Here is a 57,671-nt window from a genome sequence, read left to right on the forward strand (position 1 = left end):
GCCGTATACTTTTGCAAGTACGTTAGTGATTGCTGCAGTTAGTGTAGTTTTACCGTGGTCAACGTGGCCGATTGTACCAACGTTTACGTGCGGTTTTACGCGTTCAAACTTTTCTTTTGCCATCTTAAAAAATTCCTAATTAAGAAATTAAAGCCTGGCTCACTATTGAGCCAGACGAGCTAAAATCATATAACAGCGCGAGCTGAAATTATTGTATCTGCAACCTGTTTAGAGGCTTCAGCATACTTCAAAAACTCCATAGAGTAAGAAGCACGGCCCTGTGTTGCAGATCGTAAAGCAGTTGCATAACCAAACATTTCAGAAAGAGGAACTTGGGCATTAACTTGCTTAAGTCCACCTATTGCATCTTCCATGCCTTCGATTATGCCGCGACGACGGTTAAGGTCGCCAACTACATCACCCATGTTTGAGTCAGGAGTGATTACTTCAACCTTCATCATTGGCTCTAAAAGTACAGGGTCAGCTTTAAGCGCCCCCGCTTTCATTGCCATTGAACCTGCAATCTTAAATGCCATTTCATTCGAGTCTACATCATGGAATGAACCATCATATAGAGTCGCTTTAACGCCAAGTAATGGGTAGCCAGCCAGTACACCCTGAGACATTTGCTCTTGGATACCTTTGTCTACCGCAGGGATAAATTCTTTAGGAACCGAACCACCTACTGTTTCGTTAACGAACTCATACGTCGGCGCTTCATCTTCCGAAATATCCATCGGTTCAAGTTTAACCCAGACGTGACCATACTGACCACGACCACCTGATTGACGTACAAACTTCCCTTCAACTTCAACAGTTGAACGGATAGCTTCTCGGTATGCAACCTGCGGCTTACCAACGTTACATTCAACACTGAATTCACGTTTCATACGGTCGACAATGATATCAAGGTGAAGTTCACCCATGCCAGAGATTATAGTCTGGCCTGATTCTTCGTCAGTTTGTACACGAAAAGACGGATCTTCTGCGGCTAGTTTACCTAGTGCAATACCCATCTTATCTTGGTCAGCGATTGTGCGAGGCTCAACCGCAACAGAGATAACTGGCTCTGGGAACTCCATACGCTCTAGCGTAATAATAGAGTTCGGATCACACAGTGTCTCACCTGTTGTTACGTCTTTGAGACCAATAGCTGCCGCAATATCGCCTGCGTGCACTTCTTTGATCTCTTCACGTGAGTTTGAATGCATCTGTACGATACGACCAAATCGCTCACGCTTACTTTTAACTGGGTTATAAACCGCGTCACCCTGTTTAACAGTACCAGAGTAAACACGGAAAAAGGTTAAAGTGCCAACAAACGGGTCTGTTGCAATTTTAAATGCAAGTGCAGCAAACGGCGCTTTATCATCAGCTGGACGTTCTTCCTCAGTTCCATTTTCTAGGATACCTTGGATTTGTTTCACTTGTGTTGGTGCAGGCATGTATTCAACAACGCCATCAAGCACAGCTTGAACGCCTTTGTTTTTAAATGCACTACCACACGTAATGGGAACAATTTCGTTCGCTAATGTGCGTTGACGTAAGGCAGATTTAATTTCTGCTTCACTTAACTCTTCACCTTCTAAGTACTTATCCATTAGTTCTTCAGAGGCTTCAGCTGCACTTTCAACTAAATGAGAGTGCCACTCTTGAGCGAGCTCTTGAAGTTCTGCCGGTATTGCCTCATAAGAGAAAGTCATACCCTGGTCCGCTTCGTTCCAGTTAATGGCTTTCATTTTTATAAGGTCAATAACACCTTTAAAGTCGTCTTCAGCGCCAATAGGCAACTGGATTGGAACAGGCGTTGCTCCAAGACGAGATTTCACCTGGTCAACAACCGTTAAGAAGTCAGCGCCAGTGCGATCCATTTTATTTACGAAGATCATTCTCGGAACTTCGTATTTGTTCGCTTGGCGCCAAACTGTCTCAGTTTGCGGCTGTACACCTGATGAAGCACAAAGAACAACTACCGCACCATCAAGTACACGTAAAGAACGCTCTACTTCGATAGTGAAATCTACGTGTCCTGGCGTATCAATAATATTGATTCGATGGTCGTCAAATTGCGCGTCCATCCCTTTCCAGAAACACGTTGTTGCAGCAGAAGTGATTGTGATACCACGCTCTTGTTCCTGCTCCATCCAATCCATAGTTGCGGCGCCATCATGTACTTCACCGATCTTATGAGAAAGACCTGTGTAGAACAGAACACGTTCTGTTGTGGTGGTTTTGCCTGCATCTACGTGAGCTACTATGCCGATATTACGGTAGCGCTCAAGTGGAGTTGTACGTGCCATATGATCCTCTTAAAGGTTAAGGACAGATTACCAACGGTAATGTGCGAATGCTTTATTCGCTTCAGCCATACGGTGAACGTCTTCACGTTTCTTAACCGCAGTGCCTTTGTTGTCAGCAGCGTCAACGATTTCTTGAGCTAAACGTAAGCCCATAGATTTTTCGCCACGCTTACGTGCAGCGTCTACTAACCAACGCATACCTAATGCGTTGCGACGTACTGGACGTACTTCAACTGGAACTTGATAAGTTGAACCACCAACACGGCGAGATTTAACCTCTACCTGTGGACGGATGTTATCAAGTGCAGATTCAAAGATTTCTAGGTGCGACTTGCCTGATTTCTCAGCAGCCACGTCTAGCGCACCATAAACAATTTTTTCAGCAGTAGATTTCTTGCCGTCTAACATTACGATGTTAACGAATTTAGCAAGAAGTTCCGATCCGAACTTAGGATCTGGAAGAATTTTACGTTGACCTATTACGCGTCTTCTAGGCATTTTGTATCTCCGGTTTATTCAGGTTTGTCCTTTTGGAACAATCACCCAAAACAATAATTAATAATATTTAGTGCTTGGCCTTACTAACGGAAAACAATTAGCCTTTAGGGCGTTTTGCACCGTATTTAGAACGAGCTTGACGACGGTCGCTAACGCCTGCACAGTCAAGTGCACCACGTACAGTGTGAAAACGCACACCTGGTAAATCTTTAACACGACCACCACGGATTAGGATTACACTGTGCTCTTGAAGGTTATGACCTTCACCACCGATGTATGATGTTACTTCGAAACCGTTAGTTAAACGTACACGAGCTACTTTACGTAACGCTGAGTTTGGTTTCTTAGGTGTAGTTGTATATACGCGAGTACATACACCACGCTTTTGCGGACACGCTTTAAGCGCAGCTGAGTTACTTTTAGTAACCTTGCTACGACGTGGCTTACGCACTAGCTGGTTAATAGTTGCCATTTAAATAGCTCCTGAAATTAAAATTACTACTGAAAAAAATAAAAAAATCCGCCCTTTTTACAAGCTTGTAACATACATGCAAGTAAATGGGTGGCGGAATTTTAATGAGCAAAGTTTAACCTGTCAACCTAAACTCATCGTAAGACAGTAGATAACTGTCTTACGATTTATTAATCTGTTGATTAATAAGAGTTTATTGATTTCCAGATAAATCTGCGTTCAGAGCATCTGTTAGTGCTTGAGTTGCCTCTTCTGCACTTACTGTTTGCTCTTCAACAACTTCACCCTGCTTGCGGCGAGCCATACGGTCTTGGTGATACGCAAAGCCAGTACCGGCTGGGATCAGACGACCCACAATTACGTTTTCTTTCAGACCACGAAGCTCATCGCTCTTACCATTCACGGCGGCATCTGTAAGAACACGTGTTGTTTCTTGGAAAGACGCTGCTGAGATGAAAGATTCTGTTGCAAGTGATGCTTTCGTGATACCCATAAGTTGTATTTCAAACTTCGCTGGGATCTTACCTTGTTTTTCAAGGTCACGATTAGCGATATTAACGCGAGCTACTTCAATTTGCTCACCCGCTAAGAACTCAGTATCACCGCCGTCAAGGATGGTACATTTACGTAGCATCTGACGAATAATTGTTTCAATGTGCTTATCATTGATCTTAACGCCCTGCAAACGGTAAACCTCTTGCACTTCGTTAACAATGTAGTTAGCAACATGAGTCACACCACGTAGGCGTAAGATGTCATGTGGTGATTCAGGACCATCGGCGATAACTTCACCTTTAGACACTTGCTCACCTTCAAACACGTTAAGTTGACGCCACTTAGGAATCATTTCTTCGTAATGATCGCCTTCAGCAGGTGTAATAACTAAACGTTTCTTACCTTTAGTCTCTTTACCGAAGCTAATTGTACCTGTGATTTCAGCTAAGATAGCTGGATCTTTTGGCTTACGTGCTTCAAATAAGTCGGCTACGCGTGGTAGACCACCCGTGATATCACGAGTTTTCGAACCTTCTTGCGGAATACGTGCAAGTACGTCACCTGGGTTTGCTGTAACGCCATCTGTCACTTCAATCGTAGTGAATGAAGGTAGACGTGTTTCCTGCAAGCCGCGCTCTTCACTTTCGATGATAAGCTTAGGCTCTTTCGCATTTACTTTAGCAAGGTCTTTAACAACTACACGGGTTAAGCCGGTTAGTTCATCAGTTTGTGCTTCCGTATTTGAGTCATCAACATCGCTGAACGAGATTTTTGACTTATGCTCAAGAACGATTGGGTGACTATGCGGGTCCCAAGTAGCAACGATGTCGTTACCTTGAACTTCTGCATTGTCTTGTACTGTTAGTACCGCACCGTAAGGTACTTTATAACGCTCTTTTTCACGACCGAAGCTATCAATGATAGTGATTTCAGTTGAACGTGAAGTAATTACAATCTTACCGTCGGTATTAAGTACATACTTAGCGTTATGTAATTTTAACGTACCGTCAGTTTTAACTTGTACATTGTTTTCAGCTGATGCTCTTGATGCCGCACCACCGATGTGGAATGTACGCATCGTAAGCTGTGTACCCGGCTCACCGATTGATTGTGCCGCGATAACACCTACTGATTCACCTGCGTTGATGATATGACCACGTGCAAGGTCACGACCATAACACTTAGCACATACACCAAAGTCGTTATCACATGTGATAACAGAACGTACGCGAACTTCATCTACTGAGTGCTCTTCTAAAAGGTCACACAGTTTTTCATCAAGCATTACATTACGCTCTACTAATACAGTGTCTGTATTAGGAATAAGCACAGGCTCAGCAACAACACGACCTAGTACACGTTCACGAAGCGCTTCTACAACGTCACCACCTTCAATAAGCGGTTTCATTGTTAAGCCATCTTCTGTGCCACAGTCATCTTCGTTGATTACCAAATCTTGTGCAACGTCTACTAGACGACGCGTTAGGTAACCTGAGTTAGCTGTTTTAAGTGCTGTATCGGCAAGACCTTTACGCGCACCGTGCGTTGAGATGAAGTACTGTAGTACGTTTAGACCTTCACGGAAGTTAGCCGTGATTGGCGTCTCGATGATTGAACCATCTGGACGTGCCATTAGACCACGCATACCTGCTAGCTGACGGATCTGAGCGGCACTACCACGAGCACCTGAGTCGGCCATCATAAACACTGAGTTAAATGACGGTTGCTCTTCTTCTTCACCTTTAGCATTGATAACCGTGTCTTTTGACAAGTTGGCCATCATTTCACGTGATAAGTTTTCATTTACACGTGACCAGATATCGATAACTTTGTTGTACTTTTCACCAGCCGTTACAAGACCTGATTGGAATTGTTGGTTGATTTCAGTTACTTCAGCTTCAGCTGATTCAATGATTGATGCTTTAACTGGTGGGATAACTAAGTCATCAATACCAATTGAAACACCTGACTTCATTGCGTAGTGGAAACCGGTGTACATAACTTGGTCAGCAAACACAACAGTGTCTTTAAGACCTAGACGACGGTAACACTCGTTTAATAAGCCAGAAATCTGCTTTTTACCTAATGCTTGGTTGATTGACTCAAACGGCATACCTTTAGGTAAAATTAGAGACAGAATTGCACGACCAACAGTAGTGTCGATAAGCGTTACAGTGTCTTCAACAACACCTGCTTCGTTAGTGATTGACTGACTAATACGCACTTTAACGCGTGCGTGAAGTTCTGCGTTACCACTACGGTATGCTTTTTCTGCTTCTTTAGGATCTTTAAATACAATGCCTTCGCCTTTCGCATTAATGCGATCGCGCGTCATGTAGTAAAGACCTAATACAACATCCTGTGAAGGAACGATGATTGGCTCACCATTCGCTGGAGATAGAATGTTGTTAGTAGACATCATTAGCGCACGAGCTTCTAACTGAGCTTCAAGCGTTAACGGTACGTGTACCGCCATTTGGTCACCATCGAAGTCGGCGTTGTAAGCCGCACAAACTAATGGGTGTAAATGGATTGCTTTACCTTCAATTAGTACAGGTTCGAATGCTTGGATACCTAAACGGTGAAGTGTAGGTGCACGGTTAAGTAGTACTGGATGTTCACGAATTACTTCGTCTAGTACATCCCATACTTCCGCTACTTCGCGCTCTACCATTTTCTTAGCAGCTTTGATTGTCGTAGCCATGCCGCGACGCTCTAATTTGCCATAGATAAACGGTTTGAATAGCTCAAGTGCCATCTTCTTAGGAAGACCACATTGGTGAAGCTTAAGTGTAGGACCAACCGTGATTACAGAACGGCCAGAGTAATCTACACGCTTACCAAGTAAGTTCTGACGGAAACGACCTTGCTTACCCTTGATCATATCAGCAAGAGATTTAAGCGGACGCTTGTTAGAACCTGTAATTGCACGACCACGACGACCGTTATCAAGTAGCGCATCTACCGCTTCTTGTAACATACGTTTTTCGTTGCGTACGATAATATCTGGTGCAGCTAAATCTAATAGACGCTTAAGACGGTTATTACGGTTAATAACACGACGGTAAAGGTCATTTAGATCAGATGTCGCAAAACGACCACCGTCTAGTGGTACTAATGGACGTAAGTCAGGTGGCAATACTGGAAGTACTGTCATGATCATCCACTCAGGGTTATTACCTGATTGGTGGAACGATTCCATTAACTTAAGACGCTTAGTGATCTTTTTACGCTTAGTTTCAGAGTTAATTGTTGGTAACTCTTCACGCATTTCTGCAATTAGTTGGCCAAGATCAAGTTCACGAAGCAAGTCTAATACTGCTTCTGCACCCATCTTCGCTTCAAACTCATCACCGTGCTCTTCAAGCGCATCTAAGTATTCTTCTTCACCTAATAGTTGACCACGCTCAAGCGTTGTCATACCAGGCTCAGTTACTACGAATGATTCGAAGTAAAGAACACGTTCAATATCACGAAGTGTCATATCAAGCATTAAGCCAATACGAGACGGTAATGATTTTAAAAACCATATATGTGCTACTGGGCTCGCAAGGTCGATATGACCCATACGATCACGACGCACTTTTGTAAGTGTAACTTCAACGCCACACTTCTCACAGATCACACCACGGTGTTTAAGGCGTTTATATTTACCACATAAACACTCATAATCTTTCACTGGGCCGAAAATACGGGCACAGAATAAGCCATCGCGCTCAGGCTTGAAAGTACGGTAGTTAATAGTCTCAGGTTTCTTTACTTCACCGTATGACCATGAACGAACCATGTCTGGTGAAGCAAGACCAATGCGAATTGCATCGAATTCTTCGGTCTTATTTTGTTGCTTCAGAAACTTAAGTAAGTCTTTCACCTTAGCTCTCCTGTCGGAGTTAATCTTGAGGGCGGATAACCTCGCCCCTACATTCTATTCAGCCGTAACAGATGCTGCAGGGTTAACTGCAGCATCTAATTGGCTTAATTTTCTTCCAACTCGATGTTGATACCCAGTGAGCGGATTTCTTTCAACAATACGTTGAACGATTCTGGCATACCTGGTTCCATCTTATGGTTACCATCAACGATGTTTTTATACATCTTAGTACGACCGTTCACGTCATCCGATTTCACTGTTAGCATTTCTTGTAGCGTGTAAGCAGCACCGTAAGCTTCAAGTGCCCATACTTCCATCTCACCAAAACGCTGGCCACCGAACTGTGCTTTACCACCCAGCGGCTGCTGAGTAACAAGGCTGTAAGAACCAGTTGAACGTGCGTGCATCTTATCGTCAACCAAGTGGTTAAGTTTAAGCATGTACATGTAACCTACAGTTACTTGACGTTCAAACTGATCGCCAGTACGGCCATCATAGAGTGTAACCTGACCACTTCTTGGGTATCCACCAAGCTCTAGCATGTCTTTGATTTCGTCTTCTTTAGCGCCATCAAATGCAGGTGTAGCGATTGGTAAACCACCTTTTAAGTTATCAGCTAAACGACGAATTTCATCATCAGAGAAGCTAGCAATATCTACTTCTTGACGAGATTCACCGATTTCGTAAGCTTGCTTGATGAATTCACGTAGCTCGTGTAGCTCACGTTGCTCCTTCATCATTTCCTCTAAGCGCTCACCAATACCACGTGCAGCTAGACCCATATGTGTTTCAAGGATCTGACCGATGTTCATTCGTGATGGTACACCTAGTGGATTTAGTACGATATCTACCGTACGACCTTTATCATCGTATGGCATATCTTCTACTGGTACGATAGTCGAGATAACACCTTTGTTACCGTGACGACCCGCCATTTTATCACCCGGTTGGATACGACGTTTAACAGCTAGGTATACTTTAACAATCTTAAGTACGCCTGGTGCTAAGTCATCACCTTGAGTAATTTTACGACGTTTGTTTTCAAACTTCTTATCGTATTCAGCTTTAAGCTCATCGTACTGTGCAGCTAGTTGCTCAAGTTCAGCTTGCTTGTCTTCTTGTGCAAGACTTTGAGTAAGTAGCTTTTCAGCATTTAGTGACGCTAAGTTGTCTTCATCGAAGCCTGCTGAAGCTAGTAGCTTGCGAGCACGGTCTAAAACACCGGCTTCTAGAATACGGAACTCTTCATTGAAGTCTTTCTTCGCTTCGCGAAGCTGCATGTCTTCAACTTCTAACGCACGCTTATCTTTTTCAACACCATCACGGGTGAAAACTTGTACGTCAATTACAGTACCAGTTACAGAGTTTGGTACACGTAAAGAGCTGTCTTTAACGTCAGACGCTTTTTCGCCGAAGATAGCACGTAGTAGCTTTTCTTCAGGTGTTAATTGCGTCTCGCCTTTCGGAGTCACTTTACCTACTAGGATATCGCCGCCTTTAACTTCAGCACCAATATAAACAACGCCTGATTCATCAAGCTTGCCTAGCGCAGATTCACCCACATTCGGGATATCTGCAGTGATCTCTTCAGGACCTAATTTAGTATCACGGGCAACACACTGTAGTTCTTGAATGTGGATAGTCGTTAGACGATCTTCTTCAACTACGCGCTCTGATAGTAAGATTGAATCCTCGAAGTTATAACCGTTCCATGGCATGAATGCCACGCGAAGGTTTTGACCAAGGGCTAAGTCACCTAAGTCAGTCGAAGGACCATCTGCTAACACGTCACCACGAGTAACCGGTTCACCAACCATGCATGTTGGTTTTTGGTTAATACATGTATTTTGGTTAGAACGTGTGTATTTAGTAAGGTTGTAAATGTCGATGCCCGCTTCACCAGGAATACGCTCATCATCATTTACATTTACAACGATGCGGCTAGCATCGGCGTACATTACCTCACCACCACGCTTAGCAACAATCGTTACACCAGAGTCTTTCGCTAGTGTTAACTCAATACCAGTACCTACTAACGGCTTATCCGCTTTCAATGTTGGTACTGCTTGACGTTGCATGTTTGAACCCATCAATGCACGGTTAGCATCATCGTGTTCTAGGAACGGGATAAGTGCTGCCGCTACAGAGATCACCTGTTGTGGTGATACATCCATATATTGCTGATCCATGCGGCCCATAAAGGTTGATTCACCTTTGTGACGACACGGGATAAGTTCATCAACAAACTCATTGGTTTCGGTTAAGTTTGAGTTCGCCTGTGCGATAACAAACTGACCTTCTTCAATGGCTGATAAATAATCAACTTCATCAGTTACTACACCATCTACCACTTTACGGTAAGGTGTTTCTAAGAAACCGTAATCATTTGTACGTGCGTACGTAGATAACGAGTTAATTAGACCGATGTTTGGACCCTCAGGAGTCTCGATTGGACATACGCGACCGTAGTGAGTTACGTGAACGTCACGTACTTCAAAGCCAGCGCGCTCACGTGTTAGACCGCCCGGACCTAATGCAGAAATACGACGCTTATGCGTTACTTCTGATAGCGGGTTATTTTGGTCCATAAACTGTGATAACTGAGACGAACCGAAGAACTCTTTAACCGCTGCCGAAATAGGCTTAGCGTTAATAAGATCTTGTGGCATGATCGCGTCAAGGTCACCTAAGCTTAAACGCTCACGTACAGCACGTTCTACACGTACTAGACCAACACGGAATTGGTTCTCAGCCATTTCGCCAACACTACGGATACGACGGTTGCCTAAGTGGTCAATATCATCAACATCGCCTTGACCGTTACGAATAGCAATTAATACTTTCATAACAGATACGATGTCTTCTTTGCTTAATGTGCCAGGGCCTGTGTCTGTATCATAACCAACACGGCTATTGAACTTCATACGACCTACAGTAGATAAGTCATAACGTTCTTCTGAGAAGAATAGGTTCTCAAATAAGGCTTCAGCCGCGTCTTTCGTCGGTGGCTCGCCTGGGCGCATCATGCGGTAAATTTCTACTAATGCTTCTAAACGGTTGCTTGATGAGTCAATATTTAATGTATTTGACATGTAAGCGCCGCTGTCCACTTCATTGATGTATAACGTATCAATTTTAGTGTGACCTGCTTTAACCAATTCAGCCATCAACTCTAGTGATAGCTCGTCATTAGCGTTTGCAATAACTTCACCTGTTGACTCATCAACATAGTTTTTAGCTACAATACGGCCAATGATGTACTCATGTGGTACTTCTAATTGATTAATGCCTTTTTTCTCGATGCTCTTGATGTGGCGTGCCGTAATACGACGACCGCTTTCAACAAGTACTTCACCGTCTTCGCCTTTGATATCAAAAGCGGCAGTTTCACCACGTAAACGTGAAGGCACAAGTTCCATAAGAACTTTACCGTCAGTTACTTCAAACGCAGTGGTGTCGAAGAACATATCTAGGATTTCTTCGCTAGAGTACTCAAGTGCACGTAAAATAATAGACGCCGGTAATTTACGACGACGGTCTATACGTACATATAAGTTATCTTTTGCATCAAATTCGAAGTCTAACCATGAACCACGGTAAGGAATAACGCGTGCGTTATATAATACTTTACCCGATGAATGGGTTTTACCGCGGTCGTTATCAAAGAATACACCAGGGCTACGGTGTAGCTGAGAAACGATAACACGCTCTGTACCATTGATTACAAAAGTACCGGTATCAGTCATGAGCGGAATTTCGCCCATGTAAACTTCTTGCTCTTTAATGTCTTTAACTGTGCCTGGAGCTTCTTTGTCCATAACTACAAGACGCAGTTTCACGCGAAGTGGAGCAGAATAAGTCACACCGCGAATTTGACATTCTTTTACATCGAATACTGGCTCACCAATACGATAACTTACGTATTGAAGCTCAGAATTTCCCGAGTAGCTTTTAATAGGGAACACAGAACGGAAGGCTGCTTCCAAACCATGATCGCCATCAGCGTCTGGGACTAAGAATTTTTTAAACGATTCTAACTGTGTCGACAGTAAGAAAGGTATATCCAAAACTTGTGGACGTTTACCAAAATCCTTACGGATACGTTTCTTTTCAGAATAAGAGTAAGCCATGGGGTTCCTCAGCTTGCTGATCTTTGACCCGACCTGTTCTTGTAAGAACAGACTTAACTGGCATCTATGCCAAGATTTACAACATTTAATTGTTGTTCTAATTAACTCCGCCCCTGCAACACTAGCAAACTATAAAGCGTTGAAAGTAAAGAGAAAATCAGATTTTATTTGAGCTACAGGAATACATAACTCTATAGCGCAAAAAGGCCGGTGATTAAATAATCACCAGCCCTTGCCTGATTACTCAGGCAGCGAACCTAGCGTGAGCTAGATTACTTAACCTCAACTTCAGCACCAGCTTCAGTAAGGTCTTTTTGAAGTGCTTCAGCTTCTTCTTTAGATACACCTTCTTTGATAGGTGCAGGAGCAGCTTCAACAAGCGCTTTCGCTTCTTTAAGGCCTAGGCCAGTTGCGCTACGTACAGCTTTGATTGCCGCAACCTTGTTAGCGCCAGCGCCAGTAAGGATTACGTCAAATTCAGTTTTCTCTTCAGCAGCTTCAGCAGCAGGACCTGCTACCATAGCAGCTGCAGCAGTTACGCCGAATTTTTCTTCCATTGCTTCAACAAGAGCAACAACGTCCATTACTGACATTTCAGCAATCGCGTCAAGGATTTGGTCTTTAGTTACAGACATTACAAATTTCCTAATAATTAACGGACTCTAGGTCCAAATAAATTTTACACCGAAAGGGAGGTTAAACAGCTTAAAATTAAGCAGCTTGCTCTTCTTTCTGTACACGTACTGCTTCAATTGTTTTACACAATTTGCCAGCAGACGCTTCTTTCATAGCGCTCATTAAGCGTGCAACAGCTTCATCGTATGTAGGTAATGTAGCAAGCATTGCTGCATCTACAACATTTCCTTCAAAAGCGGCCGTTTTAACTTCGAATTTCTCATTCTTTTTCGCGAAATCTGAGAAGATACGCGCAGCAGCACCTGGGTGCTCTGATGAGAAAGCGATTAAGCTTGGACCAACTAACGAATCAGATAGACATTCAAACTCAGTACCTTCAACAGCACGTTTTGCTAGCGTGTTACGAACAACTTTCATCCATACACCAGCTTCACGCGCTTCTTTACGAAGGGCTGTAATTGCGCCTACTGTTACACCACGAGAATCTGCAACAACTGCAGAAAGAGCACCATTGGCTGCTTCGTTGACTTCAGCAACAATTGCTTTTTTGCCTTGAAGATTTAAAGCCATGGGTGTTACTCCTGGTTTAATGGGTCGCCGACACTCGGCTTCCCTGTTTTACTCTTCCCTACCAAAAAACTGATAGAGATGCTTTTTACGGCGAGAGCCAGAAGAGATTAGGAAAATCTATCTGGGGATTCACACCGTCTACGTAGGTAATATTAAGGCCGAAGCCGCCTACGGTCTTGGACGGAAGCCCAATTTATCGCATCACTCAAGAGCTTAGCGAAATTATGGACTTCAACCCGAATTCTTTACTTGTTAAACAATAAATTATTCAACAAAATGGCGCAAAATTATAGTACAAATTTCACGCCATGTAAACACCTATTAAGCTACAGAAGTGCTTAACGTGTTTTGGTCAACAGCAACACCTGCGCCCATTGTTGTAGAGATGGTTACTTTCTTAACGTAAACACCTTTAGCTTGAGAAGGTTTAGCCTTCTTAAGCGCAACGATTAGAGCTTCAAGGTTTTGTTGAATTTGCTCAGCAGTGAAATCAACCTTACCGATAGTAGTATGGATGATACCATTTTTGTCATTACGGTAACGTACTTGACCTGCTTTCGCATTTTTAACTGCTTCTGCAACGTTAGGCGTTACAGTACCAGTTTTAGGGTTAGGCATAAGACCACGTGGACCTAAGATTTGACCTAGTTGACCAACAACACGCATCGCGTCTGGTGATGCAACAACAACGTCAAAATCCATCTCGCCTTTCTTAACTAGCTCAGCAAGATCTTCCATGCCTACTAATTCAGCACCGGCTTCTTTTGCAGCTTCTGCATTAGCGCCTTGAGTGAATACAGCAACACGAACATCACGGCCAGTACCGTGAGGTAGTACAGTTGCACCACGAACGTTCTGGTCAGATTTACGAGCGTCAATACCAAGGTTAACAGCAACGTCAACACTTTCTACGAATTTAGCTGTTGCTAATTCTTTTAAAAGAGCAACTGCTTCATTGATTTCGTAATCTTTAGTTACTTCCACTTTTTCGCGGATAGTACGCATACGTTTAGTTAATTTAGCCATTTCTTAGTCCTCTACGTTCAAGCCCATCGCACGCGCAGAACCTGCGATAGTGCGAACCGCAGCGTCCATATCAGCCGCTGTAAGGTCAGCTCGTTTTGTCTCAACGATCTCTTCAAGTTGAGCACGAGTTACTGTGCCTACTTTTTCAGTGTTAGGACGGCCTGAGCCTGATTTGATACCAGCAGCTTTCTTAAGTAAGTAAGCAGCAGGTGGCGTTTTCATATCGAACGTAAATGAACGGTCACCGTAAACAGAGATCACTACAGGAACTGGAGCGCCTTTTTCGATAGACTCTGTACGCGCGTTAAACGCTTTACAGAATTCCATGATGTTTACACCGTGTTGACCTAGTGCAGGACCTACTGGAGGACTAGGATTAGCCATACCAGCGGCAACTTGTAGCTTGATTAAAGCTTCAACTTTTTTAGCCATTATAAATACCTCATTTGGTGGGTCTTAGCCTTGTGCGCGCGAGGACGCGTACTCTAACGGCTTCCCAGTTTAAAAATTGGTTTCGTACTTTTTGCGAGCAAAAATAAATTTTTGCCGTAATACAAAAAGGCCGCTGATTATAAGTTAATCAGCGGCCTTTTTCAAGCTTCGTGCCAAAATTTAAGTAAATAAAGGCGAAGCTTTTTTAATCAATTACTTATCTTGTTCAACTTGACCAAATTCAAGTTCAACCGGTGTAGAACGACCAAAAATAAGTACCGACACTTTTACGCGGCTCTTTTCGTAGTCAACTTCTTCAACCACACCGCTAAAGTCAGCAAATGGACCATCAGTAACACGAACAACTTCACCTGGCTCAATTAATGTAGCTGGTTTAGGTGCTTCAGCGTTCTCTTGTAAGCGGTTAAGAATGCGTTCTGCTTCTTTAGAACTAATAGGCGCTGGACGGTCAGACGTACCACCAATAAAGCCCATTACACGTTCAGTACTGTTCACTAAGTGCCAGCTTGCATCGTTCATATCCATTTGTACTAGTACGTAACCTGGGAAGAATTTACGCTCAGATTTACGCTTTTGACCGGCGCGCATCTCAACAACTTCTTCTGTTGGTACTAATATTTCACCAAAGCTCTCTTCAAGACCTTCAATTTTAATGTGCTCTGATAACGTTTGCGCTACACGCTTTTCGTAACCAGAGAATGCTTGTACAACGTACCAGCGTAATTTAATTTCTTTGTTCTCATCCGACATGGGATCAGATCTCCAATCCAGTTAAAAAGCCTACAGCGCGGAATAAAATGCCATCTAATCCCCAAAGGATAAGCGCCATAATCACTGTTGCAACCATTACGATTAATGTCGTGTGGGTAGTTTCTTGACGCGTTGGCCAAACAACTTTGCGTACTTCAATGCGTGCTTCTTTAGCAAATGCTAAAAAGTCACGGCCTTTAGCGGTTTGCGAGGCAATACCTAAACCTGCTGCTATAGCAACCACAACGCCAATTGCACGTAGTAATACAGACTGATCTGCAAACATGTGATTACCAACAACTGCGCCTGCAAGTAGCGCGATTGCTACTAACCACTTTACCGACTCCATCGCACTTGATGGTGTTTCTACATTCGTGCTCATAATATTATTACCTTAACTACAGACACAACAACCCTACACAACGGCAGGGTTAATCCATTAAAATCTAAACTTAAAAACAGACTTATTTAAACCGATTTTTAACCCCAGACTTACTCAACTTATGAGTAAAAATGGCAGGGGCGGAGAGATTCGAACTCCCAACCGTCGGTTTTGGAGACCGCTGTTCTACCAATTGGAACTACGCCCCTGCAAAGTGGATGCCTATTATACTTACGCAAATCATTAACACAAGCCTAAAAGATACCCACTTAGCAAAATCTCTTTAATGCACTAATAAATCCATCTTAACATTGATTAAAAAGCCGTTTATGATTGTACTAATTTTAGGGAAATACACCACGATAGGATATCCGTGAACACACTTCTAACAGTTATTAAATATCAAATTATTTGCACTCTTTTACTCTGCCATTGTGGTGTTATTGCAAAACCTATCTATCTCGATACTTACACAAGCGAACAAGGGTTATCGCAAAACTCCATCACCTGCAGCACAACAGATAACGCTGGGTTTTATTGGTTTGCCACCCAAGGGGGATTAAACAAATTTGATGGCTACGAATTTAAGCATTATAAATTTGACCCATCCCAAAATAGTATTTCAGGCAACTGGATTACTGATTGTTTTAACTTTTCAAACAAGTACATATGGTTTTCTACAGCTGCAAATGGGTTAAATTTATTGGATACTGAAACAGGTAAATTCAAAGTATATAATCAGTTTTCTGCACCCGCCCTAAGCAACTCAGCTATTTTTTCAATCACCTCACAAGACAAAACAACACTTTGGATTGGTCATGATAAAGGCCAGCTTAGTCAATTAAACACAAAAACAAATAAAATAAAGCTATTTACCTATCCAAACTTACAACAGGCAAATATCGAATTTAAAGACATAATGTTTGGTCAACAAAATACTCTTTGGTTGGCAAGTAATATAGGGCTTATTAAGTTCGATACTATAACTGAGAAGTTTACACTCATAGCCAACAGTCCTAAACAACTTTGGCGTTTGAAAAACGCCCCTGATAACCAAATATTATTAGGAAGTAAAATGGGCCTTGCCTCGTTTAACCCCACGACCGCTGAATTTCATCATATTGAACAATTAAAAGATTATTGGGTAACAGATATACTATTGGATGATGAACACACCTTATTAGTTAGCACTTATGGACAGGGCCTATTCAGTCAATCATTTACCTCTTTATCAAACAACAAATTTGAACAAGTATCCTACTCGCCATCAGAAAAACATGGTTTAGCCAATGACCATCTTTTATCACTTTACCAAGACCCAACAGGAATCATTTGGATAGGCACAGATGGTTATGGACTGCATCGGTATGACAAAAAACAATCCCAGTTTGGCCACCAAAAACATTTGCCCAATGACCCAACGTCTATATCACATGATTTCGTAAGGGCCATACTCAAAGACAGCCGCAATACTCTGTGGATAGGTACACGCGATGGGCTAAATAAACAGACACCAAAAGGCTTTAACCGTTATAAAGTTGATAACGCACAGGACAAAGGTTTTACTAATAGTAATATTTTCAGCCTTTATGAAGATAGCAAGCAGCGTGTTTGGATAGGTACATATGGCGGGGGGTTGTTGCTGTATAATCCAATTGATGACAGTTTCTCTTCATTTACTGTGCAAAGCCATAAACTTAGCAGCAATCGCATATATGTTATTACTGAAGACGACAGTGGCAATTTATGGCTTGGCGGCAATAATGGTTTAACTCGGTTTAACCCTGATACGCTTAAAGTAACGCATTTTAAGTACGATAAACAAACTAATAGCATTTCAAATAACACTATTTTTAGTATTACATATGACACTCACAATAATGTTGTATGGGTAGGAACGCGAGAAGGTTTAAATAAGCTCTCTATAAATGACGAAACATTTACACACTATAAAAGCCATTTAAATGAGCCTAATAGTATTACCCATAATATGGTTACTTCTTTATATTTAGAGGACAAAAACACTCTATGGGTAGGCACATTCAACGGGTTAAACAAATTAGACATAGCGACGAATAAGATAATAAAAATAACTCAATTTGACGGTTTAATTAATGAAAATATTTTTGCAATAAAACAAGATAATAGTGGCAACTTATGGCTAAGTAGCAATCAAGGCTTAACTCGCTACTCTGATGGCACAAAACAGATGCTGCATTTTTTACCCGCTAATGGGGTGCAGCATAATTCCTTTATTTTAGGAGCCACTTTCAAAGCAGCCAATGGCGAACTTTTCTTTGGTGGCATTAATGGTTTTAATCAGTTTGATCCGTTATCACTTTCTCTCTCATCATCACCACCAGAGCCTGTTATTACCGATTTACTTATTTATAACCAGCCAACATCATCCGCGCAATACAGTAAAAGTAAAGAGTTAACTCCTAAGCTGATAAACTATACCAGTGAGCTTTTTCTAAAAGAAAAAGAAGATGTGGTTGGTTTTAAGTTTTCTGCACTGAAAAGTGCTGCAGCCCCCTCACAGTATAAGTATGCCTATAAATTAAAAGGGCTTAACAAACAATTCATATACGCAGACCAAAGCCAAAGGCAAGTGAATTACTCCTTACTTCCTGCAGGAAATTACAAATTAATTTTAAAAGCGAAAAGTCAATACGGTCACTGGAGCAACGATAAAACCGTGCTTAACATTACGGTGGTTCCGCCATGGTGGAAAAGCAAAGTAGCCTATGCAAGCTACATTTTAATTGTACTTGCATTAACTTGGTTAATTATCGCTTTAAAATATAGAGCAAAGGTAGCAGAACAAGAACGAAAAAAAGAGCAAGAGCTTAGCCTTTTAAAAACACAATTATTAGATAACGTAAGTCACGAACTAAAAACCCCTTTAAGCTTAATAATGGCGCCTCTAGCAACTCTTAAAAAGCGTCATACTGATGACGATACCCAACAAAAACTGGCAATGATTCACCGCAACACTCAAAAGTTATTAAATCAAATAAATCAGCTTTTACAATTAAGTCAGCGCCCAAGCACAATGATCCAGCATGTTTCACCTTACCCATTAAAGCCACTTATTGCTCAAATAATTGAAGACTTTTCGCCTTTATTTGAGCAAAAGGCAATTGAATTTAAATATAAAGATCTAACCTCGCAAGAGTGCTATATAACCTTGGAACATGAGCATGTAATTTCAATTATTACTAATCTTTTAAGTAATGCACAAAAGTACACGTTAAATAATGGGCACGTATCGTTAACACTTTCGCAAGAGAATAAGGAAGTTGTTATCTCTGTATCTGATACTGGCGTAGGTATAAAGCCACAAGATATGGCGCGTATTTTTGAACGATTTACCCGTGTCAGTCCTATAAAACAACATGGCAATGGTATTGGCTTAGCGCTCGTAAAACAATTAACGCAGCAATATGGGGGTACAGTCGCTGTAACAAGCGAAATTGGCCAAGGCAGCTGTTTTACAATTTCATTACCTACTGCGTGCCCTTCTGTAACGCGCTATATTCCTATGAAAGAGTCCACAAAGCCTTTAAATAAGCATAAGATCCTAATTATTGAAGATAATGAGGAAATGCGAAGTTTGCTTACCTCTATTTTCTTTGAGCGCTATAAGTGTATGAGCGCACATAATGGTGAAGACGGCCTAATCTTATGCAAAAAAGAAATGCCTGATTTAATAATTAGTGATGTCATGATGCCTGTTATGGACGGCTATCAATTTATTTCAGCACTGCGCAACGATATAGCTATAAGCCATATTCCTACTCTATTGCTTTCAGCAAAAGCCGATACAAACAGCAAGTTAAAAGGTTTAGATTTACTCGCAGATGACTATCTAAGCAAACCTTTTGAACCTGAACTTTTACTTAGTCGCGTTCAAGGGCTTTTAACAATCAGAGAAGTTCTTAACCAACACTTACAAAAGCAGCTACCGGCCTTATCAGCATCGGTTAAACTCGACCCACAAATGGTACAAAGTAAAGATTATGAGTTTACCGAACGAGTTAAAACAGTCGTAAAAGAAAATTACTATAACGAAGAGTTTAGTGTTGAAGACTTTGCCGATTCGCTATGTTTAAGCCCAAGGGCTTTACAATTAAAAATGAAAGCACTCTACAATTTAACCCCGAGTGATTACATTCGAAATACACGCCTAGAGCTCGCTCAATCACTATTGAGCGAGAGCGACCTTGCCATTGGATTGGTAGCACAAAAAGTGGGGTTTAGTTCACAAAGTTATTTTGCTAGGTGCTTTAAGGCAAGGTACCAAGTCTCACCTAAACAATTTCGTGATAAACATACAAAAGTTCGTGTGTGTGACTAAGATTTTCGTTTTAGTACTATTTTTAACTTATTGATTTAAATACATTAACATTAATATATAAACATTGAGGGAGTAACACATTCTCCCTTAAGCATATTAATTAAGGACAGTCATATGTTAAAAATGCCTAAAAAATTACTGCTAACTACGCTATTAACAGGCGCACTTTGCGCTTGTCAAAGTACATCAACAAATGTCACTTCAGGTCAAAACTCCCCCAACATAAACACAGTAGCTAAAGAGCAATATAATGGGCCCAAAGCACGAATAGCTGTTGCCCGCTTTACAGATAAATCGAACGACTCAAGGTGGTGGAGAAAAGAAATTGGCGAAGGAATGGCTGATCAGCTTACAACGGCGCTTGTTACAACTAACCGTTTTATAGTATTGGAGCGCCAAGCTTTAGATGCCGTATTGTCTGAACAAGATCTAGCAACCTCAGGTAGAGTAAGCGCTACAACAGGTGCAGCATATGGTGAAATTGAAGGGGCTGAAATTGTTGTTGTTGCGGCCGTAACAGAGTTTGATGATGGTAGTTCCGGTGGCAGTGTTGGTTCAGGCGGCTTTATTGGTGATGTATTTAGCTCTGTATCAGCAGGGTTTTCAGGCACACATATGGCAATAGATTTACGCCTTATAGATACTCGCACATCACGTATTTTAGCAGCCACAAGTGTAGAGGGCGGCAGTACCGATTTCGATTTTACAGGCGCCGCAACAAACTTTGGTGGTTCATTGGTAGGTGGTAATATAAGCGGTTGGTCTGACACACCTAAAGAAAAAGCACTTCGTGAAGTTATCATCAAAGCAGTAGAGTTTCTGGAAACAAAAATTCCTGATACTTACTACCGTTACAACAGCAATAACACATTAGCATCGGGTTACACTGCCCCACCGCCACTAAAAGTAAGTAAAGTAAAAGCTACAAGCAAACCTGTTGATGATATAAAGGTACCAAATCATAGAATGCCTCATTATGAAAAAATGGACTTAGCCATGTCACGCTTAAACTTAGTGTGTTTAGGCTATCTAAGAAACCAGCCCAACTACGAAGAATTTGAAACGCAAGACGTAGAATACGACCGTAAAACAGTCATTGCACTTCGAGAATATCAACAAGAGAATAAACTCGACGTAACAGGGCTTGCTGATGCCGCTACTAAAAAGTCTTTAGACGATTCTGAATGTATAGCTAAAAGCAATAAATCTGGTCTTGATAGCTTAGGTAGTATGTTTAAAGCCTTTTAGTAACAGCAACTTGGGTAGCTATAATTTAGCTCCCCAAGTCCCTAGGCTTAATTAGCACCTTTTACTAGCGGCACGCCATTGTTACCCACTGGAATATAAACGGTAGTATGGTTTGGCGACTCAGCCATTTTTACCTGCGCGTTTATAGCTTCATGTTGTAAATAATTTGCTGTGAGCGTTGCGTTAATAATTTTTTGGGCTTGGGCAATACCTTTTGCTTCTTCCACTCTTATTTCAGCATCTTTGCGGGCTATTTCTTTTTGTGTTTCTTTTTCTGCTAGTAGTTGCTGCGCAGCAAGTTTTTTCTCTACAGCGTTTGCGACAATAGCTGGGTAATTAATATCTCCCACTACTACATTTGCTAATTTAAAGGGCGTTGATGATAAATAAGTTTGTAAACGCAGGCTAACTTCTTGCGCTATTTTTTCGCGGTTAGTTTTCAGCTCACCACTGTCGTACTTTTGCACAATGTCACGCACATAGGTTCTAAACGTTTCACGCACAAAGCGTTTATACCAATTCTGTGCGCCATACTCTTCTACAACTGTTTTAACCGAGCCACTTTGAATACCTATTACTGCATGAAAATCAAATTTAATATTTAAATCATCATTGGCCAGTATTTGAAATGCCTCAGTATACGTATTTGGCCGCATATCAATGTTTACCACTTCATTACGAAGTAAAGAAACACCATAGTTAGCAGGCCCTTTCATGGTGCCTTGATAGCCCCCTTCGCCAAATATTCTTGGTTTTTCGTACACATACCCTTCTTCACCCGCTGGCGTGCTTGGGTTAGTACATGCCGTTAAGCCAAACCCGACAACCCCGGCCAAAATGGCACCTTTAGCAAGGTTATTAACCAGCGTTTGCATCCCTGAATTTCTTGGTTTCATTCTATGTCCTTAGTTATTTTTCTAATACTTTATATACATTGCTTAGTAAGCTTGAGGCACCAAACCTAAATGTAGCGGCTTGTAAGTAGTCCTCACCCATTATTGAGCGTGTAAGTACTAGGTATTCACTTGCATCACTTACAGTTTTAACACCGCCAGCGGCTTTAAAGCCCACTACTTTACCCGATTTTTTAATAGTATTAAGCATCACGTTTGTGGCTTCAAGCGTTGCATTTACAGCTACTTTACCTGTGCTAGTTTTTACAAAATCAGCCCCACCTTGAATCGCTAAGTTGGTTGCTTTAGCGATTAGCTCTTCAGTTTTAAGCTCGCCACTTTCTATAATTACTTTTAATTGCGCTTTTGTACCACAGACTTTTTTACTTTCAGTTACATACTCGAGCACTTTGCTGTGCTCACCCGCAATAAGCGCTTTATAGGGGATCACTAAATCTATTTCATCGGCACCACGCTCAATAGCAATTAGCGTTTCGTTTATCACATCGCTCAGTGGCGCATCACCACTCGGAAAATTTGTAACCGTTGCTACTTTTACATGGTTAAGCTCACGCGCAGCTAATGCTATTTTTGCATCATCTACAAAATCGCTGTAAACACATACCGCAGCCGGTGTGCCCAATTGTGGGTTTATACTATTTACAAGCTGCTGAATATCGTTTGAAGTATCAGCTGTATTAAGGCTGGTTAGATCCATTAACGAAACCGCTAAGTGTGCGTCGTTGTGTTGTTCAGTCATCAGTAACCCCTTTAGGTAGGCGATAAATTAGGTTTAGCATCATAGTAACAAATTAACGTAATCTCGCTATAGCTCATAACCAAACACTATAAGCACAATATTGTGCGTGTAACTCGCCTTAATCCCCTATAGATTAAGCCTTAAACCTAAAACGACCACCCATTATAACTTTTGGTTATATAAACTTGGTTTTAATTATTTTTTACTTACTAATGCGCGCTATATTCTGCCATCTGCTCAATAGCGTTTTATTTTAGATTTAACTTAGAGGTGTTAACCACGTGCAGTATTTACCTATCTTTACCAAACTCGACAACAAACCCGTGCTGGTTGTTGGCGGTGGAGAGGTTGCATTACGCAAATGTCGCGCGTTTTTAAAAGCCCGCGCAAATGTAACCTTAGTGGCACCTTGGTTTTGTGATGAACTAAAAGAGCATGCACACAACAATGAAGTAACGCTTATTGATGCCTATTTTGATGAGTCGCACCTTGATGGCAAAATGCTGGTTATAGCAGCCACAGACTTAGACGAAGTAAACAATAATGTATTTGAGCTTGCAAATGCGCGCAACGTGTTTGTAAACGTGGTTGATGACCAGCCTAAATGTACGTTTATATTCCCATCAATAGTAGATCGCGACCCAATCACCATTGCTATATCAAGTGCAGGCACCGCACCAGTACTTGCACGGCGTTTACGTGAAAAGCTCGAAACGTTAATCCCACAACACATTGGCCCTTTGGCTACTTTAGTTGGCAGCTTTAGAGATAAAGTAAAACAGCGCTTTAAACACTTTGCCGACCGCCGCCAGTTTTGGGAAGGCGTGTTTGATTCATCAGTCGTGAGCAAAGTACAAACCGGTAATACCGATGCAGCACAAGCGCAGCTAGAACAAATGCTTGATGCCAAAGCAGAGCCAGAGGGCGAAGTGTATGTAGTAGGTGCAGGCCCTGGCGACCCTGAGCTTTTAACCCTTAAAGCACTGCAATTAATGCAACAAGCTGACGTTGTTGTATACGACTACTTAGTGTCAGATGAAATTATGGAATTAGTACGCCGTGATGCCGATTTAGTCTGCGTAGGCAAACGTTTAGGCGATCACAGTGTAGCCCAAGAAGATACCAACCAAATGTTGGTTGATTTTGCCAAGCAAGGCAAAAAAGTGTGCCGCATTAAAGGCGGAGATCCCTTCATTTACGGCCGTGGCGGTGAAGAAGTACAAGTACTGGCTGCCAATAACGTGAATTATCAAATAGTGCCAGGTATTACAGCAGCTGCAGGTTGTAGTGCATATGCAGGTATTCCGCTTACGCATCGCGACCACGCACAAGCTATACAGTTTGTAACGGGGCACTGTAAAAAAGATGGCCAAGAGCTTGATTGGCAATCGCTTGCTAAAGCGCATCAAACTTTAGCAATTTATATGGGCGTTATTAAATCGCCACATATACAAGCTCAGCTGTTAAAACATGGCCGCAGTGCAACTACACCAGTAGCCATAATAGAAAACGGCACGCGTAAAAACCAACGTGTTATTACAGGGCAATTAGGTGAGCTGGCAGATTTAATAGAGCGCAACAGTGTTGTATCGCCAGCCTTACTTATTATTGGCGAAGTAGCCGCTCTTCACTCGCAGCTTGCGTGGTTTAGCCAAAACGAGCAAACCAGTAGCTTTGCTCAGCCGCTAACTGGTGTATCAAATACATAATTATATTTACCTTAATCACTTTTAATCATTTTAGTAGGACGACTAACAATGGCTTTAACTCACCTTCAGCAACTTGAAGCTGAAAGTATCAAAATCATGCGCGAAGTCGCCGCTGAGTTTGAGAACCCAGTAATGCTTTACTCAATCGGTAAAGACTCGTCGGTACTTTTGCACTTAGCGCGTAAAGCATTTTACCCTGCAAAAATTCCGTTTCCGTTATTACACGTAGACACCAACTGGAAGTTTCGTGAAATGATTGAATTTCGCGATCGCCTTGCAAAAGAATACGGTTTTGACCTGCTGGTACACAAAAACCCAGAAGGCATGGCTATGGGTATTAGCCCGTTTGAGCATGGCTCAGGTAAACATACCGACATAATGAAAACCCAAGGCTTAAAGCAAGCGTTAGATAAATACGGCTTTGATGCTGCATTTGGTGGCGCACGCCGCGATGAAGAAAAATCTCGCGCTAAAGAGCGTGTTTACTCGTTCCGCGATAAACATCACCGTTGGGACCCTAAAAACCAGCGTCCTGAACTTTGGAATACCTACAACAGCCAAGTTAACCCAGGTGAGAGCATTCGTGTATTCCCACTATCTAACTGGACTGAGCTTGATATTTGGCAATACATTTACCAAGAAAACATTGAAATGGTTCCGCTTTATTTAGCGAAAGAGCGCCCTGTAGTAGAGCGCGATGGCACCCTAATAATGGTTGACGATGAGCGCATGCCACTTAATGAGGGTGAAGTACCACAAATGAAGTCAGTACGTTTTCGTACTTTAGGCTGTTACCCACTTACCGGTGCAGTTGAATCTACAGCCAGTAACCTAACAGAAATTATTGAAGAAATGCTGCTATCTACGTCATCTGAACGTGAAGGCCGTGTAATCGATCACGACTCAGCAGGCTCAATGGAGAAGAAAAAACGTGAGGGGTATTTCTAATGTCTACCAATACTAACGACACCATTAACGAAGTAAAAGAAATTGGCATAGACGCCTACCTAGCACGCCAACAAGATAAAAGCTTATTACGCATGCTTACCTGTGGTAGCGTAGATGACGGTAAATCAACACTGATTGGCCGCCTTTTGCACGACAGCCACCAAATTTATGAAGATCAGCTAGCTGCCCTTCACAAAGATAACGAAAAAGTGGGTAACGCAGGCGAAGAGCTCGACTTAGCGCTACTTGTAGATGGCCTACAAGCTGAGCGTGAGCAAGGCATTACTATTGACGTAGCATATCGTTATTTTTCAACCGCTAAGCGTAAGTTCATTATTGCCGACACCCCAGGGCACGAGCAATACACACGCAACATGGTAACAGGCGCATCAACCAGCGATGTAGCTATTATTTTGGTTGATGCTCGCTACGGTGTGCAAGTACAAACTAAGCGTCATAGTTTTATTTGTGACTCGCTCGGTATTAAACAGTTTGTGGTAGCAATTAATAAAATGGATATCGTTGATTTTGACGAAACCGTTTATGAAAAAATTAAAGCCGACTACCTTAAATTTGCTGAGCAGCTTAATGTATCAAACATTAAGTTTGTACCTATGTCGGCGCTTAAAGGCGACAACGTAGTAACACGCTCTGCACATACGCCTTATTACACAGATAAGCCATTGCTTGAACTTTTAGAAGACTCACCAGCGGCCGAAACCGATACTGGCTTTGAAGCACGCTTACCAGTGCAATATGTAGTGCGTCCTAACTTAAACTTTCGTGGTTTTCAGGGCACATTGGCATCAGGTAAATTACAAGTTGGCGATGCAATAAAAGTATTACCGTCGGGTAAAACATCAAGCATAAAAGAAATTGTGACCTTTAATGGCAACCTAGATCACGCAGAAGCCGGCCAAGCAATTACCGTTACCCTAAATAGCGAAATTGATATTAGCCGCGGCGATGTCATTGTGCCGCAAAGTTCAAGTGCAACGGTTACTAACCTTATACAAGCTAAACTTGTGTGGATGCACGAAGAGCCGCTGGTACTAGGTAAAAGCTACAACATTAAACTAGGTAGCAAAAATACATCAGCCGTGGTTAAAAAGATTGACCACACTATTGATGTAAATACCTTAGAGCACGGCACAGCCGATTCACTTCAGCTAAACGAAATTGCCATTGTTACGCTTGAACTAAGCGAAACAATATTAGCTGATGAGTATCACAACAACCACGAAACTGGCTCATTTATCCTTATCGATCGTTTATCTAACTTAACGGTTGCCGCAGGTATGATTGAGCAAGTACTAAAAAGCGAAAAACAAAACAACGATTTCAGCGACTTTGAAATTGAGTTTAATAGCTTAGTACGCAAGCACTTTCCACATTGGCAAGCGCTTGATATTTCAAGACTGTAAGTATAAAAAATGTCTGTTAGGAATATAAAAGCATGGTAGAGCAGCTCGTTTTAACAGGCATTATGCTTACCTTAGTTGGGTGCCTTTTTGGCACCCGCATTAATCCAGCCTGGTTATTTGTAAGCGCTATTGGTACAGGTTATTTAACTGGCCTGATTGACCTTGAAAGCATGCTAGTAAACTACGCAAACCCGTCGCTCATTACTCTTGTGCTATTAGTGCTGGTTTCAATCGCGATTGAAAAAACTACACTCATACAACAGCTTTCCCAATCGTTATCTAAAGGGAGCTTAGTAAAGTCGGTAACAAAGCTTGGTTTATCAACCGCGTTTTTGTCATCGTTCACTAATAACACCGCGGTTGTTGCATCGCTTATTACCGCCATAAAAGACAACCCAAATCATTCACCCTCAAAGCTACTCTTACCGCTGTCGTACACTGCTATATTAGGCGGTACCATTACACTTATTGGTACATCGACCAATTTAATAGTGAACGGCTTTGCTGTGGATGCCGGCATGGCACCACTTGGCTTTTTTGATTTTACCTTAATAGGCATTGGCGCATTAAGCGTGGGCCTTGTTACTATTTTAGTGATGCTCAAATACCTGCCCGACAACGGCAAAAACGCGCAAGAGGTTATTCCCTTTTATTTAGAGGGTAAAGTGCAGGCAGGCTCTAAGCTTATTGGCCGTACCGTAGAAGAAAACGGCCTACGCGAATTAAAAGATTTATTCCTCGCCGAAATTATTCGTGGCGATGAGCGTATATACGCAGTAACACCTCAGCAAATTATTAGACAAAACGACGTACTACTGTTTGTTGGCGACATTAAATCTGTTCCCTTATTAAGGCGCTTTGACGGATTAAAAGTGGTGCACGACAACCACGAAAAAGACATAGAACACCTAGTGGAAGTAGTGGTAAGTCAATCCTCTAAATTTATTGGCAAAACCGTAAAAGAAGCCCGTTTTAGAGAGCAGTTTCATGCCGCGGTTATTGCCATTCGCCGCGGGCACGACCGCTTACAAGGCGGTCTTGGGCAAGTGCAATTGCAAGCTGGCGACTCTTTAATACTCGCCCCAGGTAAAAACTTTTATTCTTTACCTAATTTAAACCGCGAATTTGTGTATATATCGGGGTTTGATTTACAAACACACTTAAAACCTAAGCAGTCTAATATTGTATTGGCAGGCTTTGCCGCGGTATTAGGGTTAAGCATTGTAGGTATAGTCCCCTTAGTAAAAGGCCTACTGGTGTTACTTATTGGCTTACTGCTTAGCGGCACAGTTAAACTTAGCGAAGTAAAACGTCGCTTTCCCATTGAACTACTTGCCGTCGTAGGCAGTGCTATAGGGCTTGCTAAATTAATGATAGAAACCGGACTTGCCGGGCAAATATCAAGCGCTCTATTTATGGTATTAGGCGATTTTGGCCCGTATGGCGCGTTTATCGCCATATTTTTAATGACCGTATTATTCACCGAACTTATTACTAATAATGCCGCAGCTGCGCTTTCATTCCCTGTGGCTTACTCGCTAGCCGTGGGTTTTAATGTAGACCCTCTGCCCTTTATTATGGCGGTAGCGTTTGGCGCATCGGCCAGTTTTATATCGCCATTTGGGTATCAAACAAACCTTATGGTTTATAGTGCGGGCAACTACCGCTTAAAAGATTACATAACAATGGGCTTGCCCCTTTCTATTATTTATTCAATCACGGTATTAACCCTGATCCCGCTCGTGTTTCCTTTTTAATACGGGCGCTTAAAGTACAAGAGACTCACCACTATGGATGAAAATATTGTTTGGCATAACTACGCAATCACCAAGTCACAGCGTAGTGAGCAAAAAAAGCATAAACCGGCTATTTTATGGTTTACCGGTTTTTCTGGCTCTGGCAAAAGCACTGTAGCGAATGCACTAGAAGCAGCGCTTAACCAACAAGGCGCGCACACCTACCTGCTTGACGGCGACAACGTACGCCACGGCCTATGTAAAGACTTAGGCTTTAGCGACGAAGATCGTATTGAAAACATACGCCGCGTTGGCGAAACCGCAAAACTAATGACCGATGCAGGCTTATTAGTGCTTACTGCGTTTATTTCACCATTTAGAGCAGAGCGCGACATGGTGCGTAACCTTGTCGACGACGGCGAGTTTATTGAAGTATTTATAGATACCCCGCTTGATGTATGTGAAAGCCGCGATCCTAAAGGCTTATACAAAAAAGCCCGCGCAGGAGAGATAAAACACTTTACTGGCATCGACTCAAGCTACGAAATCCCAAGCAACCCAGAAATAATTTTAGATACCAGTAAAAACACCCTAGACCAATCGGTTACACAACTGATAACGTATCTAAAACAAAAGCATATTATAGGTTAACCCCAATGAACCAAACCGAGCTACTAGAAGAAACCCTCATCCTTGCCCGCAAAGCAGGCCAAGCCATAATGGGGATTTACGAAAAGGACTTTAACGTTGAATACAAAGCCGATGAAAGCCCAGTAACCGACGCCGACTTAGCAGCTCATAAAGTGATTGTGGCAGGGTTAAAACAGCTCACCCCCGACACACCTATACTTAGCGAAGAAAGCGCTGATATAAGCTGGGATATCCGTCAAACATGGAAAAGCTACTGGTTAGTAGACCCCATCGACGGCACTAAAGAGTTTATTAAAAAGAACGGCGAATTTACCGTAAACATAGCGCTTATCGAAAACGGTAAACCTGTACTGGCTGTAGTTGATGCGCCCGCACTTGGCGTATCGTACCTTGCTGCAGAAGCCATTGGTGCGTTTAAAGACAAAGGCGATGAACGCATTGAGCTTAAAGTAACTACCAAGCCTAATAAAGGCCTAATACGTGTTGTAGGCAGCCGCTCGCACCCATCACCTGATTTAGCCGAGTTTGTAAAACGCTTTGAAGACGTTGAAATGATCTCAAAAGGCAGCTCACTAAAATTATGTTTAGTGGCCGAAGGCAGCGCCGATATTTACCCACGCTTAGGCCCAACGTGTGAATGGGATACGGGAGCCGGCCATGCAATCGCCGAAATAGCCGGTGCTAAAGTCACTAAGCTCGATGGCAGCCCACTTTTATATAACACTAAGGATGAGTATTTGAATCCGTATTTTATTGTTTCGGCGATAGAGGGATAAGAGCAGTTTTGAGTGGTTAGCTATCAGTTGTCAGCAAGACAAGTGATAGCTTTAGCTTCTTGAGTCATCAAACTGTATCTAGCAAGCGGTAAGAAAAATAAGCCTTATTAATTACTAACTAGTTTTCAAGTACATCATACTACCTTTAAATATATCAAATAACTCACAATAGAAGTTTTGAAGATTATCAATTAGCTCCTCAATTTCTCTCTGATTACGAGTAAACTCGGGGTTTGATTCTTTCATGTCAGGTAGTGAATTAATTTGCATTAAGTTTAGCCAGGCTGATGCATCTAAGTCTACTTGAAATAACCAATCGGTAACAATACCATCAAAATAGAAATCAGCTAAGGCAAGTGCCTCTTGAAGCTCTTCATATAACTTATCATCGACCACACGATTTATATCAACACTACGCAAAAACCTTTTTACAACTATATAAATATGCAGCTTATTTGAGTTACTTTCACGCTTCTCTTTATCAACATTAAGCTTCCACTGCTGGTATGCAATAAAACCTACTGAGATTGCAATTACAGGGCTCAATAAAGCAGAAAAGATATCAATAATTTGCTTAGCTGTACTTAGTGCTTCCAATTTAAACTCCTTTTAAGTTAACCCATTTAGATCTTTTTTAACTTTTGTAAGTCAAAAAAGAAAGTCCTATCTCTATTCCTTCTACAACCCTTAACGATTTTGCTGGGCGATAAAAGCAAGCGAGTGCTGGTTGAATAAATCAGGGCGCTCTACGTTACAAACATGGCCACAATGGTGGATAGTTTGCAGTACGCTGTTTTTATGGCGCTTTACCATTTCTTTAACAGGGCCAAGGAACATGTGATCTTCTTTACCCATTATGTAAAGGATGGGTATATCGATGTCTTTTTCTTTGAAGTACTGCATTAAAGGGTTTACGTCCATGGCTAATTTAAACCACTTTATAAACTCTTTTTGGCACAAGCGTTTTGCTTCGCGAACAAACAAAAGTCGAGATTCTTTATGGCGCTTTTTCGGCATCATAATAAAAGCAAATAAGCGATACAGCCACATATAAGGCAAGAAGTGTTTAAACGTATTACCTAAATAAACCAAGGTATTACTGCGAGTATTAAAGCGAGTCACTGCACCACCTAGCACCATGCTAGAAACATATTGCGGCGCAATTTCAGCAATATTGCGAATAAGAATAGTGCCCAATGAAATGCCAACAAAGTGTGCGCTAAGGATATTGTTATGATCTAACACATCGATAATGTCTTTAGAGACCTTATTAAACGAATAATTATTATCTACAAAGTTTTGTACTAAGTTATTTGATTTACCGTGCCCACGAAGATCGAGCAACAATACATTATATTCTTTTTTATAGGCTTTAAGCTGACGAAACCAAATTGCCGAACTCCCCCCTGCGCCATGCACAAATACAACCCATGTTTTACTGGTATCGTGCGGGAAAGTAGTATGAAAAAGAATGTCTTTGCTCATTGCAGTTAGCGGCCTGTTTACTTCGTTTGGCATATTTAATTGCAGGAAGTATAACGGAGTTTAGTATAAACCTCCTATGAAGTTCGGCTCAATGGCTGCTACTTAACAGATTTTGTGAGCAAGCTTTGATATTAGTTGGAACCAATAAAAATGGCTCCCCTATTTTTACGTTATTACAACCGCCTATTTTTGCTTTAACGCTTGAATAACACTATGGGCGTGTTGGGTTTCGCTTCGCTCTACCCAACCTACAAACTGTGCTGATTAGGGTATTTGTTTATTTTTACAGCGCTGTTTCGTATTCATGACACTTTTGCTGCTACGGCGTCTAATTAATTAGTCTACAAAATGCCTCAAAACATGAAACTTTTAGCTAAAAACTATATTCTTGCGCGCGATTATTATTTAAATAATGGATGAGCACACACATGACACCATCACAAGATGCAACGCTTTCAAATGCATCACAAACAGGTGAACACACACCTACTTCTAAATGGAACCTGCACGATACGCAGTGGACGTTAAGCCTTTTTGGTACCGCCGTTGGCGCGGGCATTTTATTTTTACCTATTAATATTGGTATTGGGGGTTTTTGGCCACTAATTATTTTAGCCTGTTTAGCCTTTCCAATGACCTTTTTAGCACACCGTGGCTTGGCCCGCTTTGTGTTGTCGTCTAAAAACAAAGATTCAGATTTTACTGATGTTGTTGAGGAGCACTTTGGTGTAACGGCAGGTAGGTTAATCTCTTTATTATACTTTTTATCTATATTTCCCATTTTGCTTATTTACGGCGTAGGCTTAACCAATACCGTAGACAGCTTTATGGTTAACCAAATGGGCCTTGAGTCACCTTCTCGCGTGTTGCTTTCGGGTGTATTAGTTGCCGGTATGATTAGCCTAATGATGGGCGGCGAGCGCTTAATGCTTCGCGCGTTCGCTATTTTGGTGTATCCGCTTGTGGGTATTTTATTTTGCTTATCGCTTTATTTAATACCCAGCTGGCAAATGCCAGATATGAGCCTCCCAGAGGCAGGCAGCTTTACTAAAACGCTGTGGTTATCTATTCCTATCATTGTGTTTTCGTTTAGCCATGCGGCGGCTATTTCAAGCTTTGTGAACGTGCAGCGTGGGCATTATGGCGATCAGGCCACTAATAAGGCTGAGGCTATTTTAAAGCGCACTAGTTTACTACTTATTGTATTTGTACTGCTGTTTGTGTTTTCGTGCGTGCTATCACTTACTGGCGAGCAAATGGCTACTGCTAAAGCCGCGAACGTATCGATTTTATCTTACCTTGCTAATATCACTAGTAATTCGTATATCGCGACTCTTGGCCCGCTGGTTGCCTTTATTGCGATTACGTCATCGTTTTTAGGGCACTTTTTAGGTGCACGCGAAAGCTTTACCGGTTTGGTGACTAAGCAAACAAGCTTAAGTGCAAAAGCAGCCGACAAAATTGGCGTACTTATTATGTTTTTTGCTATTTGGTTTTGCGCGGTCAAAAACCCAAGCATTTTAGACATGATGGATCAGCTCTCTGGCCCTATCATTGCGATGATTTTATTTATTATGCCTATGATTGCCGTGTACAAAGTGCCTGCGCTGAGTAAATACCGCAACCGCTTAAGTACCTTGTTTGTACTTGCTGTGGGCTCACTGGCCGTATGTGCGCTTATTTACAGTATGCTTAATTAAGCGATTTGCTAAAAATACCCCATTAAAAATGGCGCTCATTGAGCGCCATTTTTTATACAATTAAATTGCTTTTAAACTAATTTATTCTGCGTCTGGTAGGTTACGACCGTAGAATATTTCCTGCATTTCGCGGGTTAGCTTAGAGCGAATTTCTTCTTCTTCCTCATCCGACAACTCATCAGTCGATAAGCCGAACAGGTAAGTGTTTAAGTCGGTTTCTTTTAACATCATTTTAGTGTGGAACAGGTTTTCTTGATACACGTTCACGTCCATCATTTGGTACGCTTCTTTGGTATCTTCTGTCATGAAGTTTTGAATCGAGTTAATAGCGTGATCAATGTAATGTTTAACGCCGTTTACGTCGCGAGTAAAACCACGTACACGGTAGTCAATAGTCACTACGTCTGACTCTAGGCTATGAATTAAGAAGTTTAACGCTTTAAGTGGCGAAATAATGCCACAAGTAGATACTTCAATATCAGCACGGAATGTACAAATACCATCATCAGGGTGCGCTTCTGGGTAGGTATGTACACAAATGTGGCTTTTATCTAGGTGCGCAACAACAGAATCGGGTAATGGGCCTGGCGCTTCGTCAGCATCGTAATTTTGCTGCTCTTCTACCGGCTCTTCAGACACCAAAATAGTCACACTAGCGCCTTGTGGTTCATAATCTTGGCGCGCCACATTTAAAATGTTAGCACCAATAATATCAACAACATCACCTAGTATGTCGGTTAGTCTATCTGCACTGTACTGCTCGTCGATATATTCAATATATTCTTTACGCTGTTGCTCGGTCTTTGCGTAGCAAATGTCGTAAATACTAAAGCTTAAACTTTTGGTTAAATTATTAAAGCCATGAAGTTTAAGTTTATCGAAGGGTTTGTTCATGATAAACCAACCTATAAATTAGTGAAATCTGCACCTGCAGAATGAAAAGTTCGCGGATTTTATACGAATTTTCCTCACGGAAAAAGCGTTATTTTACCTGTTCTTGCACAACTTCGTGGCTGTGGGTAATTTCTACTGTTTTATCAAGCATTAAAGCAACAGAACAATACTTTTCAGCAGAAAGAGAAACCGCCCTCGCGAGGTGCTTTTCCGACACATTATTGCCTGTAACAACAAAGTGTAAGTTAATTTTAGTAAATACACGCGGCGCTGTTTCTGCGCGCTCAGAGCTTAGCTGAACTTGCACATCCGAAAAATCTTGTTTGGCTTTTTTTAAAATACTTACAACATCTACCGACGAGCAACAGCCCACCGACATAAGTACCATTTCCATAGGGCTTGGTGCAGCGCTATCGCTACCAGCATCAAAAACGACATTGTGATTAGAATTAGAACGGCCAATAAAGGTGTCGCCTTCAACCCATTTTACATTTGCTTGCATGTGATTATCTCTAAAAAAAGTTTTATTGATTGTATAACAATCTGCAACGATACGTGAACGCTGAGATTAAATTTAGTGGTGTTATTAATAAGGCGAGAAGTAATAGGAGCGCAGCAATCAGGTCGCACTGCGCTATGTAAACGGGTAACGTTAAGCGGTTTGTGTGACCGCGTTATCAAATAGATTTTTAATAAGCCCAGCAAACTCGTCTATAAATGCGTGCTGTTCAACCGTAACGGGCTGAGAGGTTATGCTGCTTAGTACTTCTTGTAAGTCGTAAACAATACCGTCTACCTCGCGCACTATTTGGCTGCGTTGCTCGGTATTAAGATTGGTATGCTGTTCACAAATTAGCATCACGTTTTGCGCTATAACGTCTTCTATGAGTTCCATAACGGTTGGCGCACCGGGTTTGATTTCGCCTGGCTTCTCAAATAACGCTAAATTTTGAGTTAGATACATGATCAAGTCATCGTACCCTTGCCTGTCTAAAACCATTGTGATTTTCACCTTTGAATAACTAATTGCATAGATTTAAGCAGAAAGCGCCACTAATTACTAGCTTTGCACGATACCAATACAAAAAAAGCAGCCTAAGCTGCTTTTCTCATTCTTTATAACTACAAATAGAATAGTAATTAATCTATTTTTAAGCCTGGGCTTAGTGTTGCTGGCATCGTTACTTTTTCAAGTTCTACCGAGGCAACAGGGTATGCGCAGTAGTCGGCTGCATAATATGCGCTGGCTCTGTGGTTACCCGATGCGCCAATACCACCAAATGGGGCTGCACTTGATGCGCCTGTAATTGGGCGGTTCCAGTTAACAATACCGGCACGAATACGACGTAAAAAGTGATTGTAGTCGGCTTCGCTGTCGCTTAATAAACCTGCTGATAAACCAAAGCTGGTGTCGTTTGCTTTATCAATTGCGTGGTCAAAGTCATCAAAGCGGAACACTTTTAATAATGGGCCAAAGTGCTCTTCATCTGGGAAGTTGCTAATTGCTGAACACTCAATAATACCCGGTGTTACAAAGCCTGTATTGGCTGTGTGCTCAAGCTCTACTAGTACTTCACCGCCAAGTTCAACCAACTCATTTTGTGCTTTAACCATGCCTGCTGCAGCCGCAGATGAGATCATAGAGCCCATGAATGGTTGGTCTTCATCATCGTAGTTGCCGACTTTTATGGCTTTAGTAGCCGTAATAAGGCTTGCTAAAATGTCATCGCCTTGTTGGCCTTTAGGTAAAAATACTTTACGTGCACAGGTACAACGTTGGCCGCTTGAAATAAACGCCGATTGAATAATATCGTGTACCGCGGCTTTAGTATCTGCCACATCTTTAATAATTAGTGGGTTATTACCACCCATTTCAAGCGCTAAAATTTTACCTGGCTGGCCTGCAAACTGCTCATGTAAAATATGACCCGTGCGCGAAGAACCGGTAAAGAATAAACCATCAATGCCTTTATGCGCAGCAAGGGCTTTACCTGTTTCTACTTCACCTTGAACAAGGTTAATTACACCGGCAGGTAAACCCGCTTTTTCCCATAGTTTAAGGGTAAGCTCAGCAACCATTGGCGTAAGCTCAGATGGCTTAAATACCACAGTGTTACCGGCTAAAAGCGCTGGCACAATGTGGCCATTTGGTAAGTGCCCAGGGAAGTTATATGGGCCAAATACAGCCACTACACCGTGTGGTTTATGGCGGATCATCGCACGCCCCACTGGCATAGCGTTTTCAACGTCGCCGGTGCGCTCTAAAAATGCTTTTTCAGAAATGGCAATTTTACCTACCATAGCGCCCGCTTCTGTACGCGTTTCCCAAAGCGGCTTACCCGTTTCTTGAGCAATCGCTACAGCAAGTTCTTCGCTGTGCTCTTTAAGGGTTGCCGCAAAGGTTTTTACTACCTCTAGGCGCTCATTAAAGCTTTTATCAGCCCAGCTGTAAAATGCTTCGCGCGCTGCATTAACCGCGCTATCTACTTGCTCTGCAGTCGCTGAAGATGCCTGCCAAATAACGTCGTTATTTGCAGGGTTTACTGAATTAAATGCATTGCCTTGGCCTGGTGACCACTGACCATTAATAAATTGTGCAGGATGAGTCATTATACTTTCTCCTTAATTAAACTGGGGTTGCGCTTACGGTGTCGCCCGATTGAAGCTGTAGGGCATCGGCTATTGCTTGCGATAAAATAAGGCTGCTTGCACGCTCATCAAAGCTAAGCGCTGCAACCGTTGCACGGTAGTTTTCTAACTCGCCGTTAGCGAGCAGTACCATGGTATCGCCTGACGCTTCGCCTATTTCTACTTTAAAGTCTTTCGCATTACGAATTGTGGCAATGTTATCTACTTTTGCTTCTACTGTTGGACCAGCATCAAAAATATCGACGTAACCATTGAAGGTAAAACCTTCATTTTTTAATAGCTCAATAGCTGGGCGCGTGTTGTCGTGTACTTTACCAATCACCGCTTGCGCATCTTTGCTTAGCAAGTTTACGTAAATTGGGTATTTTGGCATTAGCTCAGCAATAAACACTTTTTGGCCTATACCTGTTAGGTAATCGGCGGTTGGAAAGTCCATTGAAAAAAAGTGCTCTTCTAGCCACTGCCAAAACGGGCTGCTGCCATTTTCGTCAGACACGCCACGCATTTCTGCTATTACTGTTTGTGCAAAACGCTGCTCATGTTGTTTTATAAACATAAAGCGCGCTTTTGAAAGAAGTTTACCGTTACAGTTTTTACGGTATCCATCTTTCAAAAATAAGGTACATAGTTCTGTCGCGCCGGTGTAGTCGTTACATAGGGTTAAAATATCAACCGCTTTGTATACATCGAGCGTGCGTGATGAGTGAATTACTTTACTTAAGTGGTAATGATAAAACGCATCATCAAGCCCTACTGCAGCTTCAATAGCTGAAGTACCCACTACTTCACCGGTTTCGGTATCTTCAAGAACAAACAGGTAGCCTTCGTCACCAGGTTGTGACGTTTGTTTAGCAAATGAACTTACAGAATGGTCAATTTTCTTTTGCAGTAACTCTTCGTTTAACGGCAAAGATGTAAAACCATGGCCCGATTCGTGGGCAATTTTTAATAACGCTGCGTAATCATTTTGCTGGATTGGGCGAAGGATCATCATGAGTCCGCTTGCTCCCTTATCAATAACGGTAAATAGAATATGCAGGGCAAGCAGGCTTGCCCTTAATAAGGTGGTTTAACGCGTTTAAGCGTTTACTACGCTTGCGACTGCTTTTTCAAAACGCACCATACCTTCGCGAATATCCGCTTCGGTGATTACTAACGATGGCGTAAAGCGTACTACATCGGCACCCGCTACAAGCGACATAAGTCCTTGCTCGGTAGCTGCTACTAAAAACTCTTTTGCACGGCCTTTGTATTGCTCGTTAACGGCTGCACCAATTAATAAACCTTGGCCACGAATTTCGCTAAATACATTGTATTTTTCGTTTACCGCGTTAAGAAGCTCGTTAAATAATGCCGCTTTTTCTTTTACGCCCGCTAGAACTTCAGGGGTATTTACAGTATCAAATGCGGCTTCAGCTACGGCACACGCCAGTGGGTTACCACCGTAAGTAGAACCATGAGTACCTACTTTTAAGTGCTGTGCAATCTCGGTAGTAGTTAGCATAGCGCCAATTGGGAAACCGCCGCCAAGAGCTTTAGCTGATGTTAAAATATCAGGCACTACGTTTAAACCTTGGTATGCGTATAGCTCACCAGTACGGCCAACACCTGTTTGTACTTCATCAAAAATAAGTAGTGCATTGTGTTTAGTACATAGTTCACGAACGCCTTGTGCAAATTCGTCAGTTGGCGAAATAATACCGCCTTCACCTTGCAGTGGCTCCATCATTACTGCACATGTTTTGTCGCTAATTAGCGCTTCAAATGCAGCTAGGTCGTTGTAATCACAATGTACGATGTCGCCAGGCTTAGGACCAAAACCATCTGAGTATGCAGCTTGGCCGCCTACGGTTACGGTAAAGAAAGTACGACCGTGAAAGCCTTTGTTAAATGAAATAATTTGTGATTTTTCAGCACCAAATTTATCCAGTGCAAAACGACGTGCTAATTTAAGTGCCGCTTCGTTTGCTTCTGCGCCCGAGTTTGCAAAGTAAACTTTTTCTGCAAAGGTCGCATCGACCATTTTTTTAGCTAAACGTAGCGCAGGCTCGTTAGTCATTACATTTGATAGGTGCCAAATTTTTTCGCCTTGCTCTTTTAACGCACCTACTAATGCAGGGTGGCAATGGCCAAGACAGTTAACAGCAATACCACCGGCAAAGTCGATAAATTCTTTACCTTGTTGATCCCATACGCGAGAGCCTTCGCCTCGAACAGGAATAACGCTTGAAGGCGCGTAGTTAGGAACCATTACGTGATCAAATAATTCGCGATTGACTGTCATTTTTTTTCCTCTTAATTGTGAGCAACACAAAACATCAAAATAGGTGTTTGGTTATAAATGTAACCAAGATATTTACGCACTTAATAGCAAAAGGTTGAGCGTAAAACTGCCTTGTGGTTCAATTTTCAGGCGCTCATTATTTCAGATATTTGTGGTGCTGTCTCGTTAAAAACTTTCATGCAGGCCTTTAAAATAAAGGCCTTGGGATATTATTTCATAGATAGTGAATAACTATTTGCATAGAAAATAAATGTCACTTTTTAAGAGTTATGCCCCTATGCAGTGAGTCGCGCCTGACATTAAGTGCTTAAAGTAAGGTGTACTTATGAAGATGTTAATGAATGAATAGTCGCAAAAAAATTAACAAAAAATTCAATAGTTAATGAAAATTTGCCGCCACCAGCCGCAAATTACCGATATAAGGACCAGTTAATAAGCTGCTTTTTAGTCAATTTGAATAGCTAGGTTGGTAAAATTGCTTGTTTCGAGGACTTTTAGCTCATTTTTAGTGAAGCCATGATACGAAAACCACGCATGTATTTCATCTTGCTCAATAAGTTGATGTTGTTTTAGGTTTAAGTATTGCGAATAGCATCGCGCTTTTAACATGACCTCACTCATGGGGAAAACATCACTACTTTGCTCAAGACCATGAGCAAGTTGTGCCATCACGTGATTAAACGGTAAAGCTTTAAAAGCCATTTTGCGGATTACTTTAGCACTTAACGCAAGCGACTTAGTGCTTAACAACGTAGTTAAAAATAACGGATCTGGCTTTAATTCCATCAAGGCCGTGTGTAAGTCTTTTTGTTGTGCTTCGCGTGCTATTTGCACCTTGCGTTGCCATACCTGTTCAAAAGTTTTTAAGTACAAGCGCACTAAAGCTATGCGCCCTACATCTATTAGCATGCCCAGTGTAAAAGCATGTATAGGGTTAACATCATTCAGCTCTGCAATTTTTTGTGCCGCTATTGCATTAGCCATGGCAGCATCACGAAGGCGGCGCTTTAATAATGGAAATGGCTCGGTACTGTGTGGCATCCAGTGGCGCACAGCAAAAGTGGGGATAACTAATTGCAGGTTATCAAGCCCAATATAACGCAGTGCAAGTGCGGGGCTGTCTACTTTTACTGAGGTACTTTTACTTCGTTGTTTTCGATAGTAAGGCAGGTTTACTAATGACACTAATTCACGGCCAAGCCAGTTGGAATCATTTACCAATGGCTCTAAGCGCCCCACACTTGCCGACTTAGCCGCTAGTATATCTAGCATGGTGGCCACGTTATCTTCTATACCTATGGTGTTTTGAATAACAGCATCCATATCTTCTAATTGCTTAAATATGGCTGTTTCAATTACTTTATGAAGTTGTTTACTCGCTTGTGCTCGGTACTTGTGATGCGCAGTACTACTTTGCTGGCGTTTATGCTGTGCGGCAACTTCTACTTCTAATAAAGTGCGCTGCTTTATGGGTTCACCATAATCAATTTCTAGCGTATGAATAAAGCCAATTTGTTGATGTGCAAAGCTATGGCCAAGCAGCAAATCGTGAGCACGCTGGTCAAGCATGGAGGCTATTCGCTTTTGCGACGCAAGTTCAGTCATAAAGTCCATTCAGTATAAGTGTTACCATTCGGTGGTTACTGTAAGGTTAGAAGCGAGATAAAAAGTTAGCAAGCAATTCGAGCCCTTGAGTAGTTAAAATAGCCTCAGGATGAAATTGTACGCCTTCAAGAGCAAGCTCTGTGTGAAGTAGCCCCATAATTTCGTCAAACTCACCTTGCTCGGTTTGGCTCCACGCAGTAATGGCTAATTCACTTGGTAAACTGTGTTTTTCGACCACCAGCGAGTGATAACGACACACAGTAAGCGGGTTTTCTAAACCGGTAAATACCCCTTTATTATTATGAACAATAGGTGAGGTTTTACCATGCATAACTTGCTTAGCACGTATAACCTTGCCTCCTAGCGCTTGCGCTATGGTTTGATGCCCTAAGCAGATACCCAAAATAGGGTAAATGCCTTTTAGTTGCTCAACGACATTGAGTGACACGCCCGCTTCGTTTGGCGTACAAGGCCCCGGAGAAATAACAATATGCTTGGGGTTAAGTTGCTTAATTTGAGCAACTGATATTTCGTCATTACGCTTTACCAGCACCTCTTGGTTTAAGCGCTGAAAATATTGTACTAGGTTATAAGTAAACGAATCGTAGTTGTCGATCATCAACAGCATTACACAACGACCTTATTTAAAATGGAGTGCCCTTTGCTCACATGTGTGGCTTTTAAAATGAGCAGTATAAGCATTTATAATGCCTATTCTATCACTAATAATTCCCCAACATACACTAGGGCGTGCTGCGCTTTAGTGATTAACACTACTGGGCCAGAAAAGAGAATACGTAAAGGCTAATTTGTTATATTAGAAATGTTCGTATTTATGTGCAGATAAAAAAGCAGGAAATAAATAAGAAAAAGCCGGCGAGGATGCCGGCCTTAATAATTTATTGTACAGAAATAACAACTTTACCCATGGCTTGGCCACTTGCTAAGCGGTCATGCGCTTTAGCTGCGTCTTCTAAACTAAAGTCTTGTTCGTCAAGTACAGGGCGCATACCGCCTGCTTAAACAATTTGTGCAAGTTTAGTCAGTTTGTCGCCGTGGTCTTGACGGTTAAAGTCGTGGATCATTGGAATAAGCATAAAGATTACGTTTAACGATAAACCTTTAAAATGTACTGGGCTTAAATCTACTTCTAATAAAGAAAGCGTTGTAGATACCTGAGCATTTAGCTTTGCTGCAGCAAATGAGTTAGTCATGTTACCGCCACCTACGGTGTCAAACACCATGTCAAAGCCCGCATTATTAGTGTGCTTTTCAACATACTGCTCTACGGTTTCGTCTTTAAAGTTTATGCCTGTAGCACCAAAGCTTTCTATTAGTGCTAGTTGCTCTGCGTTACCGCCCGTTGAGTAAACATCAGCGCCAAAATGCTTAGCTAGTTGTACTGCTAAATGGCCTACACCACCTGCGCCGCCGTGTACTAATACTTTTTGGCCTGCACTTACACTTGCTCGTGTTAAGCCTTCAAGTGCTGTAATACCTACAAGTGGAATAGCGGCTGCTTCTTTCATGCTTAGGTTTTTAGGTTTGTGAGCGATTAAGCGTTTATCAGCAAGAATAAACTCAGCAAGTGTACCGGGTAAATCGCCTAGGCCCCCAGCACAACCATATACTTCATCACCTACTGCAAAGTCTGTTACGCCTTCGCCAACAGCTTCAACGGTGCCTGCAAAGTCCATCCCTAAATGCCCGGTAGTTCTGGAGCAAAGGGTAAGTCAGCACCCATTTGACGTATCATCATATCAATTGTATTTACGCTTGTTGCCGCAATACGAACTAACACATTACCTGCTGTTACTTGTGGTTTTGCAACCTCTGTTGCTACAAATTCGTCAGTGCCACCAAAATTATTAATTATCATTGCTTTCATGGGTATTGCCTCTGTTATCTGTTGATAAGTCATTATGGAGTGAAGTTTCATTGTAGACACCCGCTTTACAAATGATAATAAGTTAAATAAACAATCAGTTTCAAAATAATATTGATAATAGAGTTTAAATATCTCCTATCCTTTTTAAAAATAGGGATTAAGGCAAACCCTACCCAGTCGTTGCGCTATACCCATTTAGGTTTGCTGTGGTTGATTTATGGTTGTGTAAACCCCAGAGTAATAAGTGAAAAGGTAGTAATTCACTTAAATAACTCATTTATCCTACTAAGGAGCGACTATGTTAGGCGAAGACCACTCACTGACCAATGACTTTCCACAGTACCTAAATACCATTGCAGAGCTAAATAAAAGCGACACAGAATTTGCCAAAAAGGCAGATAAGTACGACAAGCTAGATAAAGAAATACGCACTTTAGAGCTTAAAGATGCGCCCATTAGCGATGAGCAAATGAATCAGCTAAAGCATGAGCGTTCAGAATTAAAAGACTGGTTATACGAGCGTTTACAGCAAGAGTAATATTGCACAAAAAAAAGAGTTCACCGTTAGGTGAACTCTTTGACGATCAACAAAGGGTAAAACATTTAATACCAATTCGCATAATTAAGTGGTCTATTTTGAGGATGGATAAACATGTTGATAGCAAGGCAAAAAATTCGCTATTTAGTTGTTCTAAATGAGAATTTTTTAACGCAGATAGCGACACGTTTAGCCCCTGAAAATGATTAAGTAATATTGCGAATTGGTATAAAGCACATATCGGCTTTATAAAAAATGACTAGGTCTTATTAGGCATGAGTAAAATTTTTCGCGTTAATAGCCCACTAGCTATCAGCATTTAGCTGAGTAAGCAGGCTATCTAACGTATCAACTAACTGCTGATTTTTATCCGGGTTGAGCGCATCTGGATGCGGCGGTGCAAAGCGCTCTGCATCGTTATCGAAATAAAGGCCAGTGGCATCTTTAAATTCGTCACTTAATGCGGCGCGGCAAAAAATATCGGCGCCTAGTTTTAAGTCGCCACCAGCAAGCCCGTAGGCATCTTTTACCATTTTACTACCTAATAACGACTTAGGTTTTAGCGCAACGACTAACGGCCCGTTACCTTTAAGTGCTAAACCTAAGTGACGCGACCACATAGTAATAGCCAATTTGCTTTGCGCGTAAGCTGCGCTATCTGACAGTGGCTTTTTGCCCACTAACGAGTCAAAGTTAACGCTGGTTTGTGCAGCCGATGACACGTTAACCACACGTGATTGCGTGTTCATTACAGGCAGTAACGCTTTAGTAAGTAAATAAGGCGCTAACGTATTAACTGCAAAACGTGCATCTAGCCCATCTACAGTGGTGATATTTGGCAATTTATATACACCGGCGTTATTAATAAGTACATCGAGTGTTTTATTCGCGTTTTGTAAGTCGGCTAACACTGACTGAGCTAATGTGTTTACTTGCGCCATATCGCTTAAATCAGCAATGTAGGTCGCTGTGCTTACTTACGGGTAATCAGCGTTTAGGCTTGCTTGTACGGCCTTTAACTTGTCTTGGTTGCGTCCGTGCAATAATACAATATGCCCTTGTGCTAACAACATTTTAGCAGTCTCTAGGCCAATACCGTCGGTGGCACCGGTTAATAAAATTGTTTTTTTCATGTTGATCAATCCTTCTCTATTAAGACTAGCCCATTGCATTAATGCCAAATTACACAGGCATTAACTCACTGCTATTTGTTTATATTAGCACCCCTTTTAACGACTAATAATTAGTGACTCAGTAGAATCAGTTTATAGAATTAATTGATAAACCTAGGCGCCTTTATTAAGTAGGCATAGCCCTGTGCCTTTGCTAGGGCGAATTTTAAGCGTTTATTTGAAATAACGAGCAATCATAACTATTGTTTTTAAATTACCTTAATAGTAGTATTTATCATATAAATACACTTTTCGAGAAAACACATGAAAGTTTTAGTTACAGGCGGTATGGGTTATATAGGTAGCCACACATGTATTGCCCTTCATGAGGCAGGCATTACCCCAGTTATTTACGACAACTTATCTAACGCAAGCCCCCGTGTGCTTGATCAACTCGAAAAAATTACCGGTACTCGTTTTGAGTTTATTTTAGGTGACATTCAAGACGAGCAGCAGTTTAAACTTGCCCTTAAACACAGCAAGGCAGAGGCTGTATTTCACTTTGCAGCGCTGAAAGCGGTAGGTGAATCAACCGAGCAACCACTGCGTTATTACCAAAACAATGTGTCGGGCACATTAAGCATGCTACAAAACATGCAAGAGGTAGGCGTAAACCATATTATATTTAGCTCATCAGCCACTGTGTATGGCGAGCCAGATTACCTCCCTATTGATGAAAAACACCCTATACGCGCTACTAATCCTTACGGTTGGAGCAAAGTTATGGTTGAACAAGCCATGCAAGACGTATGTAAAGCTAACAGCAAATTTATGGGCATTGCGCTTCGTTACTTTAACCCAGTAGGTGCTCACCCAAGCGGTTTTTTAGGCGAAAGCCCAAATGGTATTCCAAATAATTTAATGCCTTTTATTGCCCAAACTGCGGTAGGCAAACGTGAAGTGGTTAATATTTTTGGTGACGACTACGACACTAAAGATGGCACTGGCGTGCGCGACTATATTCACGTTTTAGATTTAGCTAAAGGCCATGTAGCAGCCTTTATGCAGCACAAAACAGATACTGCCTTTCATGCTTATAATTTAGGTACAGGGCAAGGTTATTCAGTGCTTGATATGATCAACGCTTTTAGCGCATCAGCCAATAAAGATATTCCTTATAAAATTGCACCGCGCCGTGCAGGCGATATTGCCTGTAATTACGCCGATGCCACAAAAGCGCAAATCACACTTAACTGGCACGCAGAACTAACACTGAGCGACATGACAAACGATACATGGCGCTGGCAAACTAATTACCCAAGTGGGTTGGAGAGTTAACATGGCTTTATTAGAAAGTACTCACAGACGTAAAAACCCGCTAACGGGGCGTTGGGTATTAGTATCACCGCATCGTAATAATCGCCCGTGGTTAGGCGCAACAGAAGCAGTTAACGAAAGCGTGCTGCCAAAACACGATGAAAGCTGCCCACTTTGCCCAGGTAACACCCGTGCAAATGGCGAAAGCAACCCAGATTACAAATACACCCATGTATTTAAAAATGACTTTGGCGCCTTGACACCTAATGCCAGCGAGCAAACGCAAAGCTTAGCGTCAGACAGCGATTTATTTATTGCTGATGAAGTAAGTGGCGAATGCCGTGTTATTTGTTTTTCACCAGAGCATAACAAAACGCTGCCAGAGCTTGAGCACGATGCCTTACACGAAGTGGTAAAAACCTGGAAAGACAACTACACAGAACTTGCACAGCACTATGAATGTGTTCAGGTATTTGAAAATAAAGGCGAGATAATGGGTTGCTCGCAACCTCACCCCCATGGCCAAGTATGGGCTCACTCGCACTTATCAACCGAAATAGAAGCCGAAGATACCCAGCAGCTTGCCTATTTTAAAAAGCATGGCAGCGCAATGCTTGCCGATTACGTGCAAAAAGAACAAGCAGATAAAACCCGCGTCGTATTTGAAAACGAGCACTGGCTTGTTGTGGTGCCATTTTGGGCAGCATGGCCGTTTGAAACACTGCTCGTAACTAAAGATAACATTCAAAACTTTAGCCAGCTAAACGATGCGCAAACAGACGCCCTAGCACAGGCACTAAAAGTATTAACGACTAAATACGACAACGTATTTAATTGTAGCTTCCCGTATTCTATGGGGTGGCACAATGCTCCCGCTAATCGAGGCTCAGATGAGCAACATTGGCGCTTACATGCTCACTTTTATCCGCCGCTACTTCGCTCTGCCACCGTGAAAAAACACATGGTTGGCTACGAAATGCTAGGCGAAAGCCAGCGCGATTTAAGCGCAGAAACAGCTGCCTCTATTTTACAAGCAGCCAGTACCACACACTATAAAAAAACAGCAGGACACACAGATGACGCTTAACGATTTTCAACAACACTTTTTATCACTGTACGGTGCGCCTGCTCAAGGTATTGCTGCTGCACCTGGGCGTGTAAACCTCATTGGCGAATTTACCGATTACAACGACGGCTTTGTATTTCCGTGCTCGTTAGAGTTTCGTACTCAAGTTATGTTTAAACAGCGCGACGACAACATAATTACCGTGCATTCGTTAAATTACCCAGGCGAAAAAGACAGCTTTAGTGTTGATGAAGACATTAGCGAAGGACAATCGCAATGGGGCAACTATATTCGTGCCGTGGCATTTGTATTAAAGCGTGCAGGCCACACTTTACGTGGCGCCGATTTACTGATTGACAGTAACTTACCACAAGGCAGTGGTTTATCGTCATCAGCCGCATTAGAAGTAGCCATTGGTGGTATGTTTAACCATATTGCACAACTTGGTTTAAGCGAAGAAAAAATTGCATTACTAGGCCAAGAGGCCGAAAACGACTTTATGCATTGCCAATCGGGCATTATGGATCAGCTTATTTCGGCAAAAGGCGAAAACGGTCATGCGCTTTTAATTGACTGTGAAAACCTAGCCACTGAGTCTGTAAAAGTACCGGATGATTTAAACATTGTTATTGTTAACTCAAACTACCCACGTAAGTTAGTAGATAGCGAATACAACCAACGTCGTGTTGACTGTGAGCAAGCAGCTGCAAAAATGAACGTAGCCACGCTTCGTAAAGCAACCATGGCTACGCTTGAAGCAACAAAAGACGCATTAAGCGAAAACGAATACAAGCGTGCACACCACGTAATTAGCGAAAATGAGCGTGTAATTGCAGCAACTAAAGCGCTGCAAAATAACGACATTGATACGCTGCGCGAGCTAATGGCGGCATCGCACCAATCGCTTAAACATTACTTTGAAGTAACCGTGCCAGCGACCGACGGCCTAGTCGAAATTTGTAAAGAAGCCATGGGCGAGCGCGGCGCAGTACGTATGACCGGCGGCGGCTTTGGCGGTGCGATTGTATGTTTATGCCGTGATGCAGAAGTCCCTCTTATTAAAGCAGCAGTTGAACAGCACTACTTTGAACGCTTTAACTTAAATGCCGACATTTACGTATGTTCAGCAGGTTCAGGATTACAAATTACGTCTTTTTAAACATCATTAAGGAATAAACATGGCAAAGGTTAACTGGGGTATTATTGGGTGTGGCAATATTGCTCACACCTTTGCTAAAAGCATTACGCATTGCGCTAATGCACAGCTTATTGGCGCTGCATCGACCAGCGAGCAGCGCGCAAATGAATTTGCCACACACTATTGCATTAAAGGCTATGAGAGCTACCAAGCTCTTATGCAATGCCCACACATTGACGCCATTTATATTGCCAATACCCACGAGCAACACTTTAAAACCATTGCGCAATGTTTAATGCACAATAAGCATGTACTCAGCGAAAAACCCATTACGGTTAATGCACAGCAACTCACTACCCTTAGCCAGTTAGCCGAGCACCAAAACTGCTTTTTAATGGAAGGTGTATGGATGCGCTTTTTACCTGCCATAGTAAAACTGCAGCAGCTATTAAGCGAGGGCGTAATAGGCAAAGTACACAGTGTGAATGCCAACTTTAGCTTAGCGGGCAACTTTGCTGACTCGCACCGCTTAATGAACCCAGCGACCGCAGGTGGCGCATTGCTTGATTTAGGTATTTACCCTATATCAATTGCCGATGTGGTATTTAATAAAGCCCCTGAGCAAATTAAATCATTAGTACATAAAAGCTCGACCGGCGTAGATGAGCGAAACGTGACCCTTATAAATTACGGCCAAGGGCAATTTGCGCAGCTTAGTAGCGCATTACAACAAAGTGGCCCTACCGAAGCATGTGTTTTAGGGGAGCACGGATATATTCGCATTGCTGACTTTGTCGGTGCACAGTCGTTAGAGCTTCATTTAAACGCACAACAAGTGCAGCATTTTGACTTTAGCTTTAATGACGATGAAAACTTTAAATTTGAAATTGCTCACGTTAGCGAATGTATTTTACAACAACAAACACAAAGCAATGTATTACCACTGAGTACCAGCCTGCGGGTAATGCACATAATGGATACGCTTCGTGCGCAGTGGCAGCTTAAATACAGTGCTAGCGTTGAAACCCATGAGCTAGATTAATAATAAAAAATACACACAACAAGGATACACAATGACAAGCACACACACTTTAAAGGCGCTTTCAAAAGCCTTACTGCTAGCGACTGGCTGCTTAACAGCAAGTACTGTTTTTGCAGCTCAAAAAACGCCTGAGCAACTCTACCCATCTTTAACCAGCGAAGTACTTCCTGAGCTTGCTGCAAAAGGGAATTACAGCGTTGGCGTAAAAACGCTTGATTTAGTAAATCCCGCACAGTTTGACCCTGCAACCCAAACTCAAAAAGATCGCCCCTTAAAGGTAGAAGTGTGGTACCCGGCAGCAAACAGTGCAAACGCCCCCTTGACCAGCTACAGCGACATAACCCGTACAGGTAAAGGGTTTACCTTACAAGCTGATGCCATGCGCGATGTAGCTATAAATAACAAAGAGCACTATCCCGTTATTGTGCTCTCGCACGGGTATACCGGCTATCGTACAATTATGTATTACCTGGGCGAACATTTAGCATCGCACGGATACATTGTGGCAGCCATAGATCATACCGACTCAACCAATGCCGATGTTGATTTTAAAAATGCGCCGTTTTCGGGCTTTTTTAGTACCCTTATTAACCGCTCACGCGATCAGCAATTTGTACTTAACTACTTTAACGAACAAAATAACTTTGCCAGCAAGCAAGTAGATAACAAAAACGCAGGCGTAATTGGTTACTCTATGGGTGGTTTTGGCGCAGTTAATACGATTGGTGGCTGTTATGATTTTAACGAGCAAACTACCGCCATGTTTACCGGTATAAAAGACCCTGCACAAATTAAGCAAGTGCAGCAATTACTCAATAGCTGTGCTGGTGGGCAATATAAAAACCCGCAAGTAGATACACGCATAAAAGCTATGGTGGCCTTTGCGCCTTGGGGCGGGCAACATAACTTATTTAATGCCAGTGCTATGCAAAACATAAAAGTGCCTTCGCTTTATGTAGCGGGCAGCTTAGACGATATATCCGGTTATGAAGGTATTAAGCACCTTTATAACCAAACGGGCAGCAAAGATAAGTACATGCTTACCTACAAAAACGCCCGCCATAATATTGCGCCGCACCCTGCACCTGCTATTGCACAAAGTAGTAGCGAACTAGATATTGGCCATTACTACGAGCCATCGTGGTCAATGCGCACCCTAAACGAGACCAACAAACACTTTGTACTTGCTATGATGGATTGCCATGTAAAAGGCATTGCAAGCCAATGTGAATACCTAGACTTACCACAAAACGGCGACCAAGCTATTGTTGATGGTAAGCCACTGCCACAATGGCACGGGTTTGATAATCGTTTTTCTACAGGTATGGATTGGCAACAAGCTAAACCACACACCAAGTAATATTAAGCTTTAAGCGGCTATTTTTATAAATAGCCGCACTCGCACTTAAAATAATGCTGCTATAAACACCTGTTATTTAAAAGAGTTAGCAAATAAAAACAGTATGTTTGTTTTTTAAACGGCTATTTTAAGAAAAAATCGTTGCCATTAATCTTAGTTAAAGGCAATCTAGTCATATATAAGATAAGATAAATAACACAAATATCATGTCCAAATACATACTCTCAATTGATCAAGGAACCACAAGCTCTCGGGCCATCTTGTTTACAAAAGATGCAGACGTTTTTGGTACAGCACAGCAAGAATTTTCGCAGCATTTTCCGCAAAATGGCTGGGTAGAACACGACCCTAACGATATTTGGCAAACCGTGCTAAGTACCAGCCGTAAAGTGCTAGCCGATAAAAACGTAAAGCCTGAAGAAATTATTGCCATTGGTATCACCAACCAACGTGAAACCACCTTAGTGTGGAACAAAAAAACCGGCAAACCAATTTATAACGCCATTGTGTGGCAAGACCGCCGCACCAGCGATTACTGCGAAAGCCTAAGCACTGACGAGCTTTGCCAAACCATAAGTGATAAAACCGGCTTACTGCTAGACCCGTATTTTTCGGCTACTAAAGTACGCTGGATTTTAGACAACGTAGAAGGTGCACGCGAACAAGCCCTTGCAGGTGAACTGGCTTTTGGCACCGTTGACACCTATTTACTTTGGCACCTAACGGGTGGCAAAGAGCACCGTACCGATGCAACTAACGCATCTCGCACTATGTTATTTAATATCCATACTCAGCAATGGGATCAAGAGTTACTCGATTTATTCGAAATTCCTGAATCTATGCTGCCGCAAGTCATGGACTCAGCCGACGAATTTGGCTCAACCAGCGACGATATTTTTGGCGCGCCAATACGTGTATGTGGTATTGCCGGCGACCAACAAGCAGCCCTTGTGGGCCACGCATGTTTTGAACAAGGCATGGCGAAAAGCACCTATGGTACGGGCTGTTTTTTAATGCTTAATACCGGCGAAAAAGCGCTTACCTCTGAAAACCGCTTACTGACTACGGTTGCTTATAGATTAAATGGCAAGCCAACTTACGCCATTGAAGGCAGTATTTTTATGGCAGGCGCCACTATGCAGTGGATTGTTGAAGGCTTAAAACTATTGAGCCATGCCGGCGAGAGCGAATCGTTAGTAAAAGATGTACCGCTCGATCATGGGGTATTTTTAGTGCCTTCGTTTACAGGTTTAGGTGCGCCCTATTGGGACCCAAATGCACGGGGCGCTATTTTAGGTTTAACGCGCGACTCAGGCATTAGCACCATTGTTGCTGCGGCGTTGCAATCGGTTGGATATCAAACCAAAGACTTACAAAAAGCAATGGAGCGTGATGGCCTACGCCCAAGCGTGTTAAGGGTTGATGGCGGTATGGTTAAAAATAACTGGGTACTTGCCTTTTTATCAAACATTTTAGGCGCAACCGTAGAGCGCCCAACAGTGACCGAAACCACCTCTTTAGGCGTAGCATACTTAGCAGGCCTACAAACCGGTGTGTATGAGTCAACGGAGCAATTAGCAAAAATGTGGACCTGTGACCGTCGCTTTGAGCCAGTAATGAGCGCTGACGAGCGTAATGATTTATACGCAAAATGGCAGCACTGTGTAGCGCAAGTGCGTTTATCTAGTGACGATTGCCAACAGCAGTAAAAACTAGCCGCTAATTAAGTTGGCGGCTTATCAAACATAAACAAAGTCAGCTAAATAGCGCGTTGTACGCTGTATGTTTTAAAAAGATCAGGATTAAAAATTAACACACAAAAAGCGCGGTTATCTATTGTCAAATAAGAACCGCCGCTTTATGATGTTATATGTCTTATTTATATTACAAATAAAAAGGTTAGCTCGGTGGAATTAGCAGATAACGAATACGACTTACTTGTCGTCGGTGGCGGTGTAAACGGCACTGGAATAGCAGCTGATGCAGCAGGCAGAGGATTAAAGGTGCTTTTGTGCGAACAATCAGACCTTGCCAGTGCAACGTCTTCAAATAGTTCTAAGCTGATCCACGGCGGTTTACGCTACCTTGAACATTACGAATTTAGATTAGTAAAAGAAGCACTTGCAGAGCGTGAAGTGCTGCTTAAAAATGCCCCGCACATTATGTGGCCGCTCACCTTTAGGCTACCGCACAAATCGCACCTACGCCCAGCGTGGATGATTCGCATTGGCTTATTTATGTACGACAACCTAGCCAAGCGCGAAACACTTGCTGGTTCGCGTGGCATTAAATTTGGTGAAAACAGCGTATTAGAACCTTCAATTACAAAAGGGTTCGAATACTCAGATGGCTGGGTTGATGATTCACGTTTGGTGATTTTAAACGCCCTAGCCGCTCAAGATAAAGGCGCGACCATTGCTACGCAAACCAAATGTGTCAGTGCAAAACGCATTGATAACCAATGGCAGGTAACGCTTGAGCAACAGCAAACTAAGTCGCAACAGACGATTAAAGCCAAAGGCATTGTAAATGCCGCAGGTCCGTGGGTTGCTAAACTATTTGACGAAGCCCTGATAGAAAAGTCACCTCAAAATATTCGCCTTGTAAAAGGCAGCCACATTGTAGTGCCGCGAATTCACGATGAAAAACAGGCATATATTTTACAAAATAAAGATCAGCGTATTGTGTTTGTTATACCGTTTGAAGATGATTACTCACTGGTAGGCACCACCGATGTTGAACACAAAGGCGCAGCGCAAGATGTGAAAATCAGCGATAAAGAAATCGATTACTTAATTAATATTACTAACAGCTACTTTAAAAACCACATTAAGCGCGAAGACATAGTACATACCTTTTCGGGTGTGCGCCCACTGCTTGATGACGAGTCAGTTAATGCACAAAAAGTAACGCGTGATTACAAGTTAGAGCTATCAAGCGAAGGCAAACACACACCACTTTTAAGTGTGTTTGGTGGCAAAATTACCACCTACCGTAAACTTGCCGAAGCTGCGGTGAATAAACTTGAAGAATTTTACCCGCAAATGAGTGCAGCCTGGACCAAACACAGCGCCTTACCTGGTGGCGATTTTAGCTCGGTAGAAGCGCTGACCAATGAGCTTAAAGCAGCTTATAGTTGGTTACCAGAGATCACTCTTAAACGCTTTGTACGTACCTACGGGACTCGTGCAAAATTAATTTTAGGCAATGCAACCCAGCTAAATGATTTAGGCCAAGACTTTGGCCATGGCTTATTTGCAGCAGAAGTCGATTACTTACTAAACGAAGAATGGGCGGGCAACGCTTACAATATTTTATGGCGCAGAAGTAAACTAGGCCTGCGTTTTAATGACGCGCAAGTGGCCACGCTTAATCATTATATTGCGCAAAGCCAAGGGGCTAAAACAGCCTGACAGCAGACTACAGCCAATTTCCCCCTTACTTAATTTAAGAACTAGCCCACAATAATTGTACATTCAATATTGGGGGCTTTTTTATATTTACTTGGTTTTATTACTATTAAATAAATAGTTAAAACCACTTAACGTAGCCTCTTTCACGTCAAACTCTAAACACTGCACACCAATGCAATTTAACGCATGGGTAAAACAGGTATTTAGTTGCTCTGTGCCAATAACCACCACTTTAGAGTTATTCACTAATTGCCATTCGCTAGCATGGCGTGCTGCGCGTACATCACTACCTATTAACACGCCCGACAAATACGCCTTGGCTTGCACTGGTGTTAACTCTTTTGAAAGCTGGCGCGTACGGACACTAAAAATACCGTGCGCCAAATTACCGCTGTCACTGCCTAGGGTAAGTTCACAACCTTGCTCAAAGGCATGCCAATCAAACTCCCCTGCCTCACAATCGTTAGGAATAAGTACACTTTGATGGCATAGCAAGTCGTATAATTCGCCCGTCATTGCGGTTTTAAAACAGATAATATGGCCACCTTTTAACAGCACCCATTTAGTATGGGTACCGGGTAAACAAATGAGTACCTCACCGTGCTGATAGGTCGGATTTTGTTTTAAAAACCCTAAAATTTGCAGTTCTTCGCCGCGCATTACATCAAATAAATTGTTTTTTAATGTACACTTTGTGCCAGGCAAGGCACTGACTTTATTACCTGCACAATCAAAGTTAATTGCGCCACTGAGTAGGCTTTCGGGGTTTATAGGGCACGCCAAATAAGGGGTCTCTTTCCAGCCAATACTTGAGGTGATTTGCCCAGCCATATAAATAGGTAAAACGCCGTATTCACTGGTCCATGGTGCAACGACACCAATTAAAGTGTGTTCAAAATTTTGTTTATCTCTAATCACACCTGGGCCGTCGCGCTGAGCAATTAGCGTTAATTGCCCTGTGGTATTTACGCTGCATAAATAAGCGCGTAAATGACTCGTGCCCCAATCTACGGCTATAAAAAGGTTTAAGTGCTGCAACTTAGAGCCTCCCACCGTCAATTTTAATGCCTTGACCTGTGATCATACTGCTTTCGTCGGCAGCTAAAAAAAGTGCCAAGTTAGCCACATCTTCAGGGGTTACTAACTTTTTAAGTGCCATGGCTTCCATCCACTTCACTTGCTCTTCTTTAGTAAACCAACTGGCTAATTGGCGGTCGGTGGCAACCCAACCCGGCAAGATAGCATTTACTCTTATGCCAAACTCACCATAATCGCGAGCAAGTGCCTTAGTCATGCCGATTAAGCCAGCCTTTGCTGTAACATAACCCGCCATTTGCGGCTGCCCCATAATGGCATTAATAGAGCTAAAATTAATAATACTCCCCGCGCCTTCGCTTTTCATAAAAGACATAGCAACTTGCGAGGCAAAAAACGCCGGATTTAAGTTAATTTGTAGGCATTGGTCCCAATCTTGGACAGTAACATCTTCACTGGCTTGGCGGCGGTCGTTCGCTACATTGTTTACCAGAACATTGATAGCCCCTAGTTCAGCGCATGCATCTACCAAAGATTGCTGCAAAGCATTTGAGTCGGTAACATCAACCTGTCTAAACCATAATTTAGCGTTAGGCAATGAGGCAATAAGAGATTGAGCAGCGTCGTTATTAATATCTATAAAGGCTATTTTGGCAGACTGAGCGGCAAATGCTTTTACCATTGCTCGGCCAATGCCTGAAGCCCCCCCAGTAATAAAAACAACTTTGCCAGAAATACTGGGGTACTGAGCGTGATTATTCAAATGCGTTTCTCCATAATACAAACTGCTTCTCTTAGTACTTATAATTATTTGCTAAAGAGATTACTATTACAGCTGTGTTAAAATACTTGCCTTTAGCAAAGTTTATAACATATCCTTTCGTACATTAATATGATATATGATATATAATAAAGCAATAACTCACTCGGATACCGCTCAATGAAAAGCCAACCTCGTCAAAACTTAACACAACAATTAACCCATGATTTGGGCTTTGCAATTGTGCGTGGCGTATACCCAGTTAACGAAGGCCTGCCCTCAGAAGCTGACCTATGCGTAAAATACGATGTGAGTCGCAGTGCCACGCGCGAAGCCGTCAAAATGCTCTCTGCTAAGGGCTTAATATCTTCTCGTCCTAAACAAGGTATTCGCGTACTGCCAGAGAGCAGCTGGAATATGTTTGACACCGACGTATTGCGCTGGATTTTAAGCAGTAAACCGTCACTTTCTTTATTAAAAGAGTTTACACAAGTACGTGTAGCACTTGAGCCACAAGCTGCCGCCTTAGCTGCTGAAAATGCCAGCGCCGAACAACTTGCTGAAATAGACAACGCACTTGCCCGTATGGCCGATGCAGATCAAGGATTAGATGACCCATTAGAGGCAGATATTGCTTTTCATACTAGTATTTTAGTGGCCAGTAATAACCGTTTCTTTGTGCAGTTAACAGAATTTATTAGCACCGCGCTGCGCGTAAGTATTCGCTATACCAATCATATTAAAGGTGTGCCAGGGGCAGACGTTGCAAAGCACGCTGACATTTTAGATACGATTAAATCGCGTAACCCGCAGCGCGCTAAACAAGCAGTAGAAACCATTTTAGAAGAAGCGCTTGAGCTGATTGAGTCTAAACTCGATTAATAATTTTTCGAGCAATTAAAAAGGGAGCTAATGAGCTCCCTTTTTACTGCTTGCTATACTTTAGTAAGCTCAAAAATAAGTGATGTTTGCGGGAATGAAATTGGCATTTGTAGGCCAAATTCCATCAACGCTTCACCGGTAAATGTTTTTCCGTTAACAGCCGCAATAGATGAAGGACGGTATTCTTCAAATTTAACAGGCCACACTAAATTAAGTGTGTACTGTGTATCGGCATCTAAACCAACAAAACGAAGCTTGTTAGGTGCAGTACGCGGTGTTTCGCGTACACTATTATACGCAAATAACGCTTTTGATTTTTGCGCGTCGATTAAACCAAAGTTAATTGATAAATCGTCGCTATCTAGGCGATACAAATCGGCAGCATGAATAAAGTCACGGTGCTCTTTGTGTAGCGCAATCGCTGCTTTAAGCGCATTGCATTCGTGTTCGGTCAGTTCCCGCGGGTCCATTTCAATGCCCATGTGGCCAAACAGTGATACCGCAGCACGCATTTCAATACTGACATTACGCCCTGTGATATGACAATCACGCGGTCCTACGTGTGCACCCATAACCGACGATGGAAAGAAGAAAGAACAACCACGTTGAATTTCAAGACGGTCAAGTGCATCGTTAGAATCTGACGTCCATACACGGTCTGTGTGTGCAAGCACGCCGTAATCTACACGGGCACCGCCTGATGAGCAGCTTTCAATTTCAAGGCCTGGGTGCGCCGCTTTAATGCGGTCAATTAAACGATACAGTGCCAGTGTTTGCTGATGCACTGCAGGCTTGCCTGAGAAGTTACCCGCGTGGTTAATATCGCGGTTCATATCCCATTTAATGTACTTAATTGTTGGGTATTCAACTAAAATGTCATCAATCGCTTTGTATAGGTATTCAACAACCTCTGTACGCGTTAAATCAAGCACCAGCTGGTTTCTAAAGCTAAGTTGTTCGTTATTTTCTGAGCCTAATACCCAATCAGGATGAGCGCGGTATAAGTCACTGTCAGGGTTTACCATTTCAGGTTCAAACCAAATACCAAACTCCATGCCTAAACTGTTTACATGATCAATCACTGGCGATAGGCCGTCTGGATAAATTTCGTAATCTACTGTCCAATCACCTAAGCCTGCATAATCACCACGGCGGCCTTTAAACCAACCGTCGTCTAGTACAAAACGCTCCACACCTAATGGCGCTACTTTATCGGCTAATTGCTTTAGCGTGTCTACATCGTGGTCAAAGTAAATGCCTTCCCATGTGTTGTAATGCACTGGGCGTGTTTTTTCGCGCTGTGCTTGGCTAAGTAAGTTAGCTTTAACAAAACGATGAAAATTACGCGACAGTGCACTAAAGCCGTCGCTCGAAAACGAGCCATAAATACTTGGGCTTTGATACGTTTGGCCTTT

45 protein-coding genes, 1 tRNA gene and 2 pseudogenes (1 of these 48 running past the window's edge) are annotated in these 57,671 nt (G+C 42.3%); 18 read left to right on the forward strand and 30 right to left on the reverse strand.

Annotated elements, in window-relative coordinates; all coding sequences use genetic code 11:
• The 13 genes from CWC16_RS10245 to CWC16_RS10305 all read right to left on the reverse strand — a co-directional run.
• On the reverse strand, positions 1-123 hold a 123-nt coding region (locus CWC16_RS10245), incomplete at its 3' end, for a GTP-binding protein (RefSeq protein WP_249929207.1).
• Between the two features lie 62 nt (positions 124-185).
• The gene (fusA, locus tag CWC16_RS10250) at positions 186-2,300 is read right to left on the reverse strand and encodes an elongation factor G (RefSeq protein WP_138541477.1); all 2,115 of its coding nucleotides are present in this window, start codon (positions 2,298-2,300) and stop codon (positions 186-188) included.
• A 27-nt stretch (positions 2,301-2,327) separates the two neighbouring features.
• Positions 2,328-2,798, reverse strand: a complete 471-nt coding sequence (gene rpsG / locus CWC16_RS10255; RefSeq protein ID WP_004588211.1) for a 30S ribosomal protein S7 — start codon at positions 2,796-2,798, stop codon at positions 2,328-2,330.
• A gap of 97 nt (positions 2,799-2,895) precedes the next feature.
• Complete coding sequence (gene rpsL / locus CWC16_RS10260) at positions 2,896-3,270, reverse strand: 30S ribosomal protein S12 (RefSeq protein ID WP_002958885.1); 375 nt, start codon at positions 3,268-3,270, stop codon at positions 2,896-2,898.
• A 193-nt stretch (positions 3,271-3,463) separates the two neighbouring features.
• On the reverse strand, positions 3,464-7,636 hold the full coding sequence (gene rpoC, locus CWC16_RS10265) for a DNA-directed RNA polymerase subunit beta' (RefSeq protein WP_055015584.1): 4,173 nt from the start codon (positions 7,634-7,636) through the stop codon (positions 3,464-3,466).
• A 104-nt stretch (positions 7,637-7,740) separates the two neighbouring features.
• Positions 7,741-11,766 (reverse strand): DNA-directed RNA polymerase subunit beta, encoded by a 4,026-nt coding sequence (gene rpoB, locus CWC16_RS10270; RefSeq protein ID WP_138541478.1) that lies wholly within the window; start codon positions 11,764-11,766, stop codon positions 7,741-7,743.
• A 272-nt stretch (positions 11,767-12,038) separates the two neighbouring features.
• Positions 12,039-12,401, reverse strand: a complete 363-nt coding sequence (gene rplL, locus CWC16_RS10275; RefSeq protein WP_004588208.1) for a 50S ribosomal protein L7/L12 — start codon at positions 12,399-12,401, stop codon at positions 12,039-12,041.
• Between the two features lie 76 nt (positions 12,402-12,477).
• Positions 12,478-12,972: a 50S ribosomal protein L10 gene (gene rplJ, locus CWC16_RS10280; RefSeq protein WP_055015586.1), complete on the reverse strand. Its 495-nt coding sequence runs from the start codon at positions 12,970-12,972 to the stop codon at positions 12,478-12,480.
• Between the two features lie 321 nt (positions 12,973-13,293).
• Positions 13,294-13,998, reverse strand: a complete 705-nt coding sequence (gene rplA, locus CWC16_RS10285; RefSeq protein WP_055015587.1) for a 50S ribosomal protein L1 — start codon at positions 13,996-13,998, stop codon at positions 13,294-13,296.
• 3 nt (positions 13,999-14,001) lie between these two features.
• Entirely contained in the window at positions 14,002-14,430 is a 429-nt protein-coding gene (rplK, locus tag CWC16_RS10290; RefSeq protein ID WP_004588205.1) for a 50S ribosomal protein L11, read from the reverse strand.
• A gap of 213 nt (positions 14,431-14,643) precedes the next feature.
• Entirely contained in the window at positions 14,644-15,201 is a 558-nt protein-coding gene (gene nusG / locus CWC16_RS10295; protein WP_138541479.1) for a transcription termination/antitermination protein NusG, read from the reverse strand.
• A gap of 4 nt (positions 15,202-15,205) precedes the next feature.
• On the reverse strand, positions 15,206-15,583 hold the full coding sequence (secE, locus tag CWC16_RS10300; RefSeq protein ID WP_004588203.1) for a preprotein translocase subunit SecE: 378 nt from the start codon (positions 15,581-15,583) through the stop codon (positions 15,206-15,208).
• A 132-nt stretch (positions 15,584-15,715) separates the two neighbouring features.
• Positions 15,716-15,792 (reverse strand) — tRNA-Trp (locus CWC16_RS10305).
• 164 nt (positions 15,793-15,956) lie between these two features.
• Here CWC16_RS10305 and CWC16_RS10310 point away from each other — a divergent pair.
• Both CWC16_RS10310 and CWC16_RS10315 read left to right on the forward strand, forming a co-directional pair.
• Complete coding sequence (locus CWC16_RS10310; RefSeq protein ID WP_138541480.1) at positions 15,957-19,943, forward strand: hybrid sensor histidine kinase/response regulator transcription factor; 3,987 nt, start codon at positions 15,957-15,959, stop codon at positions 19,941-19,943.
• A 114-nt stretch (positions 19,944-20,057) separates the two neighbouring features.
• Entirely contained in the window at positions 20,058-21,191 is a 1,134-nt protein-coding gene (locus CWC16_RS10315; protein WP_138541481.1) for a CsgG/HfaB family protein, read from the forward strand.
• Positions 21,192-21,238: 47 nt separating this feature from the next.
• Here the strand turns inward: CWC16_RS10315 and CWC16_RS10320 are convergent, their stop codons facing one another.
• A complete protein-coding gene (locus tag CWC16_RS10320) occupies positions 21,239-22,087 on the reverse strand; it encodes an SPFH domain-containing protein (RefSeq protein ID WP_171037645.1) in 849 nt (282 codons plus the stop codon).
• Between the two features lie 13 nt (positions 22,088-22,100).
• Positions 22,101-22,844 (reverse strand): deoxyribose-phosphate aldolase, encoded by a 744-nt coding sequence (gene deoC / locus CWC16_RS10325; RefSeq protein WP_138541482.1) that lies wholly within the window; start codon positions 22,842-22,844, stop codon positions 22,101-22,103.
• 281 nt (positions 22,845-23,125) lie between these two features.
• Between deoC and cysG the strand changes: the two genes are divergently transcribed.
• Genes cysG through cysQ form a run of 6 tightly spaced genes read left to right on the forward strand, consistent with a single transcriptional unit; the run spans position 23,126 to position 30,088 of the window.
• A complete protein-coding gene (gene cysG / locus CWC16_RS10330; RefSeq protein WP_138541483.1) occupies positions 23,126-24,553 on the forward strand; it encodes a siroheme synthase CysG in 1,428 nt (475 codons plus the stop codon).
• Between the two features lie 48 nt (positions 24,554-24,601).
• The gene (gene cysD / locus CWC16_RS10335; RefSeq protein WP_138541484.1) at positions 24,602-25,501 is read left to right on the forward strand and encodes a sulfate adenylyltransferase subunit CysD; all 900 of its coding nucleotides are present in this window, start codon (positions 24,602-24,604) and stop codon (positions 25,499-25,501) included.
• Positions 25,501-26,925, forward strand: coding sequence for a sulfate adenylyltransferase subunit CysN (cysN, locus tag CWC16_RS10340; protein ID WP_138541485.1), 1,425 nt, complete (start codon positions 25,501-25,503; stop codon positions 26,923-26,925). The genes cysD and cysN overlap by 1 nt, the downstream gene beginning before the upstream one ends.
• A 32-nt stretch (positions 26,926-26,957) precedes the next feature.
• Positions 26,958-28,682 (forward strand): SLC13 family permease, encoded by a 1,725-nt coding sequence (locus tag CWC16_RS10345; RefSeq protein ID WP_138541486.1) that lies wholly within the window; start codon positions 26,958-26,960, stop codon positions 28,680-28,682.
• 33 nt (positions 28,683-28,715) lie between these two features.
• Positions 28,716-29,312 (forward strand): adenylyl-sulfate kinase, encoded by a 597-nt coding sequence (gene cysC / locus CWC16_RS10350; protein ID WP_138541487.1) that lies wholly within the window; start codon positions 28,716-28,718, stop codon positions 29,310-29,312.
• Positions 29,313-29,317: 5 nt separating this feature from the next.
• Positions 29,318-30,088, forward strand: coding sequence for a 3'(2'),5'-bisphosphate nucleotidase CysQ (cysQ, locus tag CWC16_RS10355; RefSeq protein WP_138541488.1), 771 nt, complete (start codon positions 29,318-29,320; stop codon positions 30,086-30,088).
• A gap of 114 nt (positions 30,089-30,202) precedes the next feature.
• On the opposite strand, the gene CWC16_RS10360 is transcribed toward cysQ, so the two are convergent.
• Together CWC16_RS10360 and CWC16_RS10365 are read right to left on the reverse strand one after the other, a co-directional pair.
• Positions 30,203-30,685 carry a hypothetical protein gene (locus CWC16_RS10360; RefSeq protein WP_138541489.1) on the reverse strand — a complete coding sequence of 161 codons (483 nt, stop codon included), beginning with the start codon at positions 30,683-30,685 and terminating at the stop codon, positions 30,203-30,205.
• Positions 30,686-30,775: 90 nt separating this feature from the next.
• Complete coding sequence (locus CWC16_RS10365; protein ID WP_138541547.1) at positions 30,776-31,573, reverse strand: alpha/beta fold hydrolase; 798 nt, start codon at positions 31,571-31,573, stop codon at positions 30,776-30,778.
• Positions 31,574-32,001: 428 nt separating this feature from the next.
• On the opposite strand from CWC16_RS10365, the gene CWC16_RS10370 reads away from it, so the two are divergent.
• Positions 32,002-33,273, forward strand: a complete 1,272-nt coding sequence (locus CWC16_RS10370; protein ID WP_138541490.1) for an aromatic amino acid transport family protein — start codon at positions 32,002-32,004, stop codon at positions 33,271-33,273.
• 81 nt (positions 33,274-33,354) lie between these two features.
• On the opposite strand, the gene speD is transcribed toward CWC16_RS10370, so the two are convergent.
• The 9 genes and pseudogenes from speD to CWC16_RS10415 form a co-directional block, all read right to left on the reverse strand.
• Positions 33,355-34,167: an adenosylmethionine decarboxylase gene (gene speD / locus CWC16_RS10375; RefSeq protein ID WP_004588193.1), complete on the reverse strand. Its 813-nt coding sequence runs from the start codon at positions 34,165-34,167 to the stop codon at positions 33,355-33,357.
• A gap of 88 nt (positions 34,168-34,255) precedes the next feature.
• Positions 34,256-34,669: an OsmC family protein gene (locus CWC16_RS10380; protein ID WP_004588192.1), complete on the reverse strand. Its 414-nt coding sequence runs from the start codon at positions 34,667-34,669 to the stop codon at positions 34,256-34,258.
• Between the two features lie 150 nt (positions 34,670-34,819).
• Positions 34,820-35,167 (reverse strand): DUF3802 family protein, encoded by a 348-nt coding sequence (locus tag CWC16_RS10385; protein WP_055015599.1) that lies wholly within the window; start codon positions 35,165-35,167, stop codon positions 34,820-34,822.
• 140 nt (positions 35,168-35,307) lie between these two features.
• A complete protein-coding gene (astD, locus tag CWC16_RS10390) occupies positions 35,308-36,777 on the reverse strand; it encodes a succinylglutamate-semialdehyde dehydrogenase (RefSeq protein ID WP_138541491.1) in 1,470 nt (489 codons plus the stop codon).
• A 16-nt stretch (positions 36,778-36,793) separates the two neighbouring features.
• Positions 36,794-37,810 (reverse strand): arginine N-succinyltransferase, encoded by a 1,017-nt coding sequence (gene astA, locus CWC16_RS10395; protein ID WP_055015601.1) that lies wholly within the window; start codon positions 37,808-37,810, stop codon positions 36,794-36,796.
• A gap of 84 nt (positions 37,811-37,894) precedes the next feature.
• On the reverse strand, positions 37,895-39,100 hold the full coding sequence (locus CWC16_RS10400; RefSeq protein ID WP_055015602.1) for an aspartate aminotransferase family protein: 1,206 nt from the start codon (positions 39,098-39,100) through the stop codon (positions 37,895-37,897).
• A 444-nt stretch (positions 39,101-39,544) separates the two neighbouring features.
• Positions 39,545-40,705 (reverse strand): HDOD domain-containing protein, encoded by a 1,161-nt coding sequence (locus CWC16_RS10405; RefSeq protein ID WP_138541492.1) that lies wholly within the window; start codon positions 40,703-40,705, stop codon positions 39,545-39,547.
• A gap of 46 nt (positions 40,706-40,751) precedes the next feature.
• The gene (locus CWC16_RS10410; RefSeq protein WP_004588186.1) at positions 40,752-41,333 is read right to left on the reverse strand and encodes an anthranilate synthase component II; all 582 of its coding nucleotides are present in this window, start codon (positions 41,331-41,333) and stop codon (positions 40,752-40,754) included.
• A gap of 271 nt (positions 41,334-41,604) precedes the next feature.
• Positions 41,605-42,593, reverse strand: a pseudogene (locus CWC16_RS10415) (zinc-dependent alcohol dehydrogenase family protein).
• 298 nt (positions 42,594-42,891) lie between these two features.
• Here CWC16_RS10415 and CWC16_RS10420 point away from each other — a divergent pair.
• Positions 42,892-43,131 carry an HP1242/YdcH family protein gene (locus CWC16_RS10420; protein ID WP_138541493.1) on the forward strand — a complete coding sequence of 80 codons (240 nt, stop codon included), beginning with the start codon at positions 42,892-42,894 and terminating at the stop codon, positions 43,129-43,131.
• A 305-nt stretch (positions 43,132-43,436) separates the two neighbouring features.
• Here the strand turns inward: CWC16_RS10420 and CWC16_RS10430 are convergent.
• Positions 43,437-44,264 (reverse strand): annotated as a pseudogene (locus CWC16_RS10430) (SDR family NAD(P)-dependent oxidoreductase).
• A gap of 303 nt (positions 44,265-44,567) precedes the next feature.
• On the opposite strand from CWC16_RS10430, the gene galE reads away from it, so the two are divergent.
• The 7 genes from galE to glpD all read left to right on the forward strand — a co-directional run bounded on the left by galE (position 44,568) and on the right by glpD (position 53,579).
• On the forward strand, positions 44,568-45,581 hold the full coding sequence (gene galE / locus CWC16_RS10435; RefSeq protein WP_138541494.1) for a UDP-glucose 4-epimerase GalE: 1,014 nt from the start codon (positions 44,568-44,570) through the stop codon (positions 45,579-45,581).
• Position 45,582: 1 nt separating this feature from the next.
• Positions 45,583-46,647 (forward strand): UDP-glucose--hexose-1-phosphate uridylyltransferase, encoded by a 1,065-nt coding sequence (locus tag CWC16_RS10440; protein ID WP_138541495.1) that lies wholly within the window; start codon positions 45,583-45,585, stop codon positions 46,645-46,647.
• Positions 46,637-47,785 (forward strand): galactokinase, encoded by a 1,149-nt coding sequence (gene galK, locus CWC16_RS10445; RefSeq protein WP_138541496.1) that lies wholly within the window; start codon positions 46,637-46,639, stop codon positions 47,783-47,785. Before CWC16_RS10440 ends, galK begins: the two co-directional genes overlap by 11 nt.
• A gap of 19 nt (positions 47,786-47,804) precedes the next feature.
• Positions 47,805-48,806, forward strand: a complete 1,002-nt coding sequence (locus CWC16_RS10450) for a Gfo/Idh/MocA family protein (RefSeq protein ID WP_138541497.1) — start codon at positions 47,805-47,807, stop codon at positions 48,804-48,806.
• A 31-nt stretch (positions 48,807-48,837) separates the two neighbouring features.
• The gene (locus CWC16_RS10455) at positions 48,838-50,166 is read left to right on the forward strand and encodes an alpha/beta hydrolase family protein (protein WP_138541498.1); all 1,329 of its coding nucleotides are present in this window, start codon (positions 48,838-48,840) and stop codon (positions 50,164-50,166) included.
• A gap of 206 nt (positions 50,167-50,372) precedes the next feature.
• Positions 50,373-51,875 (forward strand): glycerol kinase GlpK, encoded by a 1,503-nt coding sequence (gene glpK / locus CWC16_RS10460; RefSeq protein ID WP_055015614.1) that lies wholly within the window; start codon positions 50,373-50,375, stop codon positions 51,873-51,875.
• 198 nt (positions 51,876-52,073) lie between these two features.
• The gene (glpD, locus tag CWC16_RS10465) at positions 52,074-53,579 is read left to right on the forward strand and encodes a glycerol-3-phosphate dehydrogenase (protein WP_138541499.1); all 1,506 of its coding nucleotides are present in this window, start codon (positions 52,074-52,076) and stop codon (positions 53,577-53,579) included.
• A gap of 87 nt (positions 53,580-53,666) precedes the next feature.
• On the opposite strand, the gene CWC16_RS10470 is transcribed toward glpD, so the two are convergent.
• Together CWC16_RS10470 and CWC16_RS10475 are read right to left on the reverse strand one after the other, a co-directional pair.
• On the reverse strand, positions 53,667-54,617 hold the full coding sequence (locus CWC16_RS10470; protein ID WP_138541500.1) for a 2-dehydro-3-deoxygalactonokinase: 951 nt from the start codon (positions 54,615-54,617) through the stop codon (positions 53,667-53,669).
• A 1-nt stretch (position 54,618) separates the two neighbouring features.
• On the reverse strand, positions 54,619-55,377 hold the full coding sequence (locus CWC16_RS10475) for an SDR family NAD(P)-dependent oxidoreductase (RefSeq protein WP_055015617.1): 759 nt from the start codon (positions 55,375-55,377) through the stop codon (positions 54,619-54,621).
• Between the two features lie 177 nt (positions 55,378-55,554).
• On the opposite strand from CWC16_RS10475, the gene CWC16_RS10480 reads away from it, so the two are divergent.
• Positions 55,555-56,256, forward strand: coding sequence for a FadR/GntR family transcriptional regulator (locus CWC16_RS10480; RefSeq protein WP_138541501.1), 702 nt, complete (start codon positions 55,555-55,557; stop codon positions 56,254-56,256).
• Positions 56,257-56,309: 53 nt separating this feature from the next.
• Here CWC16_RS10480 and CWC16_RS10485 read toward each other — a convergent pair whose 3' ends face one another.
• Positions 56,310-57,671 carry the 3' portion of an alpha-galactosidase gene (locus CWC16_RS10485; RefSeq protein WP_138541502.1) on the reverse strand. 771 nt of this gene lie beyond the right edge of the window, so only the last 1,362 of its 2,133 coding nucleotides appear in the window; its start codon lies beyond the right edge, outside the window; the stop codon is at positions 56,310-56,312.

The organism is Pseudoalteromonas sp. S3776 (assembly GCF_005886915.1).
Taxonomy (GTDB): Bacteria; Pseudomonadota; Gammaproteobacteria; order Enterobacterales; family Alteromonadaceae; genus Pseudoalteromonas.

Coding starts and splice junctions, on each gene's coding strand:
- cysD (WP_138541484.1), top strand. CDS start 24,602: ATGGCTTTAACTCACCTTCAGCAACTTGAAGCTGAAAGTATCAAAATC.
- fusA (WP_138541477.1), bottom strand. CDS start 2,300: ATGGCACGTACAACTCCACTTGAGCGCTACCGTAATATCGGCATAGTA.
- CWC16_RS10320 (WP_171037645.1), bottom strand. CDS start 22,087: ATGAAACCAAGAAATTCAGGGATGCAAACGCTGGTTAATAACCTTGCT.
- CWC16_RS10440 (WP_138541495.1), top strand. CDS start 45,583: ATGGCTTTATTAGAAAGTACTCACAGACGTAAAAACCCGCTAACGGGG.
- CWC16_RS10385 (WP_055015599.1), bottom strand. CDS start 35,167: ATGGTTTTAGACAGGCAAGGGTACGATGACTTGATCATGTATCTAACT.
- CWC16_RS10345 (WP_138541486.1), top strand. CDS start 26,958: ATGGTAGAGCAGCTCGTTTTAACAGGCATTATGCTTACCTTAGTTGGG.
- cysN (WP_138541485.1), top strand. CDS start 25,501: ATGTCTACCAATACTAACGACACCATTAACGAAGTAAAAGAAATTGGC.
- CWC16_RS10420 (WP_138541493.1), top strand. CDS start 42,892: ATGTTAGGCGAAGACCACTCACTGACCAATGACTTTCCACAGTACCTA.
- CWC16_RS10450 (WP_138541497.1), top strand. CDS start 47,805: ATGGCAAAGGTTAACTGGGGTATTATTGGGTGTGGCAATATTGCTCAC.
- deoC (WP_138541482.1), bottom strand. CDS start 22,844: ATGACTGAACAACACAACGACGCACACTTAGCGGTTTCGTTAATGGAT.
- astD (WP_138541491.1), bottom strand. CDS start 36,777: ATGACTCATCCTGCACAATTTATTAATGGTCAGTGGTCACCAGGCCAA.
- speD (WP_004588193.1), bottom strand. CDS start 34,167: ATGAACAAACCCTTCGATAAACTTAAACTTCATGGCTTTAATAATTTA.
- CWC16_RS10480 (WP_138541501.1), top strand. CDS start 55,555: ATGAAAAGCCAACCTCGTCAAAACTTAACACAACAATTAACCCATGAT.
- rpsG (WP_004588211.1), bottom strand. CDS start 2,798: ATGCCTAGAAGACGCGTAATAGGTCAACGTAAAATTCTTCCAGATCCT.
- secE (WP_004588203.1), bottom strand. CDS start 15,583: ATGAGCACGAATGTAGAAACACCATCAAGTGCGATGGAGTCGGTAAAG.
- CWC16_RS10405 (WP_138541492.1), bottom strand. CDS start 40,705: ATGACTGAACTTGCGTCGCAAAAGCGAATAGCCTCCATGCTTGACCAG.
- rplL (WP_004588208.1), bottom strand. CDS start 12,401: ATGTCTGTAACTAAAGACCAAATCCTTGACGCGATTGCTGAAATGTCA.
- galK (WP_138541496.1), top strand. CDS start 46,637: ATGACGCTTAACGATTTTCAACAACACTTTTTATCACTGTACGGTGCG.
- CWC16_RS10410 (WP_004588186.1), bottom strand. CDS start 41,333: ATGCTGTTGATGATCGACAACTACGATTCGTTTACTTATAACCTAGTA.
- rpoB (WP_138541478.1), bottom strand. CDS start 11,766: ATGGCTTACTCTTATTCTGAAAAGAAACGTATCCGTAAGGATTTTGGT.
- rpsL (WP_002958885.1), bottom strand. CDS start 3,270: ATGGCAACTATTAACCAGCTAGTGCGTAAGCCACGTCGTAGCAAGGTT.
- CWC16_RS10380 (WP_004588192.1), bottom strand. CDS start 34,669: ATGCAAGCAAATGTAAAATGGGTTGAAGGCGACACCTTTATTGGCCGT.
- cysQ (WP_138541488.1), top strand. CDS start 29,318: ATGAACCAAACCGAGCTACTAGAAGAAACCCTCATCCTTGCCCGCAAA.
- CWC16_RS10455 (WP_138541498.1), top strand. CDS start 48,838: ATGACAAGCACACACACTTTAAAGGCGCTTTCAAAAGCCTTACTGCTA.
- galE (WP_138541494.1), top strand. CDS start 44,568: ATGAAAGTTTTAGTTACAGGCGGTATGGGTTATATAGGTAGCCACACA.
- glpK (WP_055015614.1), top strand. CDS start 50,373: ATGTCCAAATACATACTCTCAATTGATCAAGGAACCACAAGCTCTCGG.
- nusG (WP_138541479.1), bottom strand. CDS start 15,201: ATGTCGGATGAGAACAAAGAAATTAAATTACGCTGGTACGTTGTACAA.
- rplK (WP_004588205.1), bottom strand. CDS start 14,430: ATGGCTAAAAAAGTTGAAGCTTTAATCAAGCTACAAGTTGCCGCTGGT.
- cysC (WP_138541487.1), top strand. CDS start 28,716: ATGGATGAAAATATTGTTTGGCATAACTACGCAATCACCAAGTCACAG.
- rplJ (WP_055015586.1), bottom strand. CDS start 12,972: ATGGCTTTAAATCTTCAAGGCAAAAAAGCAATTGTTGCTGAAGTCAAC.
- rplA (WP_055015587.1), bottom strand. CDS start 13,998: ATGGCTAAATTAACTAAACGTATGCGTACTATCCGCGAAAAAGTGGAA.
- CWC16_RS10365 (WP_138541547.1), bottom strand. CDS start 31,573: ATGAGCAAAGACATTCTTTTTCATACTACTTTCCCGCACGATACCAGT.
- CWC16_RS10370 (WP_138541490.1), top strand. CDS start 32,002: ATGACACCATCACAAGATGCAACGCTTTCAAATGCATCACAAACAGGT.
- CWC16_RS10315 (WP_138541481.1), top strand. CDS start 20,058: ATGTTAAAAATGCCTAAAAAATTACTGCTAACTACGCTATTAACAGGC.
- astA (WP_055015601.1), bottom strand. CDS start 37,810: ATGATGATCCTTCGCCCAATCCAGCAAAATGATTACGCAGCGTTATTA.
- CWC16_RS10400 (WP_055015602.1), bottom strand. CDS start 39,100: ATGACAGTCAATCGCGAATTATTTGATCACGTAATGGTTCCTAACTAC.